Here is a 56342-nt window from a genome sequence, read left to right as displayed (position 1 = left end):
TCAAAAAGACAGTCTATTCCATTGGTTAATGAGGAAATTATGCGCCTACTTCACACCATGCTGCGCGTTGGCGACCTGCAACGTTCCATTGATTTCTACACTAACGTCCTGGGCATGAAGCTGCTGCGCACCAGCGAAAACCCGGAATACAAATACTCGCTGGCGTTTGTGGGTTACGGCCCGGAAACGGATGAAGCGGTGATCGAGCTGACCTACAACTGGGGCGTAGACAGCTATGAGCTGGGCACCGCCTACGGCCACATCGCGCTGGAAGTGGACAACGCGGCCGAAGCGTGTGAGCGCATTCGCAGCAACGGCGGTAACGTTACGCGCGAAGCGGGCCCGGTAAAAGGTGGCACCACCGTGATTGCGTTCGTGGAAGACCCGGACGGTTACAAAATCGAGCTGATTGAAGCCAAAGACGCGGGTCGCGGTCTGGGCAACTGATCCCTCAGGGCGCAACATGCGCCCGTAGTTTTACTGCATCACCCTGCAAAATTTGCCATAATGCGCTCTGCTTTTTCCCCTTGTAAGAGACCCTGATGTCCGATAACGCTCAATTTAGCGGTCTGTGCGACCGTTTTCGTGGTTTTTATCCCGTTGTCATCGATGTAGAAACAGCCGGATTTAACGCTAAAACCGATGCGCTGCTCGAAATTGCCGCCATCACGCTGAAGATGGATGAACAGGGCTGGCTTACACCGGACACCACGCTGCATTTCCACGTTGAACCTTTCGAAGGGGCAAACCTACAGCCGGAAGCGCTGGCGTTTAACGGTATCGATCCGCATAACCCGCTGCGTGGTGCAGTCAGTGAATATGATGCGCTGCACGCCATTTTCAAAATGGTGCGTAAAGGCATGAAAGAGAGTAACTGCAGCCGCGCCATCATGGTGGCCCATAACGCCACCTTCGATCACAGCTTTACTATGGCCGCCGCCGAGCGCGCCGCGCTTAAACGCAACCCCTTCCATCCTTTTGTGACCTTCGACACCGCCGCACTGAGCGGCCTGGCCCTGGGACAAACGGTGTTATCAAAAGCCTGCATCACGGCGGGTATACCTTTTGACGGTACGCAGGCGCATTCCGCGTTATACGACACGGAGCGCACCGCAGAGCTGTTCTGTGAGATCGTCAACCGCTGGAAGCGTCTGGGCGGCTGGCCGCTGCCGATGGGCGACAGCGAAGAATAAAAAAAAGCGACCTTAGCAGGTCGCTTTTTTATTTGCGCAGAAAATTACTCTGCGTCCGGCTCTTCAGTTTTGTACTTCGCCGCCGTCTCTTTGATCAGCTGCTGCAGTTCGCCGCGCTGATACATTTCAATCAGGATATCGCAGCCGCCAACCAGCTCACCGTCAACCCACAGCTGTGGGAAAGTCGGCCAGTTAGCGTACTTAGGCAGCTCAGCGCGGATGTCCGGATTCTGCAGGATATCAACGTAAGCAAAACGCTCACCACAGGCTGACAGCGCCTGAACCGCTTGTGCGGAGAAGCCGCAGCTTGGCAGCTTCGGAGAACCTTTCATATACAGCAGAATCGGGTTTTCAGCGATCTGGCGCTGGATTTTTTCAATAGTGGTGCTCATGTCTTGCTTCCTTTAACTTCTGTTACGGCATTCGTCTGACATTGTAGCGGTTCAGACTGGCATCGGAAAATAACATTTTTGTCACGTTTATACATTCTACCCCGAGTCACGAAAAGTTGCATTGCAAATGGTGATTACCCCTGCGGGGTCAGGGTTTTGCTTAGGGAGTGGGCAAATGTGCGACAGAACGATGAATTTTTTTGCACTTGCTAACGAAACACGATTGTAGATTGAAAAATGCTATTAACTTTCTGGGTTTTTATAGATTAGAATCGACGGGCTTTGTAAATCACACGCGGGTATTATTGATGACCTGCATTTATCAGGGGACTGCCCAGTGGCGCGGATAAATAAAATCTCGATCACGCTCTGTGCTTTACTGTTTACTTCACTCACTTTCACGCCAGTGGCAAACGCCTCTCAGCAGGCGCGGCATTCTGCTGTACAAAAAAACCATCTGGTGAAAGCCACAGAACGTAAGAAAAAAATCACCGCTAAGAACGACAAGAAAAAAACACCGGCTCAGACAAAACAGACCGCTTCCAGCAAGACGAAAACAAAACCTTCCCGCACTGCCCACTCCGCTAAAAGTAAAGCTTCGCAAACCGCCGCTAACCTCGTTACTGAAAAATGCATCACGCGTAAAGGCCACAAGGCGAAATGCACGAAGGTCACGAAAATAGCGGAAGTGCATAAAGTGCGTGTACAGAAAGCGCAAAAAACCGCGATGAACAAACTGATGGGGCAGATTGGCAAACCTTATCACTGGGGTGGCAGTTCGCCGCGTACCGGGTTTGACTGCAGCGGCCTCGTCTATTACGCCTATAAAGATCTTGTCAAATTCCGCATTCCTCGTACCGCCAATGAGATGTACCACCTGCGCGATGCCTCACCGGTTGACCGCGGTGAGCTGGAAAACGGCGATCTGGTGTTCTTCCGCACCCAGGGTCGCGGCACGGCTGACCACGTTGGCGTGTATGTCGGCAATGGGAAATTCATCCAGTCTCCACGTAGCGGCCAGGATATTCAGATCACCTCTCTCAGTGAAGACTACTGGGTACGCCACTACGTCGGCGCGCGTCGCGTGATGACGCCGAAAACCATTCGCTAACCCCTGCCCTGCCACATCCGCGGCAGGGTAAGTTCCTCTTTTGCATACCCTTTCAATTTGCTATCCTGTCCATGTTGTCTGTGTGGTTATTGGCAACACAAAATACAATAAGGAGAGAAGCAATGTCGTTCGAATTACCTGCACTACCGTATGCAAAAGACGCCCTGGCACCGCACATTTCTGCGGAAACCCTGGAATATCACTACGGCAAGCATCACCAGACGTACGTCACTAACCTGAACAATCTGATCAAGGGCACCGATTTTGAAGGCAAAACGCTGGAAGAGATCGTCCGCAGCTCAGAGGGTGGCGTCTTTAACAACGCGGCTCAGGTGTGGAACCACACCTTCTACTGGCACTGCCTGGCGCCGAATGCCGGCGGTGAACCTGCCGGTGAACTGGCTACCGCTATCAACGCCGCATTTGGCAGCTTCGCGGATTTCAAAGCGAAATTTACCGATGCAGCCATCAAGAACTTCGGTTCTGGCTGGACGTGGCTGGTTAAAGAGGCTGATGGCAAACTGGCTATCGTGTCCACTTCTAACGCGGGCACCCCGCTGACCACCAGCGCTAAGCCGCTGATGACCGTGGACGTGTGGGAACACGCTTACTACATTGACTACCGCAACGCGCGCCCGAACTACCTGGAGCACTTCTGGGCACTGGTTAACTGGGACTTTGTCGCGAAGAACTTCGCAGCGTAAGAGACACGCAGAAGGGTTCGCCCTTCTGCGTTTTTGGTTTATTCCGCAGCGCAGGCTGCTTCAGGCTGTTTACGACCCGACATCATTACCAGCAGCAGGCCGAGCGCAGCAATAATCGCCCCCATCACCGGCACAAAGCTGTATCCCAGACCACCTGAAATCACGGCACCACCGGCCGCGGCGCCCAGGGCATTACCCAGGTTAAACGCACCGATATTCACGGAAGATGAAAGTCCCGGCGCCTCATGCGCGACACGCATTACGCGCATCTGCAGCGGCGGCACCACGGCGAAAGTGGCGGCTCCCCAGACGACCATCGCAATCGCGGCCCCGAACTCATTACGTGCCAGCCACGGAATGGCAACCATGATGACAATCAGCAGGGTTAAGAAGCCCTTAAGCGTCCCGCTCACGGAACGGTCGGCAAATTTCCCGCCGAGATAGTTGCCGATCGAGAAGCCCACGCCAATCAGCACCAGCATCGCGGTAACGAAGAGAGGCGTTGCGTGGGTGATGTCATGCAATACCGGTGAAATATAGGTGTAGAGGGTAAACATCGCCCCTGCCCCCAGCACGGTGGTGAGCAGCGCGGAGAGCACCTGCGGGCGCATCAATACCGACAGCTCTTTACGCACTTCCGGACGTTCTCCGGCGCTGCCTTTCGGCAGGGAGAAGAACAGCGCCACCATCGCAATCACGCCCAGCCCGGCAGTCGCCAGGAAAGACATACGCCAGCCGATCGCTTCCCCCAGCCAGGTTGCCGCAGGCACCCCGCCGATGTTGGCAATCGTTAGCCCCATGAACATGGTTGCCACGGCGCTCGCCTGCTTGTGTTTTGGCACCACGCTGGCAGCAACGACCGATCCCAGCCCAAAGAACGCGCCGTGGTTAAGGCTGGTCAGAATGCGCGACAGCATCAATGTGGTGTAGTCCGGCGAAATGGCCGAAAGCACGTTGCCCAGGGTGAAAATCGCCATCAGGAAAATCAGCGCATTGCGTCGCGCGCGGTGCGAAAGCAGAAGCGTCATCAGCGGCGCCCCGACCATCACGCCGATAGCGTAGGCGCTAATTAACATCCCTGCCGCAGGGATAGAGACATCTACGCCCCGGGCAATAACAGGCAGTAACCCCATCGGGGAGAATTCAGTGGTGCCAATCCCAAAAGCGCCAATCGCCAGGGCCAGCAGGGGAAAATTGATTTTCATGCGTCAACTCCGGATGCCGTGTCATGTGATGACACAGAACAAAGAAGCGGAAAGCATGACATCAATCACAAAAAATGAGAAGTTAACAAAATGGCAAAAGATTTTTGCCAGAGAAGTAACAATCCGGGGAGTCGGGAGGGAGAAGGCTCTCCCTCCGCGTAAATCAGTGCAGCGCAGCCGTCAGACCGGCCGCAACAATCAGAGCCAGCACAACAACGGTGGTGAACAGCGAAAACTTAAGATCGGAACTCATCAATTTTTCTCCTTTTAATCCCCACACGAAAAGTGAGCTTGCTCATTTTTGCACAGATTACGTCAAAAATCTTCCTGGATTTATACTGATAACCACTTTACCTCTTCCCCTTTTCATCAAGATAGGACAAAATTCCACGCTAAATTTATTAGCGTACCGGCCATTGACCCCCTCCTGACGTCCCGTGTCGTTTTCCCGGCGTGCCGCAATTCAACATTGCGAGATAAGGGTGAGAGAAGGCAAACGTTTACCTTCAAGTTTTTCAGGAGCTTAGGATATGGTCTGGAGTGACATTTAATGGCAACAATTAAAGACGTAGCAAAACGCGCAAACGTTTCCACCACAACCGTATCACATGTAATTAACAAAACCCGCTTTGTGGCGGAAGAGACGCGCAACGCCGTCTGGGCAGCGATCAAAGAGCTGCACTATTCGCCTAGTGCGGTTGCACGTAGCCTCAAGGTTAATCACACCAAGTCCATTGGATTGCTGGCGACCAGCAGTGAAGCGGCCTATTTTGCCGAGATCATTGAAGCGGTCGAAAAGAACTGCTTCCAGAAAGGCTATACCCTGATTCTGGGCAACGCGTGGAACAGCATTGAAAAACAGCGTGCCTACCTGTCGATGATGGCGCAAAAGCGCGTTGATGGCCTGCTGGTGATGTGTTCCGAGTATCCGGAGTCCGTGCTGTCGATGCTGGAAGAGTATCGCCATATTCCTATGGTGGTGATGGACTGGGGCGAAGCGCGCGCGGATTTCACCGATTCCGTTATCGATAACGCCTTTGAGGGCGGCTATATGGCCGGTCGTTATTTGATCGAACGCGGTCACCGCGAGATTGGCGTGATCCCCGGTCCGCTGGAGCGCAACACCGGCGCGGGCCGTCTGGCCGGTTTTATGAAAGCGATGGAAGAAGCGTTGATCAACGTGCCGGAAAACTGGATTGTGCAGGGCGACTTTGAGCCGGAATCGGGCTACCGCGCGATGCAGCAGATCGTCTCCCAGCCGCACCGTCCGACCGCCGTGTTCTGCGGAGGCGACATCATGGCCATGGGCGCGCTCTGCGCCGCCGACGAGCTGGGCCTGCGCGTACCGCAGGATATTTCCGTGATCGGGTATGACAACGTGCGTAACGCGCGTTTCTTCACGCCAGCGTTGACGACCATTCACCAGCCGAAAGATTCGCTGGGGGAAACGGCCTTCAATATGCTGTTGGACAGAATCGTCAACAAACGCGAAGAGTCGCAGTCCATTGAAGTTCACCCGCGCCTGATTGAACGCCGTTCCGTTGCGGATGGTCCGTTCCGCGACTACCGTCGTTAATCCCTTTACGGGGCCAGCTATGCTGGCTCCCGTAACCATTCCCGGTTTAGCGTTTCGCTGTCCCCCAGATAATCAAGCAGCCAGGCCATCGCGGGCGAGACATCATTTTGCTGCCAGGTCAGGCAGCAGGCCGCGTCCGGGAACGGATTCTCCAGCGTCAGCTCAACCCACTCTCCGGTATCGATGCGCGGACGCGCGAAATGAACGGGCACCATCGCGACGCACAGTCCGGCGCTGAGGCACGTCGCCGACGATTCCCAGTCAGGGGCAACCACCCGCCGCTGGTTGTCGAGAAGCCAGGTGATTCGCTTGGGCAATGAACGAGACGTATCCTCCAGCACCAGCGACGGCCAGTTGCGCAGCGTATCATCGCTCAGCGGCCCTTCCATCGCCGCCAGCGGATGATCGCTTGCCACCACGCATTTCCAGCTCAGCATCCCCATATCACGAAAGGCGTAACGCCCCCCGACCGGGATCGCCTGCGTAGCCCCAATCGCCATCTCTGCCCTGCCGTCCGCCAGCGCATCCCAGACGCCGTTAAACACCTCCTGCGAGACCCGCAGCTCGACGTCAGAAAAATGACGGTAGAAATCGACGATCATCTGCCGGGTGCGTTCCGGCTTAACGATGTTGTCCACCGCGATGGAAAGATGTCCCCGCCAGCCGTTAGCGATCTGCTGACACTGTTCGCGGGTGATCTGCATTTTTTTGATAACAGAACGCCCTTCCTTCAAAAACCACACGCCTGCGGGCGTTAATTCCACATCACGATGCCGCCGTTCAAACAGCGGAACCGCCAGCCACTCCTCCAGCTGGCGCACCGTGTAGCTGATTGCCGAAGGGACGCGGTGCAGCTCCTGCGCCGCACCGCTAAAGCTGCCGTTACGCGCTACAGCATCGACTACTTCAAGAGAATAATCTGACCACATTTTCTGCCTGCAAAATTTTTGAATGCGCCCGCCAAATATTAGCGTTTCACAAGCGGCTTTGCACTCCCTACACTCAGCGCCAATGTATACCTGCCTCCTCAGGAGAATAAAATAATGCAACCCAGGAACGGTTTTTTAGTCTGGCTCGGCGGCTTGAGCGTGCTGGGCTTTTTGGCCACCGATATGTACCTGCCGGCGTTTGCCGCCATGCAGGAAGATTTACAAACGCCTGCCGCCGCCATCAGCGCCAGCCTGAGTTTATTCCTCGCCGGCTTTGCCTTCGCTCAGCTGCTCTGGGGACCGCTCTCGGATCGCTTTGGTCGTAAACCGGTACTATTGCTGGGCCTGGCCATTTTTGCGGTGGGCTGCCTGGGAATGTTATGGGTACGCGATGCCACCTGGCTGCTGGTGCTGCGGTTTATTCAGGCCTTGGGCGTCTGTGCCGCGGCCGTGACCTGGCAGGCGCTGGTCACCGACTATTACCCGGCTAACCGCACAAACCGTATTTTCGCCACCATTATGCCGCTGGTGGGTCTCTCACCTGCCCTCGCTCCCCTGCTGGGCAGTTGGATCCTCGCGCATTTCGACTGGCAGGCCATTTTCGCCACGCTGTTTGCCATTACCCTGGTCCTGATGCTGCCGGCGTTCGCCCTCAAGCCTGCGCATAAAAAAGAAGCGCATGCAGACGCGAAGCCGATTACCTTCACGTCTCTGCTCAGCGCCAAAGCGTATCGCGGGAATGTCCTGATCTATGCCGCCTGCTCGGCAAGCTTCTTCGCGTGGCTCACCGGCTCGCCGTTTATTCTGCACGATATGGGCTACAGCCCGGCAGCCATCGGCCTGAGCTATGTTCCGCAGACCATCGCGTTCCTGGTGGGCGGGTACGGCTGTCGCGCGGCGCTGCAAAAATGGGAAGGTCAGCTGATGCTGCCGTGGCTGCTGGTGCTGTATGCGCTGAGCGTTATCGGGACCTGGGCCGTTGGCTTTATTCCTGGCGCCGGTCTGGCCGAAATTTTGATCCCATTCTGCGTGATGGCCGTCGCGAACGGGGCGATTTACCCTATCGTTGTAGCCCAGGCGCTGCGTCCCTTCCCGCAGGCGACAGGCCGCGCCGCCGCGCTGCAGAACACCCTGCAGCTGGGGCTGTGCTTCCTGGCAAGCCTGGTGGTATCGGCGCTGATTGCCACGCCGCTCCTGACCACCACCAGCGTGATGCTGGTGACCGTTGCGCTGGCGGTGTTGGGCTATCGCATGCAGGCCTCCGCGCAGCGTGAGCAGGAAAAGAGTGCTCAGGTTGAAACGTCACATGCCTGATTGCGCCAGAAATCATGTTAATTTTCAGTGATTAGGTTGCTAAGAATTTTCTATTGAATCACCAAATTTTGAGGCCTATACTAAATTTGGTTCGATTAAATACGATAAATATTAAGTGTTAACGGGAGCCGGAGTGCTCCCGTTTTACCATGGAAGGCATTTCGGCAAGGGTTATCTCCCTTCCTCTGTTCTACGTCGGATATTAGCCTCGCGGTATTTACCGTGAGATTTCTCACAAACCAAAAAAAGCGTCTACGCTGTTTTAAGGTTCTGATCACAGTAGGGTGATGGAGAAGCTATGAGTTCATCGTGTATAGAAGAAGTCAGCGTTCCGGACGACAACTGGTCCCGGATCGTCAGTGAACTGTTAGGTCGAGCAGGCATCACTATCAATGGATCATCGCCATCCGATCCTCAGGTTAAACATCCCGACTTTTTTAAACGCGTGCTGCGAGAGGGATCGTTAGGCCTGGGAGAAAGCTATATGGACGGCTGGTGGGAGTGCGAACGTCTGGACACCTTTTTCGCCAGCGTGCTGCGTGCCGGTCTTGAAAATCAACTTCCTCGCAATCTCAAAGACACCCTGCGCGTCGCCTCTGCCCGACTGTTCAATCTGCAAAGTAAAAAGCGCGCGTGGATCGTAGGCAAAGAACACTACGATCTTGGCAACGACCTGTTCAGCCGTATGCTGGACCCTTTCATGCAATACTCCTGCGCCTACTGGAAAGACGCGTCGACGCTTGAAGAGGCCCAGCAGGCCAAGCTGCGTCTGATTAGCGAGAAGCTACAGCTCCAGCCGGGTATGCGCGTACTGGATATCGGCTGCGGCTGGGGTGGGCTAGCGTATTTTATGGCGAAGCACTATGGCGTCAGCGTCGTCGGCGTCACGATTTCAGCGGAACAGCAAAAAATGGCGCGGGAGCGCTGCCAGGGCCTCGATGTGGATATCCGGCTGCAGGATTACCGTGACCTGAACGAACAGTTTGACCGGATCGTTTCCGTCGGCATGTTCGAGCACGTCGGGCCGAAAAACTACGCTACCTATTTTGAGGTGGTGGATCGAAATCTGAAACCGGACGGCATCTTCCTGCTGCACACCATCGGCTCTAAGCGAACCGATAATAACGTTGACCCGTGGATTAACAAATACATCTTTCCGAATGGCTGTTTACCGTCCGTCCGCCAGATTGCCAACGCCAGTGAACCCCATTTCGTGATGGAAGACTGGCATAACTTTGGCGCGGATTACGACACCACGTTGATGGCCTGGCATGCGCGTTTTCAGGAGACCTGGCCAGAAATTGCGGACAACTATTCTGAACGATTCAGGCGGATGTTTAGCTATTATCTGAATGCCTGCGCGGGGGCGTTTCGCGCACGGGATATTCAGCTCTGGCAGGTGGTATTCAGCCGTGGGATTGAACACGGATTACGTGTCGCACGCTAAAAAATAACCCCGGATACCCGGGGTTATTTTTTATTCTTCTTCTGCGGCGGTCTTTATTATTGCCGCTTCTTTTGCTGCCAGCACGCGTTCAACCGTATCCACCACCGCCTGGGTTTGCGGATCGATTTCAATATTCACGCGGTGCCCCAGTTTTTTGGCACCCAGCGTGGTGCGCTGCAGCGTTTCAGGAATTAAATGCACGCAAAAACGCGTTGGCGTTACTTCCCCCACCGTCAGGCTAATCCCATCGATTCCAATAAATCCTTTATAGAGGATGTATTTCATTAATGAAGGATCCTGCATTTTAAACCAGATTTGACGGTTATTTTCCGAGGTCACGATTTTTGCCACTTCAGCGGTGGTCATGATGTGCCCGGACATCAGGTGGCCGCCAATCTCATCGCTAAACTTCGCCGCCCGCTCAACGTTGACGGTATCTCCCACCGCCAGCTCGCCAAGGTTGGTGATGCGCAGCGTCTCTTTCATTAAATCAAAGCTAATCTGGTTGCCGTTAATTTCGGTAACGGTCAGGCAGCAGCCGTTATGAGCAATCGACGCGCCTGTTTCAATGCCCTCAAGCATATATTCCGGCAGCTCAACAACATGAGTACGGAAATTAGGTTTTTCATCAATGGACACCACTTTGGCGGTGCCCTGCACAATACCAGTAAACATGCTTACAACTCCTGTTTTTTCCGGACGGTGGTGACACCGTTTAATCCCACCACAATAACAGTTGGAAAAAGAGGTTGCCAGCGGAGCGCATTTTCTGGCGATTTTTTCACTAGATAAATAGCTAAAGCCCGCTACAATAGCTGGCACCCCCCTGCATTTTCTTCTTGCTGCCCGTTTCGGCGGCTTTTTTAGTCTCTCAAATAACTACAAAATAAAGGTGTTCACGTGCAGAAGTACATGAATGAAGCGCGCCAGCTATTGGCACTGGCTATACCAGTGATCGTCGCGCAAGTGGCCCAGACCGCAATGGGATTTGTGGATACGGTAATGGCAGGTGGCTACAGCGCCACCGATATGGCGGCCGTTGCTATCGGCACGTCAATCTGGCTTCCGGCCATTCTGTTCGGCCACGGTCTGCTGCTCGCCCTCACGCCGGTTATCGCTCAGCTCAATGGCTCGGGTCGTCGCGAGCGCATTGCCCATCAGGTTCGTCAGGGTTTCTGGCTGGCAGGGTTTGTTTCCGTGCTGATCATGGTCGTGCTCTGGAACGCGGGCCAAATCATTCGCGCTATGCATAACATTGACCCGGCACTTGCTGATAAAGCCGTGGGCTATCTGCGCGCCCTGCTATGGGGTGCGCCCGGCTATCTCTTTTTCCAGGTGGCGCGTAACCAGTGTGAAGGTCTGGCGAAAACCAAGCCCGGGATGGTGATGGGCTTTATCGGCCTGCTGGTCAACATTCCGGTGAACTATGTCTTTATTTACGGTCATTTCGGGATGCCGGAGCTCGGCGGCGTCGGCTGCGGCGTGGCGACGGCAGCCGTTTACTGGGTGATGTTCTTCTCCATGATCGCCTTTGTAAAACGCGCCCGTTCCATGCGCGATATTCGCAACGAGAAAAGATTTAGCACGCCGGACTGGAACATCATGACGCGTCTGGTGCAGTTAGGGTTACCGATCGCCCTCGCGCTGTTCTTTGAGGTAACCCTGTTTGCCGTGGTCGCCCTGCTGGTCTCCCCGCTGGGCATTGTGAACGTAGCCGGGCACCAGATTGCGCTGAACTTCAGCTCCCTGATGTTCGTCCTGCCGATGTCGCTGGCGGCGGCGGTGACGATTCGCGTCGGCTTCCGCCTGGGCCAGGGCTCAACGCTGGATGCGCAAACGGCCGCCCGGACCGGGCTGGGCGTCGGCGTCTGCATGGCTGTCTGTACGGCGCTCTTTACCGTTGCATTACGCGAGCAGATTGCCCTGCTCTATAACGACAACCCGGAAGTGGTCACGCTGGCATCACACCTGATGCTGCTGGCCGCGATTTACCAGATCTCTGACTCCATCCAGGTGATTGGCAGCGGCGTGCTGCGCGGATATAAAGACACGCGCTCCATCTTCTTTATCACCTTTATCGCCTACTGGGTGCTGGGACTGCCGAGTGGCTATATCCTGGCGCTTACCGATCTGGTGGTTGAGCGCATGGGGCCCGCAGGGTTCTGGATGGGCTTTATCATCGGCCTGACGTCGGCGGCGATTATGATGATGATGCGAATGCGCTTCCTGCAGCGCCAGCCATCAACGGTCATTTTGCAGCGCGCGGCACGTTAACGACACAGTAGCCGCCCCCTGGCGGCTACTTTCTCTTCACTTTGCGCGGTAATGAAGCAATCGCGTGAAATCAGAGAGAAAAATGTATTTTCCCTCTTGCCACCTCGGTGCTGTGCCGCTAATATTCGTTCCCGTTGTCAGCGACAACACGTTGCGTTCATAGCTCAGTTGGTTAGAGCACCACCTTGACATGGTGGGGGTCGTTGGTTCGAGTCCAATTGAACGCACCATTCTGCGTCCGTAGCTCAGTTGGTTAGAGCACCACCTTGACATGGTGGGGGTCGGTGGTTCGAGTCCACTCGGACGCACCATTTCAGTCCTGAAATGGTGCAAATCCTCTTCTGATATCCTGAATTTTCCTAATCCCTTATTTTCATCATTATTCTCCTGCTACGCTTTTCTTATGGAAAAAAAACAGGAAGACCGTCGATGAAGAAAATCGCGATTATCGGCTCCGGCCCCACAGGGATTTATACTTTTTATCATCTCCTTAAAAACAGCACGCCGCTCTCAGTTTCCATTTTTGAACAATCCGAAGACGCTGGCGTGGGTATGCCCTATAACGACGACGATAATTCCCGGCTGATGCTGGCGAACATTGCGAGCATTGAAATCCCGCCCATTTTTATCACCTACCTCGACTGGCTCAAGGAACAGAGTGACGCCCATCTTGCCCGCTTTAAGGTTGATAAAGCCCGCCTGCATGACCGACAGTTCCTGCCCCGGCTTCTGCTGGGCGAGTATTTTCGCGACGGCTTTCTTTCTATCGTAAAAGAGGCAAAAAGGCTGGGATTCAACGTTGATGTCCATGAGTCTGCGAAGGTCACAGACATCATTCCCGCGACAACCGGCGTTACGCTTTCCGTCAACGGCAGCGTCTTGCCCGAACAATTCGACCTTGCGGTTATCGCCACCGGCCACGTCTGGCCAGACGAGGACGAATCCACGCGAACGTTCTTCCCAAGCCCCTGGTCCGGTCTGATGGACGCCAGTATCCCTCCCTGCCGCGTCGGTATCATGGGGACTTCGTTAAGCGGTCTCGACGCGGCCATGGCGGTGGTGATGCAGCACGGTGAATTTCGTGATGATAAATTCGTGCTGGATAAAGGCAGCGACGCGTTGAAGATTGTCCTGATGTCCCGGACGGGCATTCTGCCGGAAGCCGATTTTTACTGCCCTATTCCTTATGAACCGCTGTCGGTATTGACCGAAGGCGCGGCTGAAAGCGAGATTGCCAAAGGATCGGATGGCCTGCTCGACCGTATATTTACCCTGATGGTCAAAGAGCTTCAGCTCGCTGACCCGGCGTGGTGTGAGAAAATATCCCTGCATAAGCAGAATGCGGACAGCATTCGTGAGGCCTGGTTTGAGGATCGTAAACGGCACGGCCCCTTTACCTGGGCGGAAGAAAACCTCAACGAGGTGGAGCGAAACAAACGCGAGCGGCGCACCGTAGCCTGGCGCTATACCGTGCTTCGGCTGCATGAGGTGGTTCAGGAGATTGTTCCCCACCTCAACGAACGGGACAGAGAGCGCTTTAAGCAAGGCCTCGCCCGCGTATTTATCGACAACTATGCGGCCATTCCTCCGCAGTCTATCCGCAGGCTGCTTGCGCTTCGCGAAGCCGGCATCATCAGCGTGGCGACGCTCGGTGACGATTACGCGCTGGACGTTGGCAGCGATCGAACGGTAATCACCACACAAGAGACCGTTTACCGTTTCGACGTGTTTATTGATGCGCGCGGGCAGAAGCCGCTCAAAACGAAGGATCTGCCCTTCCCGACGCTGCGCAAACAGCTGGAAGCCACGGGCGAAGAGATACCCGACATCGGTGAGGATTACACCTTAAAAGCGCCTGACGCCGTTCGCGGGCGCATCGCCTTCGGCGCGATACCGTGGCTGATGCACGATCGTCCCTTCGTTCAGGGGCTGGCGGAGTGTGCAGAGATTGCGGAAGCAATGGCGAAGGCGGCGGAAAAACCCGCGTCGCGATCGCGGCGCAGACTACCGTATATTGAGAACTGACAGGGCTTCCATGCCCTGCTGTCGCGGATTACTCGAAGAAGACTTCCGGATTTTCAGACAGCGAAACGAAGGTTTTCGTCGCTTTATCCAGGGCGAGGATTTTGCCGCTTTCAATGTCGTACACCCAGCCGTGCAGTCGGATGGAGTTATTACGCAGGCCCACCGCGACGGACGGGTGGGTCTTAATGTTGCTCAGCTGCGCAAACACGTTCTCCTGCACCATCGCATTGACTTTATCGATCGGCTTATCCCAGGTTTTCTTCTCAACCACGGCTTTCGCCGCGTCGGAATAGCGCAGCCAGTGTGACACAGCAGGCATCGGCTCCAGGTTCGCGTTATCGGCAATCGCCTTCATCGCGCCACAGTTGGAGTGACCGCAAATCACGATATCCGTGACGCCCAGCGCCACCACGGCGTATTCGATAGTGGCGGACACGCCGCCAGGCTCCGGCCCGAACGGCGGCACGATGTTGCCAGCATTACGAATGACAAAGAGTTGTCCTGGCTCTTGCTGGGTGACCAGTTCCGGGACCAGACGGCTGTCGGAGCATGAGATGAACAGCGCTTTGGGATTCTGGCTGGACGCTAAACTGCGGAAGAGTTCTTTACGTTGCGGGAAAATCTCTTTTTGAAAGCTGAGAAAACCTTCAATGATATGTTGCATAGCAATGTCTCTTTTATCTGTTTTAGTTTAGGCATGATCGAGATCACACTCGTAAAGTTTACCCATCGTGGTTTACTTCAGACAAGCAATATATTTCTGGCCCGACCGCTGCACAATCTCGTCCGCGAAGGCCGGGATGTTCTGCCCTTCGAACGCGCCGTAAAGACGTTCAAAGGTTTTGCCTTCGAGATGACTCACCACCGACGCCACGGTGCGGGCCGGTAGCGGAAGATAATTCGGATAGCTCCACATAAACGAGACGGCGTCTTTACCCGGCGTGACCTGCAGAATATCGCCCACCAGCAACACCCCATCCCCCTCCTGCCAGTGCAGCACCGTTCCACCGGCAAAATGCCCCCCCAGACGCAGCAAGGTGACCGACGGGAAAATCTCCAGCGCATCCCCCTCCCAGAAATGAATGGCCGGGCTGTCGCGCATGACCCACTCTTTGTCGCTGGCGTGCAGATACACCGGCGCATCAAACGCCGCAGCCCACTCCTGCATCGTGGTGTAATAGTGCGGATGTGAAATCGCTATCGCGCTGATGCCGCCGAGGGCGGTAATGAGCGCTTTCGTTGCGGGGTCGAGGTTGGCGATGCAGTCCCAGAGGATATTGCCGTGGGGCGTTTGCAGGAACAGCGCCCGCTGGTTTATCGCAAACGCGGGGACCGTTTTGATCCCAAACAGCCGCGGCTCCAGCTGCTGCCATTTGTTGCTATGCGTGGCGGTGACGGTGTCGAGATCGGTCCATGCTTGGCCCGTGGCGGGCACGTACTGGCGTTCATCCTCGCAAATCGGGCATCTTTCCGGCTGCGTATCGTAGGCGGTTCCACAGGTTTTACAGAGTGTAATCATGTGCTCTCCTCAGCGATAAAGCACTGAGTATGGCAGGGATTATCCTTATGTGCTGCGAGGTACATTGCTGGCTTTTTTTGCCCTATACTGTGCCAGTATCAAAAACTGAACAGAGCAGGTGCCACATGGAAATTGATCTCGATAACTTAGTCTTTAACGGTTTGGATGAAGCCGAAGAGCGAAATGCCGAACGTCTGGACGATGCAGACAAAAAAGCGCAGGCGATTGTCGCCGACGATGACTGCGGCGACGCCTGCAAGATCTAATAAAAAAGCACCGGGAAACCGGTGCTTTTTTATTTCACTCGTTACACGTCACGCACACCTCGTTCCAGTACGTTTCGCGCGTGCGGCGCAGTTCAGCGTGACGTTTTATCATGGAACCACTCCGGGTCAATGTTGGCGACGTCGACGCCATACAGGCTGGCGACAGGCAGGATTGACTCAAGAACACGTTGCGCGCTGTTCTCCGCATTAACTGGTCGGGTCGCAAAAAACCGCCGTAACGTGCTGATCCATTTTTTCATCGTCTTACCCTCTCTCGCCGTGTTTGATCTCAGTTAAGCACTCAAATGCCGCGCGGGGGAAATACCAAAATCCACTGTCGATGTGCAGGATCTGCAAATAGCCTCCCGTTCTTTTCACTCTTCATTAACACCTTGTTCACTAATGCTTTTTTGCTCATAGCAAAGAACGATTTCTTATTTGGCGATAGCTTTCGCTTATGGGAGCGTAGCGGGGTAAAACAAAAACAACGGGATGGCGAATGACTATGGCAGCAAACATGAAAGGGTTTACAAAACGGACACTGGTTCTGGGATTACTGGCGGCGGGCAGCCTGCTTTCAGCGCAGGCACAGGCCGATCAGCTGGCGGATATTAAGGCCGCAGGGGTGGTGAAAGTGGCCACGTTTGACGCCAACCCGCCGTTTGGCTCTATTGATGCCAAAACGCACGATATCGTCGGATATGACGTGGACTTCGCCAAAGCGCTGGCAAAATCGCTCGGCGTGAAGCTTGAACTGGTTGCCACCAATCCGGCTAACCGTATTCCGCTGCTGCAGTCCGGAAAAGCCGACCTGATCGTGGCGGATATCACTATCACCCCGGAACGCGCGCAGGTGATTGACTTCTCGACGCCTTACTTTGTCACCGGCCAGCAGTTCCTGGTGCCGGCGAAATCACCGGACAAGCTTGATGACTACAGCCGGGCGCGTATTGGCGCGGTCAAAGGAACGACGGGCGAGCAGGCGCTTCACCAGCGTTTCCCGCAGTCACGCGTGCTCTCTTATGACGATATTCCGCTGGCGCTGACGGCACTGCGCAACGGTAACGTACAGGCCATCACCCAGGACAGCACCATTCTGGCCGGTCTGCTGGCGCAGGCGCCGGATAAAGCGAACTTTAAAATCCTGCCCGACCTGCTCAGCAAAGAAGAGATTGGCGTTGGGGTGAAAAAAGGCGAAACGGCGCTGCTGAAGGCCGTTAACGACGAGCTGGTTAACCTCGAGAAGAACGGTCAGGCAGCAAAAATCTACGATGTCTGGTTTGGCCCAAACACGCCTTCCCCACAGCCTCGCGCCTTTAAAATAGAAGCCAGATAATTATGCTCTCAGGTTTATTTTCACACTCCGCGGCCGGTGCCGCGGATTTTTCACATCTGGAACAGGCCAGCGTCGAGTTTCGTCATGTGGACAAACGCTACGGTGACCATCAGGTTTTAAACGACATTAATCTCACCATCACGCCCGGTGAAGTGGTTGCCATCCTCGGCCCTTCAGGTTCCGGTAAATCCACCCTGATCCGTCTTATCAACCAGCTTGAAACCCTGAGCGGCGGAGAGATTCTGGTCGACAACAAGCCTACCGCAAAGCTCTCCGGTACCGGGCTGCGCCAGCTGCGCAGCCGCGTGGGGTTTGTGTTCCAGCAGTTCAATCTTTACGCCCACCTCACCGCCAGCCAGAACATCACCCTTGCGCTGGAGCACGTTCACGGCTGGAAGCCGCAGCCTGCCCGGGAGCGCGCGCTGGCCCTGCTGGAGAAGGTCGGGATGCTGGAAAAAGCCCACCATTTCCCGGCAGAGCTTTCCGGTGGACAGCAGCAGCGCGTCGCGATTGCCCGCGCCCTGGCCTCTTCACCGCAAATCATTCTGTTCGATGAACCCACCTCCGCGCTGGATCCGGAGATGATTGGTGAAGTGCTGTACGTGATGAAAGCCCTCGCCCACAGCGGGATCACGATGATCGTGGTGACCCACGAGATGCAGTTTGCCCGGGAAATTGCCGACCGGATTGTCTTTATCGACGGCGGGCAAATTCTGGAAACCGCGCCGCCGGCGCAGTTTTTCAGCCAGCCGTCACATCCGCGCGCGCAGCGGTTCCTGCAGAAGGTGCTCAACCCGCTGCATCAGGAGCATCTGTAATGCCCGCGCTCGACTGGCAGGGGGTACTGACCGGACAGCCTCTGCAGTGGATACTCTCCGGATTCCTCACCACCCTGTGGGTCACGCTTGCCGGGATCCTGCTGGCCAGCCTGCTCGCACTGCTTTTTATGCTCATGCGCCTTTCCGGTGGACGCCTCGGGAACGCGGTCGTCAGCAGCTGGGTGTCGCTGTTTCGCAATACGCCGCTGCTGGTGCAGCTGCTGTTCTGGTATTTTGCCGCCTGGAACGGGCTACCGCAGGCGTTCCGCGACGCGGTGAACGCGGATCACAGCTGGTCAATTCTGCCCGGTAACGTCTGGTGGTTTACGCCCGAATTTTTATGTTCTGCCTGGGGGTTGGGCGTCTTTACCTCGGCGTTTTTAATCGAAGAGGTGGAATCGGGCTTACGTTCCGTGCCTGCCGGACAGCGAGAGGCGGCGCTCGCGCAGGGATTCTCCGCGTGGCGTCTGTTTCGTTACATCCTTCTGCCGCAGGGGTTGGCCAACGCCTGGCAGCCCGTTGTGGGGCAGTATCTTAATCTGATGAAGCTCTCCTCGCTCGCCAGCGGGATTGGCTTCGCCGAGCTGACCTATCAGGTCAGGCAGATCGAGAGCTATAACGCGCACGCGCTGGAGGCGTTTACCCTCGGCACCGCACTCTATCTGCTGACCGGCCTGGTCATGGGGATCGTGCTGGTTCGCATCGGACCTGACGCGAAACGTAAACGCCCAGGCGCCGCCACCTCAGGGAGTGAAAAACATGATTGCCGGACTTAACGTCATCACCGATAACCTCGACTATCTGCTGTGGGGACGCGCGGCAACGGGTGAACCGGGGGGCGTCTTGCTGTCGTTGATGATGGCTGCCGGGGCCGCCGTCATCGCCCTGCCCGGTGGGATAGTGCTCGCATGTCTGGCCTGGCGATTTACCGGGCTCGTGCGAAAGGTCCTCTTTTTATGGGCAGAGCTGATTCGCGGTATCCCGCTCATCTTCGTAATTTTCTGGATGTGGTATCTTCTGCCGCTTATGACCGGGGGCGATCTGCCGGGAGCGCTTACCGTCACGCTGGCTCTGGCCTGGTTTACCGCGGCAACCGTGATGCACTCGGTGCTGGCCGGGCTTAACGCACTCCCGTCCGGACAATATGAGGCCGCACTGTCACAGGGCTTCAGCACGCAGCAAACCCTCCTGCGCGTGCTGCTGCCGCAGGCGCTGAGGAATATTCTGCCGTCGCTGGTGGGGATTTTTATCAGCCTGCTGAAGGATACGTCGCTGGCGTTTATCGTGAACGTACCGGAACTGACCACGGTGGCGGGACAGGTCAACAACCGGGTGCAAATCTACCCGGCGGCCATTTTTATCTTTACGGGCGTGGTCTACTACCTGCTCTGCTGCTCGCTCGAACAGCTTGCGAAGCGCTGGCGCATTACCCGGCCAGCGCTTTAACCACCGTTTCCATCGCTTCGGTTGTCAGTTCACTGCGTTTCACGCGCTGGTTCGCCAGCGCGGTACGCAGGACTCCGGCAATGACAATATGCTTTGGCTCCTGCCCTAAATCACGCATCTCAAGCACCACCTTCCCGACCACCCGGCACATCTCCTGGTACAGCGCTTCATCTTTGGTCACGTTACCCATCGTCATCACTCCATTGCCTTTTAAACGTTGAGCTTAAATGATTCTCCTGCCGGATACAAAAAAGAAGCCCGGCGAGAGACTCGCCGGGCTTCATCTGTAAAATCAGTAAATTAGTTGTTTACTGGGATGACCGCGCCTTTGTACTTGGTGCGGATCCAGTCCTGAATCTCTTTCGAGTGCAGCACGTTCACCAGCGCAACGATATCTTTCTTCTTCTCGTCGCCGCGATGCACGGTAATGATGTTGGCGTACGGGTTATTTTCACCGCTCTCTACCGCAATCGGGTCGTGAACCGGATCCAGACCCGCGTCAATCGCGTAGTTGGCGTTAATCACCACCGCATCGCCTTCGTTGTTGTTGTACATCTGCGGCAGCAGAGAGGCTTCCACGTTCGGCGTGAACTTCAGCTTTTTCGGGTTCTCAACGATGTCGCTGATGCGCGCGGTCACTTTGTCGATGCCCGGCTTCAGCTTGATCACGCCCTCTTTCTCGAAGATGGAGAGAATACGCCCCTCTTCAGAAACCGCGTCACGCATGATGATCTTGCCGCCTTCCGGCAGGTCTTTCAGCGACTTGTATTTTTTGGAGTAGATGCCGATTGGCTCAATGTGGATCGCGCCCGCACTGACGAAATCGTAGTCTTTATCGCCCGCATGATCCTTCAGCACGCTGTTCAGGTAAGGAATGTGCTGGAAGTAGTTCGCGTCGATGTCATGACCCGCCAGCGCGGTGTTCGGCAGAATGTAGTCCTGGAACGGTTTGATTTCCAGGTCGATACCCTGCTTCGCCAGAATTGGCTTTGCCTGCTCCAGAATTTCGGCGTGCGGCGTGTTGGATGCGCCCACGGTCAGGGTGTCAGCCCAGGAAGCGAAGCTCAGGGCGCTCAGGGTTGCGGCGGCGATCAGTGTCAGTGTTTTTTTCATGATGTGGTTCCTGTGTGTATTTATTAGCGTTTATCTAACAGTGAAGTAATGACATCGCCGCAGAACTGGATAATGAAAACGATGATCAGAATGGTCACCGTTGCCACCAGCGTGACGTCACCATGGTTGCGCTGGAATCCTTCCAGATAAGCCAGATTTCCCAAACCACCGGCGCCAATCACCCCCGCCATTGCGCTGTAGCTCACCAGCGCAATGAGCGTCACCGTAATACCCGATACCAGTGCGGGTGATGATTCCGGCAGTAAAACCCGAAACACTAACGTGTTCAGTCGTGCGCCCATCGAGCGCGTTGCTTCGATGACGCCTTTATCCACTTCACGCAGGGCGATTTCCACCAGGCGTGCGTAGAAGGGTGCGGCGCCCACAATCAGCGCCGGCAGCGCCGCGTTGGCGCCAAGAATGGTGCCGACGACGGTCTTGGTGAACGGGATCAGCAGGACAATCAGAATGATGAACGGAATAGAGCGGAACACGTTCACCACAATCGAAATCACGCTGTAGACCGTGCGGTTGTGGAACAACCCGCCGCGCGCGGTTAAAAACAGCGCCAGCCCCAGCACGATGCCCAGCACAAAGGTCGCCACGCCGGACAGCGCGGTCATGTACAGCGTCTCAAGCGTGGCCGCCCAGAGCTGATCCCACTTGAGATGCGGAAAGAGATTCTCAGCCATGTTTAATCACCTCGCCTTCAATATCGCTGTGCTGCAGGTCGCCGAGGATATTGTTCAGTTGTTCATCGGATGCCACGACATGTACCCAGAGCTGACCAAACACCCCGTGGGCGGTTTGCGTCATTTTCCCGTGCAGGATGTTAAACGGCAGGCCGTAGCGCAGGGTCAGTTCACCCACAATCGGCTTATGGGTGCTGTGCCCGGTAAAGGTCAGCCTGATGACCGTGCCTTCCAGATCCTTTGCCAGTTCGGTATTGAAGGTTTCCTCCTCGGCATACTGGCTCACCTGGCGGACAAACTGCTGCGTAATCGGCTGCTGCGGATGGGTAAACACGCTCAGCACGTCGCCCTCTTCCACCACTTTACCGTTCTCCATCACCGCCACGCGGTCGCAGATTTTACGCACCACGTGCATCTCGTGGGTGATCAGCACGATGGTCAGCCTGAAGCGGCGGTTAATATCCAGCAGCAGATCGAGGATCTGATCGGTGGTCTGCGGGTCGAGCGCGGACGTGGCTTCATCGCAGAGCAGCACGTCAGGGCTGTTAGCCAAAGCGCGCGCAATACCCACGCGCTGCTTTTGCCCGCCGCTCAGCTGGGACGGGTACGCATTCTCGCGCCCCTTCAGGCCGACCAGCTCCACCAGCTCGGCGACGCGCGCCTTGATGTTGGCTTTTGGCACACCGGCGATTTGCATCGAGAAAGCGATATTCTCGCTCACCGTGCGCGACCACAGCAGGTTGAAGTGCTGGAACACCATGCTGATTTTCAGGCGCGCCTGGCGGAGCGCTTCACCCTTTGCCGCAGAGATATCCTGTCCGTTAATGGTGACGCTTCCGCCGCTGGGTTTTTCCAGGCCGTTCAGCAGACGAATCAGCGTGCTTTTCCCGGCTCCGCTGTAGCCGATAATTCCGTAAATCTGTCCCTGCTCTATCGTCAAATTGACGTTATCAACGGCAGTCAGCGCGACCTTTCCGTTGTCAAAAACCTTCGAAATATTCCTGAGTACGATCATTCTTATTCTTTATCCGTTTCGCGCATGGCTGTTTAGCAGTATGGATGTCCAAACGATAGTAAACAGGCGTTATCAGCTTTCAAATGAACAAAAACGAATTTGTTATAACTTTCGGAAATAAACAGCGGATTTAAAGGGTGGGAAGCATTTAGATCAATTTCAGCAATGATTATCTGCCGGATGCATATCTGCTGGTAGATGCCCGCTAAAAACGGTCATTTTTTCAGCATTTCCTGCCGATATAGCCATCCTCACATCCAGACAACTTTACGTCTTGCTGTCCTGACATCCAAAAATGGCATTTATATTCTTTTCTGTTCTAAAGAGCAGTGAATGGTTCTTTATTGCGAAAATTTCGCCGCTCTATCATCCCGTCATGACATCCAGAAAGGAAAACATCATGACGATTTACCACTCCGTCACCGAACTGATTGGCCGTACCCCGCTTATCCAGCTGCACAAGCTTGATACCGGCCCCTGCTCGCTGTTCCTGAAGCTGGAAAACCAGAATCCGGGCGGCTCAATTAAGGATCGCGTTGCGCTGTCGATGATTAACGAAGCGGAGCGTACCGGCCAGCTGCAGCCGGGCGGCACGATTATTGAGGCGACGGCGGGGAATACCGGTCTCGGCCTGGCCCTGATTGCCGCTCAGAAAGGCTACTCGCTGATCCTGGTGGTGCCGGACAAAATGAGCCGCGAGAAGATTTTCCACCTGCGCGCGCTTGGTGCCCAGGTGGTGCTGACCCGCTCCGACGTCAACAAGGGCCATCCCGCCTATTACCAGGATTACGCCCAGCGCCTGGCCAACGAGCTGCCCGGCGCGTTTTACATCGACCAGTTCAATAACGAGGCCAACCCGCTGGCGCACCGTACCACCACGGCACCGGAACTGTACGAGCAGCTTGACGGGCGGATCGACGCCATCGTGGTTGGCGTCGGCTCAGGCGGTACGCTGGGCGGCCTGCAGGCGTGGTTCGCCGAGCACTCTCCGCACACGGAGTTTGTCCTGGCAGACCCGGCCGGATCGGTTCTGGCCGACCAGGTGGAAACCGGACGCTATCACGACGCGGGCTCCTGGCTGGTTGAAGGTATTGGCGAAGACTTTATTCCGCCGCTGGCCCACATTGAAGGGGTGAATCGCGCCTGGCGCATCACCGACCGAGAGGCCTTCACCACCGCGCGCGATCTGCTGAAAACGGAAGGCATTCTGGCGGGCTCCTCCAGCGGCACGCTGCTGGCGGCCGCGCTGAAATATTGCCAGGCGCAGACCGCGCCGAAACGCGTGGTGACCTTCGCCTGCGACAGCGGCAATAAGTACCTCTCGAAGATGTTTAACGATGACTGGATGCGTCAGCAAGGGCTTATCACCCGCCCTCAGGCCGGCGATCTCTCTGACTACATCGCCCTGCGCCACGATGAAGGCGCCACCGTCACCGCCGCCCCGGACGACACGCTTTCCACCGTACTGGCACGCATGCGCCTGTATGACATCTCCCAGCTGCCGGTGCTGGAGAACGGCAAGGTGGTGGGCATTATCGACGAGTGGGATCTCCTGCGGCATATCGGCGGCGACGGCGATCGCTTCGCGCTTCCGGTGACGGCAGCCATGACGCGTCAGGTGGAGTTCCTGGATAAACACGCCCCGGAAAGCGCCCTGAACGCCATCTTCGACCGCGGTCTGGTGGCCGTGATTAATGACAACGACCGTTTTCTCGGTCTGATTACGCGCAGCGACGTTCTGACCGCCTGGCGCAACCGTCTTCAGCAATAAAGGAATCGATAATGAAAAACCTGGCTACCCTGAGCGTACACAGCGGCGAGTTCAACGACCAGCACGGCGCCGTCATGCCGCCGATTTACGCCACCTCAACGTTTGCGCAACCGTCACCCGGCGAGCATACCGGCTATGAGTATTCCCGCAGCGGCAACCCCACCCGCCATGCGCTGGAAACCGCCATCGCCGAACTGGAAGGCGGTACGCGCGGCTACGCCTTCGCCTCCGGTCTGGCAGCCATCTCCACGGTGCTCGAACTGCTGGATAAAGACAGCCATATTGTCGCCATTGATGACGTTTACGGCGGGACGTACCGCCTGATTGAAAACGTGCGCAAGCGCAGCACTGGCCTGCAGGTCAGCTGGGTTAAACCGGACGACTTAACCGGTCTCGAGGCCGCCATTCGCCCGGATACCCGCATGGTGTGGGTCGAAACGCCAACCAACCCGCTGCTGAAGCTGGCGGATCTGGCGGCCATTGCGGCGATCGCCCGCCGTCATAACGTCATCAGCGTGGCGGACAACACCTTCGCGTCGCCGGTGATCCACCGTCCGCTGGAGTCGGGTTTCGATATCGTGGTGCACTCCGCCACCAAATACCTGAACGGCCACTCTGACGTGGTGGCCGGGCTGGCGATTGTCGGGGACAACAGGGAACTGGCCGATAAGCTGGGCTATCTGCAAAACGCGGTGGGCGGCGTACTTGATCCGTTCAGCAGCTTCCTGACCCTGCGCGGTATTCGCACGCTTGCCTTGAGGGTAGAAAAGCACAGCACCAACGCGCTTACGATTGCGCAATGGCTGGATCAGCATCCTCTGGTCGAAAAGGTTTTCTATCCCGGTCTGGAATCTCATCCGCAATTTCAGCTTGCCCGCACGCAGATGGCCCTGCCCGGTGGGATGATTTCAGTCGTGGTAAAAGGGGATGCGCAACGCGCCACCGAGGTGATTCGCAACCTGAAGCTGTTCACCCTCGCGGAAAGCCTCGGCGGTGTGGAAAGTCTGGTGAGCCAGCCTTACAGCATGACGCACGCCTCGATTCCGCTGGAGCAACGCCTGGCAAACGGCATTGTGCCGCAGCTGATCCGTCTGTCGGTCGGGATTGAAGATCCCAAAGACCTGATTGCCGACCTCAGCCAGGCGCTGCAAAAATAAGCAAAACGCGGCAGGTCAATCACCTGCCGCCATAAGTTGTCATCATGGCTTAACGCCTTGATAACAATATTATGTGAAACTGCACAGAATATTTCTGAAACACCGTTTCCATTTTCCTTTTATCTTAAAATCAGCGTATAATGCGCGCCTAATCCCTGGTGAATGGTTTCAGCGCTTGGAATACAAAAAACAACGTACAACTTCTCCTCTCCTTCGTTGGGCTGTCACTCAGGCACACTTTCTTCTGCACGCTCATTTGATGTCTCCTATCCTTAGTGCGTGTCATATACTCTTTTGCAACACAGGTTTGACTCCGCGGCGGTGCGCCCCCGGAGCGAGATTTCCATATCCTTCCCAACTTAAAGACTAAGACTGTCATGAAAAAGACGAAAATTGTTTGTACTATCGGCCCGAAAACCGAATCTGAAGAGATGCTGACCAAAATGCTGGACGCCGGCATGAACGTGATGCGTCTGAACTTCTCCCACGGTGATTACGCAGAACACGGTCAGCGTATCCAGAACTTGCGCAACGTGATGAGCAAGACCGGTAAAAAAGCTGCCATCCTGCTGGACACCAAAGGTCCAGAAATCCGTACCATCAAACTGGAAGGCGGTAACGACGTCTCTCTGAAAGCGGGCCAGACCTTCACCTTCACCACCGACAAATCCGTTGTCGGCAACAGCGAAATCGTTGCAGTGACCTATGAAGGCTTCACCAACGACCTTTCCGTCGGTAACACCGTGCTGGTAGACGATGGTCTGATCGGTATGGAAGTCACCGCTATCGAAGGCAACAAGGTTATCTGTAAAGTGCTGAACAACGGCGACCTGGGCGAAAACAAAGGCGTTAACCTGCCGGGCGTTTCTATCGCACTGCCAGCACTGGCTGAAAAAGACAAACAGGACCTGATCTTCGGTTGCGAACAAGGCGTTGACTTTGTTGCGGCCTCCTTCATCCGTAAGCGCTCAGACGTGGTTGAAATTCGTGAGCACCTGAAAGCGCACGGCGGCGAGAAGATCCAGATCATCTCCAAAATTGAAAACCAGGAAGGCCTGAATAACTTCGACGAAATCCTCGAAGCGTCTGACGGCATCATGGTTGCACGTGGCGACCTGGGCGTAGAAATCCCGGTTGAAGAAGTGATCTTCGCGCAGAAGATGATGATCGAGAAATGCGTTCGCGCGCGCAAAGTGGTTATCACCGCAACGCAGATGCTGGACTCCATGATCAAAAACCCACGCCCAACCCGCGCAGAAGCAGGCGACGTGGCTAACGCCATCCTGGACGGTACTGATGCCGTTATGCTGTCTGGCGAATCCGCAAAAGGTAAATATCCGCTGGAAGCGGTGTCCATCATGGCCACCATCTGCGAACGTACCGACCGCGTAATGAAAAGCCGTCTGGACTACAACAACGACAGCCGCAAGCTGCGCATCACCGAAGCGGTTTGCCGTGGTGCAGTAGAAACGGCTGAGAAGCTGGAAGCGCCACTGATCGTGGTTGCCACCCAGGGCGGTAAATCAGCTCGCGCGGTGCGTAAATACTTCCCGGATGCGACTATCCTGGCGCTGACCACCAACGAAACCACGGCTCGTCAGCTGGTGCTGAGCAAAGGCGTGATCCCTCACCTGGTGAAAGAGATCGCGTCTACGGATGATTTCTACCGTCTGGGTAAAGAAGTGGCGCTGGAACTGGTTGATCGTGGTCTGGCACAGAAAGGTGACGTTGTGGTCATGGTTTCTGGCGCGCTGGTACCAAGCGGAACCACCAATACCGCATCTGTTCACGTGCTGTAATAATTCCCGAACGAATTAATTTTGATAAAAAGCGCCCTCCGGGCGCTTTTTTTATTCCTGGCATTAGCCAAAGTCATTCAAATTGCAAATCGGGTTTCTCTATTTAATTGCGAATTATCTAAGATGAATCCGATGATAAATGCCTTTTTTTACATAGATTTTTGCTCAAAAAGGGCCGATTCGATGCTTCTTTGAGCGAACGATCAAAAATAGGTGTATTCCCATCAAAAAAATATTCTCAACCCAAAAAAGTTTGTGTAATACTTGTAACGCTACATGGAGATTAACTCAATCTAGAGGGTATTAATAATGAATCGTACTAAACTGGTACTGGGCGCGGTAATCCTGGGTTCTACTCTGCTGGCTGGTTGCTCCAGCAACGCTAAAATCGATCAGCTGTCTTCTGACGTTCAGACTCTGAACGCTAAAGTTGACCAGCTGAGCAACGACGTGAACGCAATCCGTTCCGACGTTCAGGCTGCTAAAGACGACGCAGCTCGCGCTAACCAGCGTCTGGACAACCAGGCTACTAAATACCGTAAGTAATAGTACCTGTTAATAAAATGGCGCACATTGTGCGCCATTTTTTTTGCCTGCGTCAAACGGCTACTGCGTCACCTTCTCCCCTTCATCTTCCGCTACCGCAGCGGACACCCGACTGTTCTGCACCGATAACACGCTATTGCTGGCCGACGGGCCGCTCCCTGACGACACGATAACCGGGATCCCGGCGCGGCGTGACAGGGCTTTCTCAATCAGAGCCTTATCGCTTCCAGCCTGAGAAACAAAGGTCGCAAAGTCTGCGGAGTGGGTAATGGGCGAGACCTGCGGGTTTTCTCCCTCAGCCTGCGCCAGCGGGCGATGGACTTCAATATAGCGTTTACCATCCGGCTCCACGGAGAACTTCACGGGTTCATTGATAATCTGTACCCGCGTGCCAACCCGCACCTGTTCGAACAGGGCCTTAATGTCCGGGGCGTTCATCCGCATACAGCCGGAGCTGACGCGCAGGCCAACGCTGTCCGGCGCGCTGGTGCCGTGGATGAGATATTCCCCGTTGCCCACGCCTAAACGCAGTGCGAAGCGTCCCAGCGGGTTATTTGGCCCGGCAGGTACCACCGGAGGTAATTTAATACCCTGCTCCAGAGAGCGGGCTCTGATGCCCGGCGTGGGTGTCCAGGTGGGATTCGGGATTTTCTGGCTTACGCGCGTGGTCGTGACCGGCGTTTCCAGCCCCAGCTGTCCGATGCCGAGCGGGAAGACCTGAACAATGTTTTCTCCCGGCGGGAAGTAGTAGAGCCGTAGCTCAGCGAGGTTCACCACAATCCCCTCGCGCGGCGTGTCCGGCAGCAGCATCTGCGACGGGATGGTAATGACGGTTCCCGGCGCAGGGTTTACCGGCGCAATGGTATTGTTCGTTTCCAGAATCACCTGCGCCGCGGTATTAAACCGGCGGGCGATGGTCTGCAGCTTATTATCCCCTTCCTGTATCGTGTAGGTTTGATTTTGCCCAATCAGGCGACTGCCTGCGGGCGGCAACGGATAGTCCATCGCGCGGGCCGAATTAAGTGCGCCGAGCGAACTGAGGAGTAATAGAGTTATGAGAGACGCGCGCTTCATACTGAGATTCCTTATTCACTGGCAGGACGCCAGAAAGCTGAAAAACCAGCGAGGCGGGAACCACCTCGCGAAACAGAATGAATGCTGTTCTGTAAGTCTAGCTAAGGATTGCAGCTTTGGCGCGGATCGCGCGAATCATCGCTTCCAGTCCCTGGGAACGAGACGGGGTGAGGTGTTGGGTCAGGGCCATTTTTTCAAACCACGGGCGGACATCGAACGCGACAATATCCTGCGCCGACATCCGGTGGTAAAGAATAAAGACGACCGCAATAAGCCCTTTTACAATGGCCGCATCGCTGTCGCCGTGCAGTGCTATCGTGCCGTCGTCAGACTGTTCCATCACAATCCACACCTGGCTCTGACAGCCCTGAATAATATTTTCCGGGTTATGCGCCTCTTCACCGAGCGGCGGCAGACGCTGCCCCAACTCGATGATATAAAGGTACTTCTCTTCCCAGTTTGCGCAACGCCCAAAGTTGCGCAGCAATTTGTCTCTGTCCGGCAGTTCTGCCATCTTTTGCCTCTCCGTTAGCCCAGCAGCTGGTGAATACGCTTAAGCCCCGCCACCAGCCTGTCGACCTCTTCCGTTGTGTTGTACATCACCAGCGACGCGCGGCACATTGCCGGCACCTGGTAAAACGCCATCAGCGGCATGGCGCAGTGGTGCCCGGTACGGACCGCCACGCCGTAGTTATCGAGGAAACTGCCCACATCATAGGCGTGATGTTTCCCGAGATTGAACGCAATCACCCCTTGCCGGTCGGCAGGCCCGTAGAGGGTCAGATCCGGCACGCTGGCAAGCTCGGCAAGCGCATAGTGCATCAGCAGCTGTTCGTACTCCTGAATGCTATCAAGGCCGATTGCGGAGACGTAGGAAACCGCCGCCCCCAGCCCGATAATCCCGCCGGTGTTGGGCGTACCCGCCTCAAAACGCCACGGCGCGCGCGCGTAGGTGGTGCCTTCCGTTAGGCTGACGGTGGCGATCATCGAGCCGCCCCCTTCCCACGGCGGCATCGCCTGCAGGATGTCTTCCTTCACGTAGAGCACGCCGATCCCGGTTGGCCCATAGAGCTTGTGGCCTGAGAAGACGTAGAAATCGCAGTCCAGCGCCTGAACGTCAACCGCGTGGTGCATCACCGCCTGAGCGCCGTCAATCAGCACCTTCGCGCCGGCCTGGTGGGCTTTTTCGACAATCTCTGCCACCGGATTTTCCGTCCCGAGCACGTTAGAGACCTGGGTGACAGCCACCAGCCGCGTGCGGTCATCAAGCAATGCGTCGAGCTGCTCGAGCTGCAGCGTCCCGTCAACGTTGAGCGGAATGACCCGCAATTGCGCGCCAACGCGCTCGCAGAGCATCTGCCACGGCACGATATTGGCGTGGTGCTCCATCTGGGTGATGATAATGTTATCCCCCGCGTGGACCTGCGCGTTGCCCCAGCTGTTAGCGACAAGGTTGATCCCTTCGGTGGTTCCGCGCACGAAGACCAGCTCCTCAGGCGATTTTGCATTGAGGAAGGCGGCAATTTGCGTGCGCACGTTTTCCATACGCTGGGTCGCCTCGGCGCTCAGGGTATGAATACCGCGATGCACGGCGGCGTAGCCGTGGCGATAAAACTCGGCTTCCGCATCCACGACCGGGTTCGGCTTCTGCGCGCTGGCCGCGCTGTCCAGATAAGCCAGAGGAAGACCGTTCACTTCACGGGTCAGAACCGGAAAATCTGCCCGTACTTTCTCGACGGGAAAACTCATGCTTCGCCTCCAGGCAGACGCTGACCGATACGCGCCAGCACCTGCTGTTTCAACTGACCATCATTCAGCGCTTCCGTCAGTTCGGCGGCAAACGCATAGATAATCATTTTCTGCGCTGCCTGCTGGTCGATACCGCGGGAACGCAGGTAGAACATCTGCTCGTCGTCGATGCGCCCGACCGTCGCTCCGTGGCTGCACTTCACGTCGTCGGCGTAGATCTCCAGCTGCGGTTTGGTGTCCACTTCCGCCAGGCGACTTAACAGCAGATTGTTGTTGGTCATCTGTCCGTCGGTTTTAATGGCGTGCTGCGCCACGTTAATCAGTCCGTTAAATACCGCGCGCCCTTTATCACTCACGATAGTTTTATGCAGCTGGCGACTGTTGCAGTAGCCCTTGTTGTGCTCCAGCCAGGTGCGCGTGTCGCACACCTCTGATTTAACCGGCATCGCCAGACTGTTGATGCGCAGCGTGGTGTTTTCACCGTTAAGCTGCGTGCTGGTGTTGTGGCGCAGCACCGACCCGCCGAGCAGGAAGCTATGGCTGTACGCTGCGGCATCCTGACCCAGCACAATATCGTTATGGGCAAAGTGGTGGCTCTGCGCATTTTCAAACGCCAGCTTGACGTGGTGAAGCTGGGCGTTGGCAGCAACGTTCATCGTCAGACGCGATCCGGTAAAGTGGCGCGTCTCGTTGAGGCTGACATAATGTTCAATCACCGTGGCCTCCGCCCCCTCCGCCAGCTCCAGATGGTGACGATAGTGCGCGGTGTTGATTTCGTCGCCGTCCAGCCCCTGGGTGATGTGCATCAGCAGCAGCGGTTTTGCCGGACGCTGGTTACGCTTCACGCGGATGTGCGTTACGCTGCGGGCCAGGCTCTCGGTCAGGTGCAGGAAAACCTCAGGCTGAACAGGGGCGCTGAGGGACTGGCGATCGTCATTTATCACAATCTCAAATCCGCTCCCCTGAAGGGCGTCGCTCAGTTCCGGACGGAACTCACCGTCGACAAACACCAGGCGCACGGCATCCACGTTTACGGCCAGCGCGTCACGCTGCGCCGGAGTGAGATCCGCCAGACGGGTCACGAACTCGGCGTTCAGCAGGCCATCAAGCGGAGTGTATTTCCAGTTCTCATGCTTACGCGTCGGCAGACCGAGACGCAGCATCTGCTGCAGATGATGCTGCGCCTGCTCAGAGCGCGTGCCGCCCTGGGCTTCAAACAGCCTGTGCCACTGCTGGAGCGCATTACTGCTGTTCGGTAAGCCAGCCATAGCCCTGCTCCTCCAGTTGTTTAACCAGCGTGAAATCACCGGATTTCACAATACGCCCCTGATAAAGTACGTGAACGTAATCCGGCTTGATGTAGTCCAGAATGCGCTGGTAGTGGGTGACGATAATGAACGAACGCTTGCCGTCGCGCAGGGAGTTCACCCCGTCAGCGACAATCTTCAGGGCGTCGATATCCAGACCGGAGTCAGTCTCATCCAGAATGCACAGCTCGGGCTCCAGCACCGCCATCTGCAGAATGTCGTTACGTTTTTTCTCGCCGCCGGAAAAGCCAACGTTCACCGAACGGGTCAGCAGATCTTCCGGCATTTTCAGCAGCTTAATTTTCTCTTCCATCAGGTCCTGGAAGTCAAAGCGGTCCAGCGCCTCCAGGCCGCGATACTTGCGCACCGCATTCAGCGCCGTCTGCAGGAAGAACTGGTTGCTGACGCCCGGAATTTCGACCGGGTACTGGAAGGCCATGAAGATGCCCTCTCCCGCGCGGTCTTCCGGCGACATCTCCAGCAGATCTTTGCCGTTAAACTCGACCGAGCCGCGGGTTACCTCATAATCTTCGCGGCCCGCCAGCGTCGCAGAAAGCGTACTTTTCCCGGAACCGTTCGGCCCCATGATGGCGTGAACTTCACCCGGCTTAACGTCAAAATTGAGGCCACGCAGGATGGCTTTGTCTTCTACGCTGACCTGTAAATCTTTAATGCTTAACATGTGCTTTCCTTAACCGACGCTGTGTTCAAGACTAATGGCGAGGAGTTTCTGGGCTTCAACGGCAAATTCCAGCGGCAGTTCAGAGAACACGTCCTTACAGAAGCCGTTAACGATCATCGAGATGGCGTCTTCTTCGCTGATCCCGCGCTGCAGGCAGTAGAAGAGCTGATCTTCCCCAATCCGCGACGTCGTCGCCTCGTGCTCAAGCTGGGCCGTATTATTACGGCACTCAACGTACGGGAAGGTATGCGCCCCGCAGTCTGCGCCAATCAGCATCGAGTCACACTGGGTAAAGTTTCGCGCATTGGTGGCCGTCGGCATGATTTTCACCAGCCCGCGATAGCTGTTCTGGCTATGCCCGGCAGAGATCCCTTTCGAGATGATGGTCGATTTGGTGTTTTTACCAATGTGGATCATCTTGGTGCCGGTATCGGCCTGCTGATGGCCGCTGGTCAGCGCCACCGAGTAAAACTCGCCGATGGAGTTATCCCCGCGCAGAATGCAGCTCGGGTATTTCCAGGTGATGGCGGAGCCGGTTTCTGACTGGGTCCACGACATCTTGCTGTTTTCGCCTTCGCACAGCGCGCGCTTGGTGACAAAGTTCAGGATACCGCCGGTATTGCCGTCGCCCGGGAACCAGTTTTGCACCGTGGAATATTTCACCTCGGCATCTTTGTGGATGATGACCTCCACCACCGCCGCGTGCAGCTGGTAGCTGTCGCGAACCGGGGCGGAGCACCCTTCGATATAGCTGACGTAGCTGCCTTCATCCGCGACCAGAATCGTGCGTTCGAACTGGCCGGTTTTTTCGGCATTGATGCGGAAATAGGTGGAAAGCTCCATCGGACAGCGCACGCCTTTCGGCACGTAGATAAAGGTGCCGTCAGAGGCTACCGCCGCGTTGAGCGCCGCAAAGAAGTTGTCGTTAGAGGGCACCACGGTCCCAATGTATTTTTTCACCAGTTCCTGATGATCGTGAATCGCTTCGCCGAAGGAGCAGAAAATGATCCCCTGCTCTGCAAGCTTCTCACGGTAGGTGGTCGCCACCGAGACGGAGTCGAAAATGGCGTCTACCGCCACCTCTTTCCCTTCGCGAACGGGCACGCCCAGCTGGTTAAAGGCTTCTTCCACCTCTTTGCTGAGGAAGCTGTTCTCGGCACCGGTTTGCTGCACGGCCCCCGGCTGGGAAGCGCAAGTATCGTCACAGCTTCCGCAGGAGGGCGCGGAGTAGTAGCTGTAATCCTGATAGTTCAGCTTGTCGTAATGCGCTTTCAGCCAGTGCGGCTCTTCCATCTCCAGCCAGGCGCGGAAGGCGCTCAGGCGAAACTCCAGCATCCACTCCGGCTCGTTGCGTTTCGCCGAGATCGCCCGCACGACATCTTCGTTAATGCCTTTCGCCAGCTCATCGGTCTGCAGCTGGGTGAAGAACCCCTCTTTATAGTTGAGGTGCCCACCGCTCCAGGTATTTACATCACTCGTTGCTTCAGTATTACGAGACATAGTACCGCCTATACCCCAAAGCTTTCGCCGCAGCCGCATTCGTTCTGGGCTTTCGGGTTATGAAATTTGAATAACTGGTTTAAGCCTTCGCGGACGTAGTCCACTTCGGTACCGTCAATAAACGGCATGGCCTGCAGCGCGACGTACAGTTTCGCGCCGTCAGTCTCGAACACCAGGTCATCTTTCTCGGGTTTGGTGACGGTGTCGAGCACGTAACCGAAGCCCGCGCAGCCGGTCTGTTTGACACCTAAACGTACGCCGAGGATCTCGGGCTTTTTCGCCACCAGTTCGTGTATGTGTGCCGCCGCCGCTGGCGTGAGCGTTAAACCGCGCCAGGCAAAATCGGCAGGATTAAAGGTTTCTGAATGCAGTTCCATAGGTCCACCTCATCTGATAAGCCATCAGGGCATAACACCATGTTAGTGATAACGATTATCACTTCAACCCTCTGTCAGCAGGGGCATTCGGCTAAACCGCCCTTTTTGCCTACTTTTATTAAGCATAGACCCTGTGAGAGGATGCAGTCAGGATGGATGTTTTTGTTCAATGCATTGATTAATAATGCATTTCATCGCGGCATTTATGACAGGGAAGAGAAAAGTAAAATATGCATCGGAAATGCCTATTTTTAAGATAGCTTTTGCTCAGAAAATGACAAAAAAAGGCCCTCTGGGCCTCTGACGATCAGTGATGAAATGATACAGCAAACCCCTGTTCACGCCAGTGGTCGAGCTGTTCCTGCTGGCGAGGCGTTGGGGATTTCCCCGTCCAGACGAAGATTTTTTGCCCAGGGAACAGTTCAGGACGCGGCGAATCAATAGGTTCCGCCAGGACGTCAATGTGCCAGCCCTTCTGCGATAAGCGCGCGGCTTCCAGCCACAGGTGGGTGCGGTCATCGCATTCCCAGCCAATCAGGAGTGCGTCTTTACCGGCTTTTTTGCGGGACTCCGCCAGGCTTGCAATCGCGAATTCGATCAGGACGCCGTCAAACAGGCTCGCCATGTGACGCACGGTGTTTTGATCCTGATTCATGCGCTGACGAACGGGAGAAATAATATTGTCAATCAGCGCATCTATCGCGTGATCGCGGCGGAATTCGCCCATTTTGGCGCGCAGCTTTGCCGGGCTGGCGTAACGCAGAACGGTCATCATCTCTTCCTGGAACGAGACCCAGTTACCCTGAGTCAACACTTCTTTGTTTTCCAGCAAGGCTTTGACTTTTCCGACCGAGACGCCGCTTTTCATCAGGCGCTTGATCTCTTCAATACGCAGGATATCTTCATCGTCAAACTGACGATGACCTCCTTCGCTTCGCTGCGGCTTCAACAATCCATAACGGCGCTGCCAGGCACGCAGCGTAACGGGGTTGATACCGCATCGTTCGGCCACTTCGCCGATACTGTAATAGGCCATTAACTCCCTCACGCTCAGAACTTCCATACCTAACTACACCAACCTTATCAGATTGTACACACCATTTGTATAACTAAGACCGCATTTAGAACGAGTGAACGGGCTTCTTTTCAATCCACCTGTTAATACATTGTTGTATAAAATTATCCGTTCGTACAGTTAAGTCTTCCGGATTGTGTACAGCTTTATCAGAAGTCGAACTTTTTCTCCGGCCACGCAATCGCGGGAATACCGCCGTGTCGCGGGCTGGCAAAAAGATGCCCCTGGAACTGGGAAATCCCCGCGGACTCCAGCCACATCCACTCTTCAGCCTTCTCTACTCCCACCGCGCAGAACTGGATCTCAAGGGAGGAGCAACATTTGATAATCGCCTGAATAATGGCCTGCCGGGGGCCACTTTTATGCACGTCCGCGACCAGATCGCGATTAATCTTAATTCTGTCAGGCTGGAAGCGGGCCAGCAGCTGCAGCCCGGCAAAACCGGCACCGAAATGATCGATCGTCACGCTGAGGCCCGCACTTTTGAGCTGCCTGACCGAATCCGTGAATTCATCAAAACGGGAAATAGCTTCACTCTCGGTGAACTCCACCACGATTTGTTCGGGTACAAAACCGTTTGCTTCAATCGCGGTGAGCAGGAAATCTACGGCGTTGGGAATGTTAACCAGCGTCATGGGCAGCAGGTTAAGGGATAGCGTCTGGTCCTGTAACCCCAGCGCGCTGGCCATGGAAAGCGCCACCTGCTTGCTGTGTAAATCAGAGGCATATACTTCGTCACGCGGGCGGTTAGCGAAATAGACCCCCGGTGGGTCACCGTCAGGGGTGCGAAGAAGCGCCTCCCAGGAGACGACCTGCTGCATAAACGGATCGACTATCGGCTGAAACGCAAAGCTGCAATCTGCCCCCTTCGCGACCACCTCAGGCTGTGCGGACAGGGGCGTTTCTTCGCGAACGAATTCCCAGGAATCCGCAGGCGGCAGTTCAAAATAGTTCGCTTTTTCCGTGGCCTCGACAAAGGTGCGGAAAAACTGCAGCGGGCGGTCGTTATAGGTCAGCTGGTAACGCGTCGTTCCTTTGTTGAGCACCTGCTGCAGCACCTCATCCCTGTCGAACTGGCGTAAATCAAACAGCTCCATGCCTACGTTGCCAAAACGTCGGACAGGCCCGTGGTCGCACATCAGCTCCACCACGTTATGGTGGCGCGGGTCGCTGCAGATCTGCTCATAGATGGCAGAAACGTGTTCCACTGGCCCTTCAAGCAGTTGAAAAAAATGTGTGCCGTTAAACAGCAGGATCCCCGTGACGTTGGATTGCCGGTTTTTACTATTTGCAGCAGCGACCATTGCTTCCAGCGCCTTCACTGGAACGTCTTCGCAGATATGACTGCGGTAAATGATGGTTGTTAGCATGCGATTCCTGGGGTTAGGGTTTTGGCCACAAAAGAGGTGGATAAAGATCTCTTATAGCATATTAATTGCCTGACAAATAATTTACATCTCAACCATTTACGGCATTTAATGACACTTTTTCCTGAGCTGTACAACTTACCAGCGCCAGACCTTTTTGTACAATATATCCTGTAACATTACCGGTTTACGAAAAGATTATAACTAAATGAAAATAAAGCAATTTATAAAATATATCATAAAAATATTAAAAATCTGTACATTTTAAGTGTACAGATTTAGAAATTATGTATACCTTAATTGTAACGTTAGTGATTACAAAATTTTACAGGAGCGAAACATGCAGCAGAAAGGTTACGCCACAGATTCCGCAGCAGCGATCGCACAGTACTTCGAAAAAGCCGCGCTTCCTACCCAGCAGGAGACGCTGGGCCAGGTAGTGGTAGAAATTCTCAGCGACGGGCGGAATCTGAATCGCAAATCGCTCTGTACCAAACTTCTCAGCCGCCTCGAAAAGGCCGAAGGGCCGGAAGAGGAAGAGCATTACCACATGCTGCTTGGTCTGCTCTTCGAACGATAACGTGATGAATAGCAGTGACGCAGATCGACTGATCGACCAGCTTATCGGTGAAGCCGTTCTCTCTCTTCTGAAAGAGCGGGGGCCAGTGACAACCGAAGGATTGCTGCAGCGTCTGCGGGTAATGAAAGAACATGAAAAGGATCCCCGGCGGCGGGAGACACTTGCGGCGGTGATTGCCGAGATCGGCTCAAACAGCATCGCCTTTACACGTCGCAGAACCGCGCAAGGACGAACGAAAAGAGAGGGACCTCTCAACGATAACAGAGACAATGTAGTGCCGTTATTTGGAAGTGGAAAACCGTCCGACCCAAAAAAAATACATTGACTGCAATTTAACAGCTACGGTGAGAACAAATGAGACAAAATATTCAGCTTCAACCCGAATACCACTCTGCTTTTTTAGACAGTGCGCTGTCGGAATATTTCCGTCACGCAGGCGATCGTTTTGCTGAAGAGTCCGCTGTTTTTTCTACTGCAGTACGCTGTGTTCTGGCTTCCGAAGGCCATCTGTCCAACAAAGCGATAATCCTCTGGCTCATTCAGACGCTGGAAGCGACCCACGATGTTGTCCAGGCGGATGTTATTCGTAAGACCCTGGAAATCGTGGTGGGTTATACGATGGACGACCTGTAATTTCACCGCCACTCATCCTGCTTTCGTGTCATCGTCAAAACTGACGAATGTTCTGACGATGACACGCGCTTTCCCCGCTTAACACCCTGTAAAACCAGCAAAGCCAACCTGGCACGGTTCCTGCTAACCTCCGCTTACGGGACTGGGTTTTCCAGTCAACTTTGCTTCATTTCTTAACAGGTCTGTTATTGATGAAAAAGATCGCCAGCGTCTGCCCGTACTGCGGTGCAGGCTGTAAATTAAACCTTGTCGTTGAAAATAACCGTATCATCCGTGCCGAAGCCGCAGAGGGCGTCACAAACCAGGGCACCCTGTGTCTGAAAGGCTTTTACGGCTGGGACTTCCTCAACGATACCCGTCTCCTCACCCCGCGCCTGACCCAGCCGATGATCCGCTACCGCAAAGGCGAGGCATTCACTCCCGTTACCTGGGAAGAGGCTATCCGCTACACCGCCCACAGGCTCAGCAGCATTAAAGCGCAGCACGGGCCGCGGTCGATCATGACCACCGGATCCTCTCGCGGAACCGGCAATGAAACAAACTATGTGATGCAAAAATTTGCCCGCGCGGTGCTGAACACCAACAACGTGGACTGCTGCGCGCGCGTTTGTCACGGCCCTTCCGTGGCCGGTTTACAGGAAACGCTCGGCAACGGCGCGATGAGCAACTCAATCAACGATATTGAAAACTCAAAATGCCTGCTGGTGTTTGGCTATAACTGCGCGGACTCCCACCCTATCGTCGCCCGACGCGTGCTGAAAGCGCGGGAAAACGGCGCAAAAATTATCGTCTGCGATCCGCGGCGCATTGAAACGGCGCGCATCGCCGACCAGCATCTACAGCTGAAAAACGGCAGCAACATGGCGCTGGTAAACGCCTTTGGCTACGTGCTGCTGGAAGAGGAGCTCTACGACAAAAGCTACGTGGCGCGCTTTACCGAGGGGCTTGAGGCCTATCGCCAGACGGTGAAAGACTATGCGCCGGAGAAGGTTGAGCATCTTACCGGCATTCCCGCCCGCGACGTTCGCCAGGCGATGCGCACCTTCGCGGCGGCCCCTTCCGCCACCGTGATGTGGGGGATGGGCGTGACCCAGTTTGGTCAGGCCGTGGATGTGGTCAAAGGGCTTTCCAGCCTGGCGCTGCTGACCGGCAACCTCGGGCGCCCTGCCGTCGGCGTCGGGCCGGTTCGCGGACAAAACAACGTTCAGGGCGCCTGCGATATGGGCGTTCTGCCGAATATGTTCCCGGGCTATCAGGATGTGACCGATCCGGCGGTCAGGCAGAAGTTTGCCGATGCCTGGGGAATTGACGTCAATAATATGGATGCTCGGGTCGGGACGCGCATTACCGAGGTGCCCCATCTGGCGCTGGAAGGCAAGGTCAAGGCCTACTACATCATGGGGGAAGACCCGCTTCAGACCGAAGCCGATCTCGGTCTCGTTCGCAGCGGTTTTGAGGCGCTCGACTTCGTCGTGGTTCAGGACATCTTTATGACCAAAACGGCAGAAGTGGCGGACGTTCTGCTCCCGGCCACCTCCTGGGGTGAACACGGCGGCGTCTTTACCTGTGCCGATCGCGGGTTCCAGCGTTTTGGTAAAGCCATTGATGCCAGCGGCAACGTGAAGCGCGACTGGGAGATCATCAGCCTGCTCGCCACCGAGATGGGCTACCCGATGCATTATGACTCTAACCAGCAGATCTGGGATGAGATGCGCGAGCTGTGCCCGCTCTTCTACGGCGTGACCTATGAAAAAATGGGCGAGATGGGTCACGTACAGTGGCCGTGCCCGACGCTGGATCATCCGGGAACGCCGTACCTGTACAAAGACAATCAGTTCGATACCCCAACCGGTAAGGGGCAGCTCTTTGCCGCGCCGTGGCGCGCGCCGGCGGAAACGCCTGATGACGACTATCCGCTGGTGCTGTGTACGGTACGCGAGGTGGGGCATTACTCCTGTCGCTCCATGACCGGGAACTGCGCCGCGCTGCAAAGCCTGGCCGACGAGCCGGGCCGGGTGCAAATGCACCCTTCCGATGCTGACAGACTGGGCATTACGGACGGACAGCTGGTCTGGGTACGTTCACGCCGCGGCAAAGTGATAACCCGCGCCAGCATTAGCGAGCGTATCAACGCCGGGGCGGTCTATATGACCTATCAGTGGTGGATTGGCGCCTGCAACGAGCTGACCCAGGATAACCTCGATCCCATATCCAAAACTCCGGAAACGAAGTACTGCGCGGTGCAGCTGGAGGCGATTGAGGACCAGCGCTGGGCGGAGGATTTTGCGGCGTCGGCGTATCAGTCCATGAAGTCGCGGCTGATTAACGCGGTGAATGTCTGAGGAAAACATCGGGTGGCGTCACCGCCGCCCGATACTGAATTTCAGGCACAAAAAAGGCCGCACTCGCGGCCCTTTTATTCTCATGTACTCAATGGACGTGAACGCCCAACCGCCAGGCAAAGTAGATCTCTTCTTTCAGCTCGTTTGAAGAGAGCGCCAGCAAATCTGTAAATTCCAGCTCAAGCTGTTTCAGCTTCTTCAGGTATTGCGCCGGAGACAGGTTGCTCTTATCGCGACGTAAATATTCAATTGCCAGCTGTGTTGGGGTTATTTCAGTATCCATGATGTCCTCACTTATGTACAAAACCTGACCAGTATATCACAACGGACTGGCTAGTTTTTGACCAAAGGCAAAACATCTGAAAACTTTACACAACCGCCGTGGTCAGCCGCGACGAGCAGCACAGGCGATCGTGCTCATCGAGAATATCTATCTGCCACACCTGATGGCGGCTTCCGGCGTGCAGCGCGCGGCAAACACCGCGCACGCGCCCGCTGCGCACCGAGCGAATGTGGTTAGCATTCACCTCAAGTCCAACAACCTTCTGCTCCCCTTCGGTACAGAGATAGCCCGCCACCGAGCCCAGCGTTTCGGCCAGCACGACGGAGGCCCCGCCGTGCAATAAACCAAACGGCTGGTGGGTGCGACTATCGACCGGCATGGTGGCCTCAATTTCATCGTCGCCAATGCGGATAAACTGGATATCCAGCAGCCCCACCATATTCCCCTCGCCCATGGCGTTCAGCGCCTGCAGCGTCACGGCACGTTTCCAGATCATCCAATTATCTCCAGTAAAGCCTGCAATGGGTGACGCACACCGTTACCTTCTACCCGTTTTACCTGGCTGCGGCAGGAGTAGCCCGTCGCCAGACAGCGGTTTCGCGGCAAACGCTGCATCGCCTGATGCCAGGACAGCTCATAGATGCCGAGCGAGTTGGCGTGGTTTTTCACTTCGTGTCCGTAGGTTCCGGCCATCCCGCAGCAGCCTACGTTGACGCTCTCAAGCTTCGCACCGAAGCGGGCAAAAACGGACGCCCACTGCGCGGGGGCACCCGGCAGCGCGGTCACTTCCGTGCAGTGGCCGAACAGATACCACGGTTCACCGCTGACATCCTGAACGGCCTTATCTGCCAGCGCCACCGGAAGCCACTCGTGCACCAGCATGACGTTGAAATCACCGCGCTTATCGCCCAGCGTCTGCTTGTATTCATCGCGATAGCAAAGCACCAGCGCCGGATCGACGCCGACCATCGGTATCCCGAGCTGCGCCACGCGGTTTAAGAAGTCAGACGTTTTCTGCGCGGTCTTCGCAAAACGGTTCAGGAAACCTTTAATGTGCTGCGCCTTGCCGTTGGGAGAGAACGGCAGCACAACCGGCTGGTAGCCCACCTTCTCCGCCAGACGGACGAAATCGGCCACGACCTGCGCATCGTAATAGCTGGTGAACGGATCCTGTACCACCAGCACCATATTGCCTTTTTGCTCCGGAGTGAGCGCCTCCAGCTGTTCGAGGGTCATGTTCGCCGAACGGTGACTGACGAGCTGGCGCTGCAGAGACGGGACCGACAGCAGTGGCAGATCGACCATGCCGATGTGTTTTTCGGAGAGCTTGCGCACCAGTGGCTGGTTGATAAAGAAATTGAAGGTCTTTGGCGCACGCGCCATCAGCGGCGCGTAGCTTTCCACCGTCGCCACCAGATGGTCGCGCACCGGGCGGAGGTATCGGGTGTGGTAAAGCTGCAGGAAACGCGAGCGGAATTCCGGCACGTCGATTTTAATCGGGCACTGGGTGGAGCAGGCTTTACAGGCCAGACAGCCGGACATCGCCTCTTTCACCTCATGGGAGAAATCATACTCGCCCTTGTTGGCATGCCAGCTGTTGCGGGTGCGCTCAATCAGCGAGCGCAGGCTGGCCCGTTTTTCCGGCAGCTCCTGCTCCAGCTTGAGCGGATCCACACCGCGGTCGGCCAGCAGACGCAGCCACTCGCGCACCAGCGTCGCCCGCCCTTTTGGCGAGTGGATACGGTTGCTGGTGATTTTCATCGACGGGCACATCGGGCTTTTCACATCAAAGTTAAAGCACAGGCCGTTGCCGTTGCACTCCATCGCGCCGCGCCAGGACGAGCGCACCGCAATCGGGATCTGCCTGTCGTGCGTGCCGCGCTTGACGGCATCCACCTGCAGCATCGGGGCATCAACACCCTCAGGCGGGCAGATTTTACCCGGGTTAAGGCGGTTATGCGGGTCGAACGCCGCTTTCACCTTACGCAACTCCGCGTAAAGCTGTTCGCCGAAGAATGCCGGACTGTACTCCGCGCGGAACCCTTTCCCGTGCTCTCCCCACAGCAAGCCGCCGTATTTGGCGGTTAAGGCCACCACGTCGTCGGAGATCTGCTTCATCAGGATCTCCTGCTGCGGGTCGCACATGTCCAGCGCCGGACGCACGTGGAGTACCCCGGCGTCGACGTGGCCGAACATGCCGTAGCTCAGGCCGTGGCTGTCCAGCAGGGCGCGGAACTCCACGATATAATCCGCCAGATGCTCGGGCGGCACGCAGGTATCTTCGGCAAAGGGAATGGGCTTCGCCGCCCCTTTCGCATTGCCGAGCAGGCCCACGGCTTTTTTACGCATCGCATAGATACGCTCGATGCCGGCCAGATCGTTACAGAGCTGCCAGCCGATCACGCCGCCTTCACCCTGCGCAATCAGCTCGTCCAGCCGCTGGCAGAGCGTGGTGACCTGACGCTCAATCAGCTCCGCATCATCGCCGGCAAATTCCACAATATTGAGACCGAGCATCTCTTTGTCCGGCACGTCGGTAATGAGGTCACTCACGGAGTGCCAGACAATATCTTCCCGGGCAAGATTGAGCACTTTTGAGTCGACGGTTTCCACCGACAGCGCCTGCGCTTGCACCATAAACGGCGCATTGCGCAGCGCGGAGTCGAAGGAGTCATATTTGACGTTCACCAGACGGCGCACTTTCGGCAACCGGGTGATATCCAGCCGCGCTTCGGTAATAAACGCCAGCGTTCCTTCGGAGCCGGTCAGCACGCGGGTTAAATCAAACTGGGTCAGGTCATCGTTGAAGACGTGACGCAGATCGTACCCGGTGAGGAAGCGGTTCAGTTTGGGGAATTTATCGAGAATAAGCTGGCGGTTGTCGCGACAGCGTTCCAGCACGGTGCGATAGATACGACCGCTGGCGGTGTTGTCTTTGCCCAGCGTTTCCGCCAGTTCAACCGGCATCGGCTGGGTATCGAGAATATCGCCGCCCAGCAGCACCGCACGCACGCCCAGCACGTGATCGGAGGTTTTACCGTAGACCAGCGAGCCCTGCCCGGAGGCATCCGTGTTAATCATCCCACCAAGGGTCGCGCGGTTGCTGGTGGAAAGCTCAGGGGCAAAAAAGTAGCCGTACGGCTTGAGATACTGATTAAGCTGATCTTTGATGACGCCCGCTTCGACCCGCACCCACCCCTCTTCCGGGTTGATCTCAATGATGCGATTCATATAGCGCGACATATCAACGATGATGCCCTGGTTCAGCGCCTGACCGTTGGTTCCGGTGCCGCCACCGCGCGGCGTAAAGACCAGCGAGGCAAACCGCTCCTGCATGGCCAGCCGGGCAATCAGCGCCACGTCGGCCGTTGAACGAGGGAAAACCACGGCATCGGGAAGAAGCTGGTAGATACTGTTATCGGTCGCCATCGTCAGCCTGTCGGCATAGTTCGTGGCGGTATCACCTGTAAAACCCTGTTGCTCCAGTGCCTGCAAAAAATTAAGCACCAGCTGAACGACGCCAGGTGCCTGAGAAATCTGTGGGATCATGACTGTCGACCCTAATTAGAGTTGTATGAAATCGTTTGCGTGTATCTTAAAAGTTTTATCACATTTTTTTCTTATAATCTCTGCTGAATTACAGGCAGAATTCGCCTGTTAAAAACCGCTGAGATCATTAATGATTAAAGAGACGCGGTTTTCCGTTCCCGCCAGTCGTACTGGCGTTCTTTTAAGGAAAGTTTCATTTATGGTCAATCTTCGCCAGCCCAGGGATGTTGCGCAAATTTTGCTGTCGGTGCTGTTTCTGGCCCTCATGATTATTGCGTGTCTGTGGATTGTTCAACCCTTTATTCTCGGCTTTGCGTGGGCTGCGACAGTTGTCGTTGCCACGTGGCCTTTGCTGCTGCGCTTGCAGAAGCTGCTGTTTGGCCGCCGCGGGCTCGCCGTGCTGGTCATGACGCTCCTGCTGTTCCTGCTGTTTATTATTCCGATTGCCCTGCTGGTGAATAGCCTGGTGGATTCCAGTGGCCCGGTTATTCGAGCCATTAGCAGCGGTGACCTGACGCTGCCGGATCTCGCCTGGCTGAACAGCATTCCGGTGGTGGGCGCCAAACTCTACAGCGGCTGGCATAGCCTGCTGGAGATGGGCGGCAGCTCGCTGATGGCAAAAGTCCGCCCGTATATTGGCACCACCACCACCTGGTTTGTCGGTCAGGCGGCGCATATCGGTCGCTTTATGATGCACTGTACCCTGATGCTGCTCTTCAGCGCCCTGCTCTACTGGCGCGGTGAGCAGGTGGCTTTAGGCGTTCGTCACTTTGCCACCCGCCTGGCGGGCAAACGCGGTGACGCAGCGGTGCTGTTGGCCGCGCAGGCCGTGCGCGCGGTTGCGCTGGGCGTGGTGGTCACCGCGCTGGTGCAGGCGGTGCTGGGCGGTATCGGTCTGGCGATTTCCGGCGTACCGTACGCTACGGTGTTCACCGTTGTCATGCTGATGACCTGTCTTGCACAGCTGGGACCGCTGCTGGTGCTGGTACCCAGCATTATCTGGCTCTACTGGACGGGCGATACCACGTGGGGAACGGTGCTGCTGGTCTGGAGCTGCGTGGTCGGCACCATGGATAACGTGATTCGTCCGATCCTCATCCGCATGGGCGCAGACCTGCCGCTGATCCTGATCCTCTCCGGGGTCATTGGCGGATTGATTGCCTTTGGCATGATTGGCCTGTTTATTGGCCCAGTGCTGCTCGCCGTCACCTGGCGTCTGTTCTCTGCCTGGGTGCATGAAATTCCGCCGCCGGGAACTGACCCGGACGTGATTTTGAGCGAACTGGAAGAGCTGGAAGAGAAGAACACGCATTAAGGTATGCTGCCGGGTGGCGTTAATGCTCACCCGGCCTACACTCTCCCGCATGATACTTAAACACCGCTAAAGTATTTATTCATTACCCACTGGTCAGACCCGCCTTTTCAGCAGTATGTCTTCAAATAACCTCAAGAAATCTTTACGTCTCTTAAACTATTGAGACGAATCCGATCGACGCTAAATAACACAATGCCTACTATTAGCACACGGTTATAAATCAACACCTTGATTTATAAGCATGGAAATCCCCTGAGTGAAACAACGAATTGCTGTGTGTAGTCTTTGCCCATCTCCCACGATGGGCTTTTTTTTATCCTGACTAGGCGCGTTGAACCTCACAGGCACTGAGCATCCGCCATTCAGCCGGCAGCACCCGCGTTTCCCCTGTCGCATTGACCGTTACCGTCTCGCGGATATCCGCCGACGATGCGCCAACCTGCAGCTCAAACTCGCCCGGCTCAACGATGCGTTTTCCGTCGCGACGGGTGAAGTTGAACATCTCAACCGGCAGCGTAAAGGTGAGCGTGGCGGTTTCTCCCGGCGAGAGCGTGACGCGCTGGAAGGCCTTCAGCTCCTGAAGCGGCCGCACCTGCGTGGCGACCTTATCCCTGACGTAAACCTGCACCACCTCGCTGCCGCTGCGCTCTCCGGTATTGGTGATATCCACGCTCAGCCTCACCTCACCGTCGACCGGCACGCTGCTTTCGGCGACGCGGACAGCGCCCCAGCTAAACGTCGTCCAGCCGAGGCCGAAGCCAAACGGATACCGTGAGCCGAAATGGAACGCAAACGGCGTACCGCCGCTTTTGAGCTTGTGATTGTAGTAATACGGCATCGCCCCGGCGCTTTTCGGCACGCTCACCACCAGACGACCCTGCGGCTCCGCACGCCCGGTTAACACGTCCGCAATCGCCCAGCCCCCTTCCTGCCCTGGCGCCCAGGCCATCATCAGCGCCGCGACCTTATCTTCCAGACCCTGCAGGTTGTATGGACGCCCCCCGGTCATCACGACAATCACCGGTTTACCGGTGGCGACCAGCTCTTCCAGCAGCTGTTGCTGCACGCCCGGCAGGTTCAGGGAATCGGTATCGGAACCTTCCCCCACGGTACCGCTCTGGAACAGCCCGGCGAGATCGCCCACGCAGGCCACCACCACGTCACTCTCCTGCGCGGCGTTCACGGCCTCGGGGATCGTGGCGGTACTTTGCGATACGGGCGACTGCTGCATCGGTTTGCCGCCGCTGTCGCCCGGGAAGACCGGCGCGCCCGCCATCCGTTTTTCGATGATGTAGCACCCTTTGGCATAGCGGACGTTCGATGCACCGAGATACTGCTCCAGCGCCGCGCGCGGGGTCGTGACCTGCGAGGTCTCTTCCACCATATCGCTGATGATCAAATGCACCGGGAAGCTGTAGCCGCTGAGTAACGCCAGCGGATCGTCTGCCGTCGGCCCCACTACCGCCACGCGGGGTTTGCCACCGAGCGGTAAAATGCCGTTGTTTTCCAGCAGCGTGATCGATTTCGTCGCCACCTCCCGCGCGGCCTGGCGGGTCATATCGTTTTGCAGATTGATACCGTTTTCATCCGCGTACGGCTTTTCAAACAGGCCAAGGCGGAATTTTTCCGTCAGCGTACGCGCCACGATCTCATCGACCTTCGCCATAGAGATCAGCCCGCGCTCTACCGCTTCCGCCAGATGCCGCGCGCAGTCATCTTTCGGCAGCTCAACGTCCAGCCCGGCGTTGAACGCCAGCGCGGCAGATTCGGCCGCGTCGTGGGAAATCCCGTGGTGCTGGTGCAGCAGGCTGACGCCGCCGTAGTCCGCCACAATAATCCCGTCGAACCCCCACTGCTCGCGCAGGACGGTGGTCAGCAGGAAGCTGTCGCTGTGCCCCGGCTGGTTATCAATATCGTGGTACGCGGGCATAACCGAACCGGCGTTTGCCAGCTTGACCGCCATTTCAAACGGCAGCAGCAAGGTGTCGTTCAGCTCGCTGAACCCCAGGTGGACCGGCGCATGGTTGCGCGCCCCCTCGCTGAACGAGTGCCCCACGTAATGTTTCAGGGTTGCCAGCAGGTCGCGCTTATCGCCCTGTAAACCCTTCACGTAGGCGGTCGCCATCACGCCCACCAGCCAGGGATCTTCCCCGAAGGTCTCTTCGGTTCGCCCCCAGCGCACGTCGCGGGACACGTCCAGCACCGGCGCAAGCCCCTGCTGGCAGCCGACGGAGCGTGCCTCTTTGCCGATCTGCTCTGCCGCCCGCTGCACCAGCTCCGGATCCCAGGTCGAACCGTAGTTCAATGACGACGGGAACAGGGTGGCGTCTTTGCACAGCAGCCCCACCAGACACTCTTCATGAAACAGCGCCGGAATGCCGAGCCGCGTCTCTTCCATCATCATGCGCTGCAGGCGATTCGCGGCGCGCACGCCGGTTTTCGCGTCAACGATGTGGGTGCCCAGCGGCCGCGTGATCTGCCCGACGCCCAGCTTAAGCCGTTCGCTAAGCGCAGCCTGCTCGCTCACGCCGGCGAATTCGTCACTCAGATCGCTGCGCTCGCGGTGGTTACCGTTTTCATCGAGGATCAGCCAGTACGCGTGCATCTGGGCGAACTTCTCTTCCGGGGTCATGCGCGCCAGTAAATCGGCGACGCGCTCGTGTACGGGACGTCCCGCGTCCTTATAGATAGTCGTCATGTTTTACTCCTGTAGTGCGGAAGGGGTTGCCGGGCTGAGCTGCCCCGCTTCGGGTCTGACTTCACGCTTGCTGGCCAGCTCCCGGGCGATGGAATCCACCAGCCGGCTGTTGAGCTTGTAGATGGCAAGCAGCGCGACCATGCAGAGGAACAGCGCGCACGGGATAAGGGTGAAAAGCGCGTTGATGGTCGAGAGAACGCCTGGCGCCTGGGTTGCCTGGCCCGGGGCGTAATCCACCATGCCAAGCACCCAGCCGACGACCGCCCCGCCCAGCGCCAGGCCAAACTTGATGGCAAACAGCGCGGTGGAGAAAACCAGCCCGTCCAGACGACGGCCGCTGCGGTGCTCTTCGTAGTCGACCACATCGGAGAACATGGTCCACTGCAGCGGCGTGGTAAGGTTTTGAATAAAGCTAAAGACGATGTTAAGGCCAAAGATTAGCCACATCTGTGAAGGAGGCAGGAAGAAAATCAGCGCGCCGAAGATAACGAAGGAGATAATCGTCCACTGGTAGGCGCGTACGCGGTCAAATTTCCCCAGCAGTCGTTCAGATAATAATGCGCCGCTTAAGGAGGCCACCATGCCGGAAACAATAAAGGCAAAAACCAGATCCGGACGCAGCAGCACATAGTTCACGTAATACATGGTGGCGGAACCGCGCGTCACCACCGCCGTTAACAGCAAAATATTAAACAGGAACACAATACGCCACTGGCTGTTCCCGGCCAGCAGTTTTAAATCGGTGAGCATGGAGCCGGAGGTATCATTGCGCGGAGAATAACGCTCGCGGGTCATCAGGAAACAGCAGAAGAACAGCACAATGCCCAGCAGCCCCATCAGGCTCATGGCATAGAAATAGCCTTTCTGCACGTTGCCCTGGCCTAACAGTGAGACCAGCGGCAGGGCAATAACCGTCACGATCAGCCCGCCGATAAACGACAGGCCAAAGCGCCACGACTGCAGAGAGTGGCGCTCGCGCGGATCCAGCGTCAGCGCACCGGGCATGGCGCAGTAAGGCACGTTAATCGCGGAGTAAATCAGGCTTAAGATGGCGTAGGTTATGCAGGCGTAAATGATTTTTGCCGTCGGCCCAACGTCCGGCACATAGAAGGTAATGAGGCAGCTCACGCCAAACGGGATAGCAAACCACAGCAGCCAGGGACGAAAACGTCCGTGACGCGTCCGGGTGCGGTCAACCAGGGCGCCAATGCACGGATCGACAAACGCATCGACCACGCGCACCACTAAAAACATGGTGCCCATAATCGCGGCGGGTAGCCCAAAAACATCTGTATAAAAATAAGCGAGAAATAACGTTGCCGTTTGCCAGACCAGCGCGCTGGCCATATCACCTAAGCCATAACCTATTTTATCTTTGGTACGCAATACAGAGGAGAGTGTCATTGTTATTTGCCTTTTTATCAGGTTAAAACGTATTTCAACCAGTTGCGCATCTTCTTAAGGGAAATGCGCAGTAAGGCTCAAGTATTAGCAACGGTTTGCGCGCTAACAATTGTCTAAATTGACAGACAAATTATGATATTTGGTTTTTTACTTTATTTGTGATGGGGAGCAAATAAGAAATGAAATAAAAAAGGCGAGGAATAATATCCTCGCCTTTTCGGGTCAGCGTGACGTTACTTGTTCAGTTCCGCCAGGCTCAGCCAGGTTTGCACCACGGTGTCCGGGTTCAGGGACAGGCTATCGATCCCCTCTTCCATCAGCCATGCGGCAAAGTCTTCATGGTCGGATGGACCCTGACCGCAGATCCCGACGTATTTACCCTGCTTCTTCGCCGCGCGGATGGACATGGAGAGCAGCGCTTTTACCGCCTCGTTGCGCTCGTCGAACAGCTCGGAGACCACGCCGGAGTCGCGGTCCAGACCCAGCGTCAGCTGCGTCATGTCGTTCGAGCCGATAGAAAAGCCGTCGAAGTGCTCGAGGAATTGCTCCGCCAGCAGGGCGTTGGACGGGATTTCGCACATCATGATGATCTTCAGCCCGTTCTCGCCGCGCTTCAGACCCTGACGCGCCAGCTCGTCCACAACGGCTTTCGCCTGATCCACGGTACGCACGAACGGGATCATGATTTCGACGTTGGTCAGCCCCATGTCGTTGCGCACGCGTTTCACCGCTTCACACTCCAGCGCGAAGCAGTCGCGGAAGCTGTCGGACACGTAGCGTCCGGCCCCGCGGAAGCCCAGCATCGGGTTCTCTTCTTCCGGCTCGTAGCGCTCGCCGCCGACCAGGTTGGCGTATTCGTTAGACTTAAAGTCTGACAGACGCACGATCACGCGTTTTGGATAGAAGGCAGCGCCCAGCGTCGCGATCCCTTCGGTCAGACGACCGACGTAGAACTCTTTCGGCGAGTCGTAGCCTTTCATCATCTCGCGGATTTCGTTCTGCAGCTTCGGATCCTGGTCTTCAAACTCCAGCAGCGCGCGCGGGTGAACGCCGATCATACGGTTGATGATAAATTCCAGACGCGCCAGGCCAACGCCTTCGTTAGGCAGGCAGGCGAAGTCAAACGCGCGGTCCGGGTTGCCGACGTTCATCATGATCTTCAGCGGCAGGTCCGGCATGGTATCCACGCTTGAGCTCTTCACGCTGAAGTCGAGGATATCGGCGTAGACGTAGCCGGTATCGCCTTCGGCACAGGAGACGGTCACGTTCTGCCCGTCCTTCATGCGCTCGGTGGCGTCACCGCAGCCGACAACCGCAGGAATACCCAGCTCGCGGGCAATGATCGCCGCGTGGCAGGTACGACCGCCGCGGTTGGTGACGATAGCCGCCGCTTTCTTCATGATCGGTTCCCAGTCCGGGTCGGTCATGTCGGTCACCAGCACGTCGCCTGGCTCAATACGGTTCATCTCGCTGATGTCGTGGATCACTTTGACCGGACCGGCACCGATGCGGTGACCGATGGCGCGGCCTTCCGCCACGATTTTACCCTGCGCGTGCAGCGTATAACGCTCCATCACCTGACCGCGCGAGCGGACGGTTTCCGGACGCGCCTGGACGATAAACAGCTTGCCGGTGTTACCGTCTTTCGCCCATTCGATGTCCATCGGACGGCCGTAGTGTTTTTCGATCTGCACCGCCTGCTTCGCCAGTTCCTGCACTTCGGCGTCGGTCAGGGAGAAGCGGTCGCGCTGCTCCTGCGGTACATCTTCAATTTTAACCTGCTTGCCATGCTCCTGGGTCGGGGCATAGATCATGCGGATTTTTTTCGAGCCCATGGTGCGGCGCACCACCGCCGGACGGCCAGCGGCCAGCGTAGGCTTGTGGACGTAGAATTCGTCAGGGTTTACCGCGCCCTGCACAACCATCTCACCCAGACCCCACGCGGAGGTGATAAACACCACCTGGTCGAAGCCGGATTCGGTATCAATGGAGAACATCACGCCGGATGAGCCCACGTCCGAGCGCACCATGCGCTGCACGCCAGCGGAGAGCGCCACGCCGCGATGGTCGTATCCCTGGTGCACACGATAGGAGATGGCGCGGTCGTTGAACAGGGAAGCAAACACGTGCTTCACCGCCACCAGCACCGCATCGTAACCCTGGACGTTCAGGAAGGTTTCCTGCTGTCCGGCAAACGAGGCGTCCGGCATATCTTCTGCGGTCGCAGAGGAACGTACGGCAAAGGAGGCCTGCGCATCGTCAGCAGAGAGCTGGTTGTACGCGTCGTGAATGGCTTTTTCCAGTTCCGGCTGGAAAGGTGTATCGATGATCCACTGGCGGATCTGCGCCCCGGCTTTGGCAAGCTCGGTAACGTCATCAATATCCGTTTTATCCAGCAGGTCGTAAATGCGCTGGTTAACACCGCTCTGGTCTAAAAACAGGTTAAAGGCATCGGCGGTGGTGGCAAACCCGTTCGGTACGGAGACACCCATACCTGACAGATTTGTAATCATTTCACCCAGGGAGGCATTTTTGCCCCCAACTCTGTCTACATCATTCATGCCGAGTTGGTTATACCAAAGCACCAGCGGTGACGAGCCATTGTTGGACATCGAAACAATCCTTTTGTGATATTTGATCGGAGTAAGTAACACCTGACTACGTATTTATACTGGCATATTTATTTCCGCTAAAAAAACGGTGAATCGTGTAAGCAATTTAAAATTTCAACTTTTCGGATACTTTCCCATCAACGATTAACCCGATGATTCCTCTATATTCAGCCAGAAACCCCAAAAATAAAGTCGCTATTTGAAAAATGAAATCCACTTTTCAAGAAAATCAAAAACGTCGTTTCATTTATAATTAGGATAAGTTCTTTGCTGTGTAATTTACTTTTTTAATTTATGCTTTCAGACAATTAGGTCTGATATTCAGGGTGAGTAAAATGGATAGTGCTGTCGATCGCCACGTTTTTTATATTTCTGATGGTACGGCGATCACCGCCGAGGTCCTGGGCCACGCGGTGATGTCGCAGTTCCCCGTTTCGATTAACAGCATCACGCTGCCGTTTGTTGAAAACGAAAGCCGCGCCAAAGCGGTGAAGGACCAGATTGACGCCATCTACCAGCAGACCGGCGTCCGCCCGCTGGTGTTCTACTCTATCGTGATCCCGGAGATTCGTTCCATCATTCTGCAAAGTGAAGGCTTCTGTCAGGATATCGTGCAGGCGCTGGTGGCTCCTCTGCAGAGCGAGCTTAAGCTCGACCCGACCCCTATTGCCCACCGTACCCACGGGCTGAACCCCGGCAACCTGACCAAGTACGACGCGCGTATCGCCGCTATCGACTACACCCTGGCCCACGACGACGGTATTTCGCTGCGAAATCTCGACCAGGCGCAGGTGATCCTGCTTGGCGTGTCGCGCTGCGGTAAAACCCCGACCAGCCTTTATCTGGCGATGCAGTTTGGCATTCGCGCCGCAAACTACCCGTTTATCGCCGACGACATGGATAACCTGGTGCTGCCCGCCGCCCTTAAGCCGCTGCAGCACAAGCTGTTCGGCCTGACGATCAACCCGGAACGCCTTGCGGCCATCCGCGAAGAGCGCCGCGAGAACAGCCGCTACGCCTCCATGCGCCAGTGCCGGATGGAGGTCTCGGAAGTGGAAGCGCTGTACCGCAAAAACCAGATCCCGTGGCTGAACAGCACCAACTATTCGGTTGAAGAAATTGCCACCAAAATTCTCGACATCATGGGGCTTAATCGCCGCATGTACTAATATGCTAGTACATTAGCTCAGATTCAGGTATCATCATCTGCAACGACGGGGCGGTGTCGCCCCGAACTTGAAATCAGCAGGGATTGGTTTAAGGTGATGCCCATCACTTCCCGGTAGTCTGCCGATGAAGCAAAAATTTTCTGAGACATTCCATGAATAAAACCGATGAACTCCGCACTGCGCGCATTGACAGCCTGGTCACGCCGGCTGAACTGGCACAGCGGCATCCCGTTTCCGCCGCCGTCGCGGAACATGTGACGGCCTCCCGCCGCCGCATTGAAAAAATCCTGAACGGTGAAGACAAACGTCTTCTGGTGGTGATTGGGCCTTGCTCCATCCACGATCTGGATGCCGCGGTGGATTATGCAAAACGACTTCAGGGACTGCGGGATAAGCACCAGCATCGCCTTGAGATCGTGATGCGCACCTACTTTGAAAAACCGCGCACCGTGGTGGGCTGGAAAGGCCTGATTTCCGATCCTGACCTCAACGGCAGCTATCGCGTTAACCACGGTATCGAGCTGGCGCGGAAGCTGCTTTTACAGGTCAACGAGCTGGGCGTTCCGACGGCGACCGAGTTTCTCGATATGGTGACCGGGCAGTTTATCGCCGATCTGATCAGTTGGGGCGCGATTGGCGCGCGCACTACCGAAAGCCAGATCCACCGTGAGATGGCCTCAGCCCTCTCCTGCCCGGTCGGCTTTAAAAACGGGACCGATGGCAACACTCGTATCGCGGTTGATGCCATCCGCGCTGCCCGTGCCAGCCACATGTTCCTGTCGCCGGATAAGAGCGGTCATATGACCATCTACCAGACCAGCGGTAACCCTTACGGGCATATCATTATGCGAGGCGGAAAGAAGCCCAATTACCATGCCCAAGATATTGCGGCGGCCTGTGAAACGCTGGCCGAGTTCGACCTGCCGGAACATCTGGTGGTGGATTTCAGCCACGGCAACTGCCAGAAGCAGCATCGCCGCCAGCTGGACGTCTGCGATGAGATTTGTCAGCAGATCCGCAGCGGCTCGACCGCCGTTGCAGGGATTATGGCTGAGAGCTTTATCAAAGAAGGCACGCAGAAAATCGTTGCCGGACAGCAGATGGTTTACGGCCAGTCGATCACCGACCCGTGCCTGAGCTGGGAAGACAGCGAACTGCTGTTGGATAAGCTGGCGTCTGCGGTCGATACGCGCTTCTGAAATTCAGCCCTTCTCCCTCTCCCTGTGGGAGTGGGTTGGGGTGAGGGCATCAGACCACACCTCACCCCCAAATTTGATCCCCTCATCCTTTTTTCACAAAAACGCTTGCCGTCAATTTGCAGTTTATTGATAATGATTATCATTGTTACATTGATTGTTATTTATAAACATTATGTCACGTACGGATAACAGCGCGGCAACGCCAGCAAAAACACACACAGCGCCAGCCCCCGCCGAGCGTCGCATTGACAGCAAAACCCTCCTCGGCGATGAGGGACGGGTCATTATCGAGCATGACGGACAGCGCTATCTTCTGCGTCAGACCCATGCCGGAAAACTGATCCTCACAAAATAAACAACACCTAAAAATACGCCAGCCACCCAGGTGATACCCAGGCAGCCAGCGCTTTTCACTTCTTATGGAGAGTTGCTATGCCACACCTGCCTTCCGCATCTTTACGTCCGTCACTTCTGGCGCTGGCGATTGTTAGCGCCCTGCCGGGCATCGCGTTCGCCGCCACAGACGACATTACCGTCACCGCCACGGGCAACGCCCGCAGCGCCTTTGAAGCGCCCATGATGGTAAGCGTGATTGACGCCAGCGCACCGGAGAAACAAACCGCAAGCTCGGCGGCCGATCTGCTGCGTAACGTCCCCGGTCTGACGCTGGACGGCACCGGGCGCACCAACGGGCAGGACGTAAACCTGCGCGGCTATGACCGTCGCGGCGTGCTGGTGCTGGTTGACGGCGTGCGCCAGGGAACCGATACCGGCCACCTGAACAGCACCTTCCTCGATCCCGCGCTAATCAAACGTATAGAGGTGGTCCGCGGCCCGTCGGCCCTGCTGTACGGCAGCGGCGCGCTGGGCGGCGTGATCTCCTATGACACCGCCGATGCGAAAGATCTACTCGAACCCGGTAAAAACAGCGGCTACCGCGTGTTTGGAACGGGCGCGACGGGCGATCATAGCCTCGGGATGGGGGCCAGCGCCTACGGCCGCACCGATACGCTGGACGGTCTGGTCTCCTGGTCCAGCCGTGATCGCGGTGATATCCGCCAGAGCGACGGTGCAACCGCGCCTAACGACGAATCCATCAACAACATGCTGGCAAAAGGCAGCTGGAAAATCGACCCGGCCCAGACCCTGAGCGGCTCCCTGCGCTACTACAACAACGCCGCTCAGGAGCCGAAAAACCCGCAAACCACCGGGGCGGACAGCAGTAACCCGATGACCGACCGCTCCACCATCCAGCGCGATGCGCAGGTTGGCTATCACATTGCACCGGAAGGGTACGACTGGCTGGACGCCGACGCGAAGGTCTACTGGTCCGAAGCGCGCATTAATGCCCAGAACGTCGACGGCAGCGGTGAGTTTCGCAAGCAGACGACCAAAGGCGGCAAGGTGGAAAACCGCACCCGCCTGTTCAGCGACACCCTTGCAGCACACCTTCTGACCTACGGCGGGGAATACTATCGTCAGGAGCAGCATCCGGGCGGGGCAACCACCGGCTTCCCGGACGCGAAAATCGACTTCAGCTCCGGCTGGCTGCAGGATGAGATCACCCTGCGCGATCTGCCTGTTACCCTGCTGGGCGGCACGCGCTATGACAGCTACCGCGGCAGCAGCGACGGCTACAACGATGTGGATGCCAATAAGTGGTCCTCCCGCGCCGGGTTAACCGTCAGCCCAACCGACTGGCTGATGCTGTTTGGCTCTTACGCGCAGGCCTTCCGCGCGCCGACCATGGGCGAGATGTATAACGACGCCAAACACTTC

54 protein-coding genes, 2 tRNA genes and 1 other RNA gene (1 of these 57 running past the window's edge) are annotated in these 56342 nt (G+C 56.2%); 30 read left to right on the top strand and 27 right to left on the bottom strand.

All coding sequences use genetic code 11. The annotated features are described in order from the left end of the window. Positions 1-39: 39 nt before the first annotated feature. Positions 40-447, top strand: coding sequence for a lactoylglutathione lyase (gene gloA / locus UTM25_RS11030; protein WP_013096923.1), 408 nt, complete (start codon positions 40-42; stop codon positions 445-447). Between the two features lie 95 nt (positions 448-542). Continuing rightward, positions 543-1193 (top strand): ribonuclease T, encoded by a 651-nt coding sequence (gene rnt, locus UTM25_RS11025; protein WP_023311355.1) that lies wholly within the window; start codon positions 543-545, stop codon positions 1191-1193. Between the two features lie 44 nt (positions 1194-1237). Here rnt and grxD read toward each other — a convergent pair whose 3' ends face one another. Further along, positions 1238-1585 (bottom strand): monothiol glutaredoxin 4, encoded by a 348-nt coding sequence (gene grxD / locus UTM25_RS11020; protein ID WP_003832760.1) that lies wholly within the window; start codon positions 1583-1585, stop codon positions 1238-1240. Between the two features lie 337 nt (positions 1586-1922). On the opposite strand from grxD, the gene UTM25_RS11015 reads away from it, so the two are divergent. Together UTM25_RS11015 and sodB are read left to right on the top strand one after the other, a co-directional pair. Further along, a complete protein-coding gene (locus tag UTM25_RS11015) occupies positions 1923-2696 on the top strand; it encodes an NlpC/P60 family protein (RefSeq protein WP_194400984.1) in 774 nt (257 codons plus the stop codon). Between the two features lie 122 nt (positions 2697-2818). After that, positions 2819-3400: a superoxide dismutase [Fe] gene (gene sodB / locus UTM25_RS11010; protein ID WP_023311353.1), complete on the top strand. Its 582-nt coding sequence runs from the start codon at positions 2819-2821 to the stop codon at positions 3398-3400. 38 nt (positions 3401-3438) lie between these two features. On the opposite strand, the gene UTM25_RS11005 is transcribed toward sodB, so the two are convergent. Further along, positions 3439-4605, bottom strand: a complete 1167-nt coding sequence (locus tag UTM25_RS11005) for an MFS transporter (RefSeq protein ID WP_194400986.1) — start codon at positions 4603-4605, stop codon at positions 3439-3441. A gap of 163 nt (positions 4606-4768) precedes the next feature. Continuing rightward, positions 4769-4858, bottom strand: a complete 90-nt coding sequence (locus UTM25_RS11000; protein WP_008500596.1) for a YnhF family membrane protein — start codon at positions 4856-4858, stop codon at positions 4769-4771. Between the two features lie 297 nt (positions 4859-5155). Here UTM25_RS11000 and purR point away from each other — a divergent pair, with 297 nt between their 5' ends. After that, the gene (gene purR / locus UTM25_RS10995; RefSeq protein WP_194400987.1) at positions 5156-6181 is read left to right on the top strand and encodes an HTH-type transcriptional repressor PurR; all 1026 of its coding nucleotides are present in this window, start codon (positions 5156-5158) and stop codon (positions 6179-6181) included. Positions 6182-6198: 17 nt separating this feature from the next. On the opposite strand, the gene punR is transcribed toward purR, so the two are convergent. Further along, positions 6199-7110 carry a DNA-binding transcriptional activator PunR gene (gene punR, locus UTM25_RS10990; protein ID WP_194400989.1) on the bottom strand — a complete coding sequence of 304 codons (912 nt, stop codon included), beginning with the start codon at positions 7108-7110 and terminating at the stop codon, positions 6199-6201. Between the two features lie 114 nt (positions 7111-7224). On the opposite strand from punR, the gene punC reads away from it, so the two are divergent. Together punC and cfa are read left to right on the top strand one after the other, a co-directional pair. Beyond that, on the top strand, positions 7225-8424 hold the full coding sequence (gene punC, locus UTM25_RS10985; protein WP_194400991.1) for a purine nucleoside transporter PunC: 1200 nt from the start codon (positions 7225-7227) through the stop codon (positions 8422-8424). A 298-nt stretch (positions 8425-8722) separates the two neighbouring features. Beyond that, positions 8723-9871 carry a cyclopropane fatty acyl phospholipid synthase gene (cfa, locus tag UTM25_RS10980; RefSeq protein ID WP_032638263.1) on the top strand — a complete coding sequence of 383 codons (1149 nt, stop codon included), beginning with the start codon at positions 8723-8725 and terminating at the stop codon, positions 9869-9871. 30 nt (positions 9872-9901) lie between these two features. On the opposite strand, the gene UTM25_RS10975 is transcribed toward cfa, so the two are convergent. Continuing rightward, a complete protein-coding gene (locus tag UTM25_RS10975; protein WP_023311347.1) occupies positions 9902-10546 on the bottom strand; it encodes a riboflavin synthase in 645 nt (214 codons plus the stop codon). Positions 10547-10771: 225 nt separating this feature from the next. Here UTM25_RS10975 and mdtK point away from each other — a divergent pair, with 225 nt between their 5' ends. The 4 genes from mdtK to UTM25_RS10955 all read left to right on the top strand — a co-directional run bounded on the left by mdtK (position 10772) and on the right by UTM25_RS10955 (position 14170). Further along, positions 10772-12145 carry an MdtK family multidrug efflux MATE transporter gene (mdtK, locus tag UTM25_RS10970; RefSeq protein ID WP_194400993.1) on the top strand — a complete coding sequence of 458 codons (1374 nt, stop codon included), beginning with the start codon at positions 10772-10774 and terminating at the stop codon, positions 12143-12145. 153 nt (positions 12146-12298) lie between these two features. Next, positions 12299-12375, top strand: a tRNA-Val gene (locus tag UTM25_RS10965). A 4-nt stretch (positions 12376-12379) separates the two neighbouring features. After that, a tRNA-Val gene (locus tag UTM25_RS10960) sits at positions 12380-12456 on the top strand. Between the two features lie 118 nt (positions 12457-12574). Beyond that, positions 12575-14170 (top strand): FAD-NAD(P)-binding protein, encoded by a 1596-nt coding sequence (locus UTM25_RS10955; protein ID WP_194400995.1) that lies wholly within the window; start codon positions 12575-12577, stop codon positions 14168-14170. Between the two features lie 28 nt (positions 14171-14198). Here UTM25_RS10955 and UTM25_RS10950 read toward each other — a convergent pair whose 3' ends face one another. After that, a complete protein-coding gene (locus UTM25_RS10950) occupies positions 14199-14834 on the bottom strand; it encodes a carbonic anhydrase (protein WP_023311344.1) in 636 nt (211 codons plus the stop codon). A 72-nt stretch (positions 14835-14906) separates the two neighbouring features. Then, complete coding sequence (locus UTM25_RS10945) at positions 14907-15689, bottom strand: MBL fold metallo-hydrolase (RefSeq protein ID WP_194400997.1); 783 nt, start codon at positions 15687-15689, stop codon at positions 14907-14909. Positions 15690-15814: 125 nt separating this feature from the next. On the opposite strand from UTM25_RS10945, the gene UTM25_RS10940 reads away from it, so the two are divergent. Then, positions 15815-15955, top strand: coding sequence for a hypothetical protein (locus UTM25_RS10940; protein ID WP_003857665.1), 141 nt, complete (start codon positions 15815-15817; stop codon positions 15953-15955). A 92-nt stretch (positions 15956-16047) separates the two neighbouring features. Here the strand turns inward: UTM25_RS10940 and UTM25_RS10935 are convergent, their stop codons facing one another. After that, positions 16048-16215, bottom strand: coding sequence for a hypothetical protein (locus UTM25_RS10935; protein ID WP_014831607.1), 168 nt, complete (start codon positions 16213-16215; stop codon positions 16048-16050). Between the two features lie 245 nt (positions 16216-16460). On the opposite strand from UTM25_RS10935, the gene UTM25_RS10930 reads away from it, so the two are divergent. Genes UTM25_RS10930 through UTM25_RS10915 form a run of 4 tightly spaced genes read left to right on the top strand, consistent with a single transcriptional unit; the run spans position 16461 to position 19555 of the window. Next, on the top strand, positions 16461-17291 hold the full coding sequence (locus UTM25_RS10930; RefSeq protein WP_194401136.1) for an ABC transporter substrate-binding protein: 831 nt from the start codon (positions 16461-16463) through the stop codon (positions 17289-17291). A gap of 2 nt (positions 17292-17293) precedes the next feature. After that, positions 17294-18109 carry an amino acid ABC transporter ATP-binding protein gene (locus UTM25_RS10925; RefSeq protein ID WP_069302696.1) on the top strand — a complete coding sequence of 272 codons (816 nt, stop codon included), beginning with the start codon at positions 17294-17296 and terminating at the stop codon, positions 18107-18109. After that, positions 18109-18885: an amino acid ABC transporter permease gene (locus UTM25_RS10920; protein WP_194400999.1), complete on the top strand. Its 777-nt coding sequence runs from the start codon at positions 18109-18111 to the stop codon at positions 18883-18885. The genes UTM25_RS10925 and UTM25_RS10920 overlap by 1 nt, the downstream gene beginning before the upstream one ends. Further along, on the top strand, positions 18869-19555 hold the full coding sequence (locus UTM25_RS10915) for an amino acid ABC transporter permease (RefSeq protein WP_045401407.1): 687 nt from the start codon (positions 18869-18871) through the stop codon (positions 19553-19555). Before UTM25_RS10920 ends, UTM25_RS10915 begins: the two co-directional genes overlap by 17 nt. Here UTM25_RS10915 and fumD read toward each other — a convergent pair. The 4 genes from fumD to UTM25_RS10895 all read right to left on the bottom strand — a co-directional run bounded on the left by fumD (position 19536) and on the right by UTM25_RS10895 (position 22375). Next, positions 19536-19745, bottom strand: a complete 210-nt coding sequence (fumD, locus tag UTM25_RS10910; RefSeq protein ID WP_008500615.1) for a fumarate hydratase FumD — start codon at positions 19743-19745, stop codon at positions 19536-19538. The two genes, UTM25_RS10915 and fumD, sit on opposite strands and share 20 nt — an antisense overlap. A 110-nt stretch (positions 19746-19855) precedes the next feature. Next, on the bottom strand, positions 19856-20668 hold the full coding sequence (locus UTM25_RS10905) for a MetQ/NlpA family ABC transporter substrate-binding protein (protein WP_008500616.1): 813 nt from the start codon (positions 20666-20668) through the stop codon (positions 19856-19858). Positions 20669-20691: 23 nt separating this feature from the next. Then, positions 20692-21360, bottom strand: a complete 669-nt coding sequence (locus UTM25_RS10900) for a methionine ABC transporter permease (protein ID WP_194401001.1) — start codon at positions 21358-21360, stop codon at positions 20692-20694. Continuing rightward, positions 21353-22375 carry a methionine ABC transporter ATP-binding protein gene (locus tag UTM25_RS10895; protein ID WP_194401003.1) on the bottom strand — a complete coding sequence of 341 codons (1023 nt, stop codon included), beginning with the start codon at positions 22373-22375 and terminating at the stop codon, positions 21353-21355. The genes UTM25_RS10900 and UTM25_RS10895 overlap by 8 nt, the downstream gene beginning before the upstream one ends. Before the next feature lie 400 nt (positions 22376-22775). Here UTM25_RS10895 and UTM25_RS10890 point away from each other — a divergent pair, with 400 nt between their 5' ends. The 4 genes from UTM25_RS10890 (at position 22776) to lpp (ending at position 27648) form a co-directional block, all read left to right on the top strand. Continuing rightward, the gene (locus tag UTM25_RS10890; RefSeq protein WP_032657782.1) at positions 22776-24146 is read left to right on the top strand and encodes a pyridoxal-phosphate dependent enzyme; all 1371 of its coding nucleotides are present in this window, start codon (positions 22776-22778) and stop codon (positions 24144-24146) included. An 11-nt stretch (positions 24147-24157) separates the two neighbouring features. After that, a complete protein-coding gene (locus tag UTM25_RS10885) occupies positions 24158-25303 on the top strand; it encodes a trans-sulfuration enzyme family protein (protein WP_194401005.1) in 1146 nt (381 codons plus the stop codon). A gap of 377 nt (positions 25304-25680) precedes the next feature. Next, entirely contained in the window at positions 25681-27102 is a 1422-nt protein-coding gene (pykF, locus tag UTM25_RS10880) for a pyruvate kinase PykF (protein ID WP_029739779.1), read from the top strand. A gap of 309 nt (positions 27103-27411) precedes the next feature. Continuing rightward, positions 27412-27648: a murein lipoprotein Lpp gene (gene lpp / locus UTM25_RS10875; protein ID WP_010430241.1), complete on the top strand. Its 237-nt coding sequence runs from the start codon at positions 27412-27414 to the stop codon at positions 27646-27648. Positions 27649-27708: 60 nt separating this feature from the next. Here the strand turns inward: lpp and ldtE are convergent, their stop codons facing one another. From ldtE to UTM25_RS10830, 9 genes are all read right to left on the bottom strand, one after another. Continuing rightward, on the bottom strand, positions 27709-28722 hold the full coding sequence (gene ldtE, locus UTM25_RS10870; RefSeq protein ID WP_033145307.1) for a L,D-transpeptidase LdtE: 1014 nt from the start codon (positions 28720-28722) through the stop codon (positions 27709-27711). 97 nt (positions 28723-28819) lie between these two features. Next, positions 28820-29236, bottom strand: a complete 417-nt coding sequence (sufE, locus tag UTM25_RS10865) for a cysteine desulfuration protein SufE (protein ID WP_028012869.1) — start codon at positions 29234-29236, stop codon at positions 28820-28822. Between the two features lie 14 nt (positions 29237-29250). Further along, positions 29251-30471 carry a cysteine desulfurase SufS gene (sufS, locus tag UTM25_RS10860; protein ID WP_023311330.1) on the bottom strand — a complete coding sequence of 407 codons (1221 nt, stop codon included), beginning with the start codon at positions 30469-30471 and terminating at the stop codon, positions 29251-29253. Beyond that, positions 30468-31739 (bottom strand): Fe-S cluster assembly protein SufD, encoded by a 1272-nt coding sequence (gene sufD, locus UTM25_RS10855; RefSeq protein WP_194401007.1) that lies wholly within the window; start codon positions 31737-31739, stop codon positions 30468-30470. The genes sufS and sufD overlap by 4 nt, the downstream gene beginning before the upstream one ends. Continuing rightward, positions 31714-32460, bottom strand: coding sequence for a Fe-S cluster assembly ATPase SufC (gene sufC / locus UTM25_RS10850; protein ID WP_194401009.1), 747 nt, complete (start codon positions 32458-32460; stop codon positions 31714-31716). The genes sufD and sufC overlap by 26 nt, the downstream gene beginning before the upstream one ends. A gap of 9 nt (positions 32461-32469) precedes the next feature. Then, positions 32470-33960 carry a Fe-S cluster assembly protein SufB gene (gene sufB, locus UTM25_RS10845; RefSeq protein ID WP_194401011.1) on the bottom strand — a complete coding sequence of 497 codons (1491 nt, stop codon included), beginning with the start codon at positions 33958-33960 and terminating at the stop codon, positions 32470-32472. 8 nt (positions 33961-33968) lie between these two features. Next, on the bottom strand, positions 33969-34337 hold the full coding sequence (sufA, locus tag UTM25_RS10840) for a Fe-S cluster assembly scaffold SufA (protein ID WP_095907726.1): 369 nt from the start codon (positions 34335-34337) through the stop codon (positions 33969-33971). 307 nt (positions 34338-34644) lie between these two features. Then, positions 34645-35373 carry a MerR family transcriptional regulator gene (locus UTM25_RS10835; protein WP_033145300.1) on the bottom strand — a complete coding sequence of 243 codons (729 nt, stop codon included), beginning with the start codon at positions 35371-35373 and terminating at the stop codon, positions 34645-34647. A 188-nt stretch (positions 35374-35561) separates the two neighbouring features. Continuing rightward, positions 35562-36782 (bottom strand): diguanylate phosphodiesterase, encoded by a 1221-nt coding sequence (locus UTM25_RS10830; RefSeq protein WP_194401012.1) that lies wholly within the window; start codon positions 36780-36782, stop codon positions 35562-35564. Between the two features lie 337 nt (positions 36783-37119). On the opposite strand from UTM25_RS10830, the gene ycgZ reads away from it, so the two are divergent. The 4 genes from ycgZ to fdhF all read left to right on the top strand — a co-directional run bounded on the left by ycgZ (position 37120) and on the right by fdhF (position 40334). Further along, positions 37120-37359: a regulatory protein YcgZ gene (gene ycgZ, locus UTM25_RS10825; protein WP_023335405.1), complete on the top strand. Its 240-nt coding sequence runs from the start codon at positions 37120-37122 to the stop codon at positions 37357-37359. A 4-nt stretch (positions 37360-37363) separates the two neighbouring features. Then, positions 37364-37684, top strand: a complete 321-nt coding sequence (locus UTM25_RS10820; RefSeq protein ID WP_194401014.1) for a hypothetical protein — start codon at positions 37364-37366, stop codon at positions 37682-37684. Positions 37685-37713: 29 nt separating this feature from the next. Next, positions 37714-37992 carry a biofilm/acid-resistance regulator YmgB/AriR gene (locus tag UTM25_RS10815; RefSeq protein WP_023311323.1) on the top strand — a complete coding sequence of 93 codons (279 nt, stop codon included), beginning with the start codon at positions 37714-37716 and terminating at the stop codon, positions 37990-37992. A 191-nt stretch (positions 37993-38183) separates the two neighbouring features. Continuing rightward, positions 38184-40334 (top strand): formate dehydrogenase subunit alpha, encoded by a 2151-nt coding sequence (gene fdhF, locus UTM25_RS10810; RefSeq protein WP_320714746.1) that lies wholly within the window; start codon positions 38184-38186, stop codon positions 40332-40334. 88 nt (positions 40335-40422) lie between these two features. On the opposite strand, the gene UTM25_RS10805 is transcribed toward fdhF, so the two are convergent. The 3 genes from UTM25_RS10805 to UTM25_RS10795 all read right to left on the bottom strand — a co-directional run bounded on the left by UTM25_RS10805 (position 40423) and on the right by UTM25_RS10795 (position 44166). Continuing rightward, positions 40423-40617, bottom strand: a complete 195-nt coding sequence (locus tag UTM25_RS10805) for a YdiH family protein (RefSeq protein ID WP_003857766.1) — start codon at positions 40615-40617, stop codon at positions 40423-40425. A gap of 85 nt (positions 40618-40702) precedes the next feature. After that, a complete protein-coding gene (gene menI / locus UTM25_RS10800; protein WP_194401016.1) occupies positions 40703-41113 on the bottom strand; it encodes a 1,4-dihydroxy-2-naphthoyl-CoA hydrolase in 411 nt (136 codons plus the stop codon). Next, a complete protein-coding gene (locus tag UTM25_RS10795; protein WP_194401017.1) occupies positions 41110-44166 on the bottom strand; it encodes an FAD-binding and (Fe-S)-binding domain-containing protein in 3057 nt (1018 codons plus the stop codon). Before UTM25_RS10795 ends, menI begins: the two co-directional genes overlap by 4 nt. 199 nt (positions 44167-44365) lie before the next feature. Between UTM25_RS10795 and ydiK the strand changes: the two genes are divergently transcribed. Both ydiK and rprA read left to right on the top strand, forming a co-directional pair. Next, positions 44366-45481 carry an AI-2E family transporter YdiK gene (gene ydiK, locus UTM25_RS10790; RefSeq protein WP_320714744.1) on the top strand — a complete coding sequence of 372 codons (1116 nt, stop codon included), beginning with the start codon at positions 44366-44368 and terminating at the stop codon, positions 45479-45481. Between the two features lie 209 nt (positions 45482-45690). After that, positions 45691-45798, top strand: an RNA gene (rprA, locus tag UTM25_RS10785) — antisense sRNA RprA. A gap of 5 nt (positions 45799-45803) precedes the next feature. On the opposite strand, the gene UTM25_RS10780 is transcribed toward rprA, so the two are convergent. The 3 genes from UTM25_RS10780 to ppsA form a co-directional block, all read right to left on the bottom strand. After that, the gene (locus UTM25_RS10780) at positions 45804-48179 is read right to left on the bottom strand and encodes a glycoside hydrolase family 3 N-terminal domain-containing protein (protein WP_320714742.1); all 2376 of its coding nucleotides are present in this window, start codon (positions 48177-48179) and stop codon (positions 45804-45806) included. Positions 48180-48182: 3 nt separating this feature from the next. Then, positions 48183-49583, bottom strand: coding sequence for an MFS transporter (locus UTM25_RS10775; RefSeq protein WP_194401021.1), 1401 nt, complete (start codon positions 49581-49583; stop codon positions 48183-48185). Between the two features lie 233 nt (positions 49584-49816). Further along, positions 49817-52195, bottom strand: coding sequence for a phosphoenolpyruvate synthase (ppsA, locus tag UTM25_RS10770; RefSeq protein WP_194401023.1), 2379 nt, complete (start codon positions 52193-52195; stop codon positions 49817-49819). Between the two features lie 335 nt (positions 52196-52530). Here ppsA and UTM25_RS10765 point away from each other — a divergent pair, with 335 nt between their 5' ends. The 4 genes from UTM25_RS10765 to UTM25_RS10750 all read left to right on the top strand — a co-directional run. Then, positions 52531-53364, top strand: coding sequence for a pyruvate, water dikinase regulatory protein (locus UTM25_RS10765; protein ID WP_023311315.1), 834 nt, complete (start codon positions 52531-52533; stop codon positions 53362-53364). A 152-nt stretch (positions 53365-53516) separates the two neighbouring features. After that, positions 53517-54563, top strand: coding sequence for a 3-deoxy-7-phosphoheptulonate synthase AroH (gene aroH, locus UTM25_RS10760; RefSeq protein WP_194401025.1), 1047 nt, complete (start codon positions 53517-53519; stop codon positions 54561-54563). A gap of 172 nt (positions 54564-54735) precedes the next feature. Next, positions 54736-54918, top strand: a complete 183-nt coding sequence (gene hemP / locus UTM25_RS10755; RefSeq protein ID WP_032638304.1) for a hemin uptake protein HemP — start codon at positions 54736-54738, stop codon at positions 54916-54918. Between the two features lie 77 nt (positions 54919-54995). After that, positions 54996-56342, top strand: partial view of a TonB-dependent hemoglobin/transferrin/lactoferrin family receptor gene (locus UTM25_RS10750; RefSeq protein ID WP_194401027.1) — the 5' portion only. Its footprint extends 636 nt past the window's final position; 1347 of the gene's 1983 nt are visible here — the first part of the coding sequence; the start codon lies at positions 54996-54998; the stop codon falls past the right edge of the window.

Source organism: Enterobacter sp. 61D5, assembly GCF_034107965.1.
Taxonomy (GTDB): Bacteria; Pseudomonadota; Gammaproteobacteria; order Enterobacterales; family Enterobacteriaceae; genus Enterobacter; species Enterobacter cloacae_M.
Note: the sequence above shows the minus strand (reverse complement) of the source record. Positions and strands in the feature narration are given on the sequence as shown.

Excerpts from the sequence above, each read along its gene's own strand:
- gloA (WP_013096923.1), top strand. The coding sequence starts at position 40 with ATGCGCCTACTTCACACCATGCTGCGCGTTGGCGACCTGCAACGTTCC.
- rnt (WP_023311355.1), top strand. The coding sequence starts at position 543 with ATGTCCGATAACGCTCAATTTAGCGGTCTGTGCGACCGTTTTCGTGGT.
- grxD (WP_003832760.1), bottom strand. The coding sequence starts at position 1,585 with ATGAGCACCACTATTGAAAAAATCCAGCGCCAGATCGCTGAAAACCCG.
- sodB (WP_023311353.1), top strand. The coding sequence starts at position 2,819 with ATGTCGTTCGAATTACCTGCACTACCGTATGCAAAAGACGCCCTGGCA.
- UTM25_RS11005 (WP_194400986.1), bottom strand. The coding sequence starts at position 4,605 with ATGAAAATCAATTTTCCCCTGCTGGCCCTGGCGATTGGCGCTTTTGGG.
- UTM25_RS11000 (WP_008500596.1), bottom strand. The coding sequence starts at position 4,858 with ATGAGTTCCGATCTTAAGTTTTCGCTGTTCACCACCGTTGTTGTGCTG.
- purR (WP_194400987.1), top strand. The coding sequence starts at position 5,156 with ATGGCAACAATTAAAGACGTAGCAAAACGCGCAAACGTTTCCACCACA.
- punR (WP_194400989.1), bottom strand. The coding sequence starts at position 7,110 with ATGTGGTCAGATTATTCTCTTGAAGTAGTCGATGCTGTAGCGCGTAAC.
- punC (WP_194400991.1), top strand. The coding sequence starts at position 7,225 with ATGCAACCCAGGAACGGTTTTTTAGTCTGGCTCGGCGGCTTGAGCGTG.
- cfa (WP_032638263.1), top strand. The coding sequence starts at position 8,723 with ATGAGTTCATCGTGTATAGAAGAAGTCAGCGTTCCGGACGACAACTGG.
- UTM25_RS10975 (WP_023311347.1), bottom strand. The coding sequence starts at position 10,546 with ATGTTTACTGGTATTGTGCAGGGCACCGCCAAAGTGGTGTCCATTGAT.
- UTM25_RS10955 (WP_194400995.1), top strand. The coding sequence starts at position 12,575 with ATGAAGAAAATCGCGATTATCGGCTCCGGCCCCACAGGGATTTATACT.
- UTM25_RS10950 (WP_023311344.1), bottom strand. The coding sequence starts at position 14,834 with ATGCAACATATCATTGAAGGTTTTCTCAGCTTTCAAAAAGAGATTTTC.
- UTM25_RS10945 (WP_194400997.1), bottom strand. The coding sequence starts at position 15,689 with ATGATTACACTCTGTAAAACCTGTGGAACCGCCTACGATACGCAGCCG.
- UTM25_RS10940 (WP_003857665.1), top strand. The coding sequence starts at position 15,815 with ATGGAAATTGATCTCGATAACTTAGTCTTTAACGGTTTGGATGAAGCC.
- UTM25_RS10935 (WP_014831607.1), bottom strand. The coding sequence starts at position 16,215 with ATGAAAAAATGGATCAGCACGTTACGGCGGTTTTTTGCGACCCGACCA.
- UTM25_RS10930 (WP_194401136.1), top strand. The coding sequence starts at position 16,461 with ATGGCAGCAAACATGAAAGGGTTTACAAAACGGACACTGGTTCTGGGA.
- UTM25_RS10925 (WP_069302696.1), top strand. The coding sequence starts at position 17,294 with ATGCTCTCAGGTTTATTTTCACACTCCGCGGCCGGTGCCGCGGATTTT.
- UTM25_RS10920 (WP_194400999.1), top strand. The coding sequence starts at position 18,109 with ATGCCCGCGCTCGACTGGCAGGGGGTACTGACCGGACAGCCTCTGCAG.
- UTM25_RS10915 (WP_045401407.1), top strand. The coding sequence starts at position 18,869 with ATGATTGCCGGACTTAACGTCATCACCGATAACCTCGACTATCTGCTG.
- fumD (WP_008500615.1), bottom strand. The coding sequence starts at position 19,745 with ATGGGTAACGTGACCAAAGATGAAGCGCTGTACCAGGAGATGTGCCGG.
- UTM25_RS10905 (WP_008500616.1), bottom strand. The coding sequence starts at position 20,668 with ATGAAAAAAACACTGACACTGATCGCCGCCGCAACCCTGAGCGCCCTG.
- UTM25_RS10900 (WP_194401001.1), bottom strand. The coding sequence starts at position 21,360 with ATGGCTGAGAATCTCTTTCCGCATCTCAAGTGGGATCAGCTCTGGGCG.
- UTM25_RS10895 (WP_194401003.1), bottom strand. The coding sequence starts at position 22,375 with ATGATCGTACTCAGGAATATTTCGAAGGTTTTTGACAACGGAAAGGTC.
- UTM25_RS10890 (WP_032657782.1), top strand. The coding sequence starts at position 22,776 with ATGACGATTTACCACTCCGTCACCGAACTGATTGGCCGTACCCCGCTT.
- UTM25_RS10885 (WP_194401005.1), top strand. The coding sequence starts at position 24,158 with ATGAAAAACCTGGCTACCCTGAGCGTACACAGCGGCGAGTTCAACGAC.
- pykF (WP_029739779.1), top strand. The coding sequence starts at position 25,681 with ATGAAAAAGACGAAAATTGTTTGTACTATCGGCCCGAAAACCGAATCT.
- lpp (WP_010430241.1), top strand. The coding sequence starts at position 27,412 with ATGAATCGTACTAAACTGGTACTGGGCGCGGTAATCCTGGGTTCTACT.
- ldtE (WP_033145307.1), bottom strand. The coding sequence starts at position 28,722 with ATGAAGCGCGCGTCTCTCATAACTCTATTACTCCTCAGTTCGCTCGGC.
- sufE (WP_028012869.1), bottom strand. The coding sequence starts at position 29,236 with ATGGCAGAACTGCCGGACAGAGACAAATTGCTGCGCAACTTTGGGCGT.
- sufS (WP_023311330.1), bottom strand. The coding sequence starts at position 30,471 with ATGAGTTTTCCCGTCGAGAAAGTACGGGCAGATTTTCCGGTTCTGACC.
- sufD (WP_194401007.1), bottom strand. The coding sequence starts at position 31,739 with ATGGCTGGCTTACCGAACAGCAGTAATGCGCTCCAGCAGTGGCACAGG.
- sufC (WP_194401009.1), bottom strand. The coding sequence starts at position 32,460 with ATGTTAAGCATTAAAGATTTACAGGTCAGCGTAGAAGACAAAGCCATC.
- sufB (WP_194401011.1), bottom strand. The coding sequence starts at position 33,960 with ATGTCTCGTAATACTGAAGCAACGAGTGATGTAAATACCTGGAGCGGT.
- sufA (WP_095907726.1), bottom strand. The coding sequence starts at position 34,337 with ATGGAACTGCATTCAGAAACCTTTAATCCTGCCGATTTTGCCTGGCGC.
- UTM25_RS10835 (WP_033145300.1), bottom strand. The coding sequence starts at position 35,373 with ATGGCCTATTACAGTATCGGCGAAGTGGCCGAACGATGCGGTATCAAC.
- UTM25_RS10830 (WP_194401012.1), bottom strand. The coding sequence starts at position 36,782 with ATGCTAACAACCATCATTTACCGCAGTCATATCTGCGAAGACGTTCCA.
- ycgZ (WP_023335405.1), top strand. The coding sequence starts at position 37,120 with ATGCAGCAGAAAGGTTACGCCACAGATTCCGCAGCAGCGATCGCACAG.
- UTM25_RS10820 (WP_194401014.1), top strand. The coding sequence starts at position 37,364 with ATGAATAGCAGTGACGCAGATCGACTGATCGACCAGCTTATCGGTGAA.
- UTM25_RS10815 (WP_023311323.1), top strand. The coding sequence starts at position 37,714 with ATGAGACAAAATATTCAGCTTCAACCCGAATACCACTCTGCTTTTTTA.
- fdhF (WP_320714746.1), top strand. The coding sequence starts at position 38,184 with ATGAAAAAGATCGCCAGCGTCTGCCCGTACTGCGGTGCAGGCTGTAAA.
- UTM25_RS10805 (WP_003857766.1), bottom strand. The coding sequence starts at position 40,617 with ATGGATACTGAAATAACCCCAACACAGCTGGCAATTGAATATTTACGT.
- menI (WP_194401016.1), bottom strand. The coding sequence starts at position 41,113 with ATGATCTGGAAACGTGCCGTGACGCTGCAGGCGCTGAACGCCATGGGC.
- UTM25_RS10795 (WP_194401017.1), bottom strand. The coding sequence starts at position 44,166 with ATGATCCCACAGATTTCTCAGGCACCTGGCGTCGTTCAGCTGGTGCTT.
- ydiK (WP_320714744.1), top strand. The coding sequence starts at position 44,366 with ATGGTCAATCTTCGCCAGCCCAGGGATGTTGCGCAAATTTTGCTGTCG.
- UTM25_RS10780 (WP_320714742.1), bottom strand. The coding sequence starts at position 48,179 with ATGACGACTATCTATAAGGACGCGGGACGTCCCGTACACGAGCGCGTC.
- UTM25_RS10775 (WP_194401021.1), bottom strand. The coding sequence starts at position 49,583 with ATGACACTCTCCTCTGTATTGCGTACCAAAGATAAAATAGGTTATGGC.
- ppsA (WP_194401023.1), bottom strand. The coding sequence starts at position 52,195 with ATGTCCAACAATGGCTCGTCACCGCTGGTGCTTTGGTATAACCAACTC.
- UTM25_RS10765 (WP_023311315.1), top strand. The coding sequence starts at position 52,531 with ATGGATAGTGCTGTCGATCGCCACGTTTTTTATATTTCTGATGGTACG.
- aroH (WP_194401025.1), top strand. The coding sequence starts at position 53,517 with ATGAATAAAACCGATGAACTCCGCACTGCGCGCATTGACAGCCTGGTC.
- hemP (WP_032638304.1), top strand. The coding sequence starts at position 54,736 with ATGTCACGTACGGATAACAGCGCGGCAACGCCAGCAAAAACACACACA.